The organism is Fretibacterium sp. OH1220_COT-178 (assembly GCF_003860125.1).
GTDB lineage: Bacteria > Synergistota > Synergistia > Synergistales > Aminobacteriaceae > CAJPSE01.
The window spans coordinates 115343-173013 of record NZ_RQYL01000001.1; the positions used below are offsets into that span (position 1 = coordinate 115343).

Annotated in this window: 56 protein-coding genes (2 of these 56 running past the window's edge); 16 read left to right on the forward strand and 40 right to left on the reverse strand. The window is 61.5% G+C overall.

Features of this window, described 5'->3' with window-relative positions; translation table 11 throughout:
* The 6 genes from EII26_RS00565 to EII26_RS00590 all read left to right on the forward strand — a co-directional run.
* On the forward strand, window positions 1-30 hold the 3' portion of the coding sequence (locus EII26_RS00565) for a V-type ATP synthase subunit E (protein ID WP_124887186.1). The gene continues 549 nt to the left of window position 1, outside the view; the window shows 30 of its 579 coding nt (coding positions 550-579); its start codon lies off the left edge, out of view; it ends in the stop codon at window positions 28-30.
* A gap of 11 nt (window positions 31-41) precedes the next feature.
* Window positions 42-1046: a V-type ATPase subunit gene (locus tag EII26_RS00570; RefSeq protein ID WP_124887187.1), complete on the forward strand. Its 1005-nt coding sequence runs from the start codon at window positions 42-44 to the stop codon at window positions 1044-1046.
* Window positions 1036-1374 (forward strand): V-type ATP synthase subunit F, encoded by a 339-nt coding sequence (locus tag EII26_RS00575; RefSeq protein ID WP_124887188.1) that lies wholly within the window; start codon window positions 1036-1038, stop codon window positions 1372-1374. The genes EII26_RS00570 and EII26_RS00575 overlap by 11 nt, the downstream gene beginning before the upstream one ends.
* A gap of 124 nt (window positions 1375-1498) precedes the next feature.
* Window positions 1499-3223, forward strand: coding sequence for a V-type ATP synthase subunit A (locus EII26_RS00580; protein ID WP_446718747.1), 1725 nt, complete (start codon window positions 1499-1501; stop codon window positions 3221-3223).
* Window positions 3213-4622 carry a V-type ATP synthase subunit B gene (locus tag EII26_RS00585; RefSeq protein ID WP_124887190.1) on the forward strand — a complete coding sequence of 470 codons (1410 nt, stop codon included), beginning with the start codon at window positions 3213-3215 and terminating at the stop codon, window positions 4620-4622. The genes EII26_RS00580 and EII26_RS00585 overlap by 11 nt, the downstream gene beginning before the upstream one ends.
* Before the next feature lie 15 nt (window positions 4623-4637).
* On the forward strand, window positions 4638-5261 hold the full coding sequence (locus EII26_RS00590; protein ID WP_124887191.1) for a V-type ATP synthase subunit D: 624 nt from the start codon (window positions 4638-4640) through the stop codon (window positions 5259-5261).
* 89 nt (window positions 5262-5350) lie between these two features.
* Here the strand turns inward: EII26_RS00590 and EII26_RS00595 are convergent, their stop codons facing one another.
* The 5 genes from EII26_RS00595 to EII26_RS00615 all read right to left on the reverse strand — a co-directional run bounded on the left by EII26_RS00595 (window position 5351) and on the right by EII26_RS00615 (window position 9155).
* Window positions 5351-6103, reverse strand: a complete 753-nt coding sequence (locus tag EII26_RS00595) for a tellurite resistance TerB family protein (RefSeq protein WP_342447290.1) — start codon at window positions 6101-6103, stop codon at window positions 5351-5353.
* 29 nt (window positions 6104-6132) lie between these two features.
* Window positions 6133-6717 carry a DsbA family oxidoreductase gene (locus EII26_RS00600; protein ID WP_158612066.1) on the reverse strand — a complete coding sequence of 195 codons (585 nt, stop codon included), beginning with the start codon at window positions 6715-6717 and terminating at the stop codon, window positions 6133-6135.
* Window positions 6718-6737: 20 nt separating this feature from the next.
* On the reverse strand, window positions 6738-7262 hold the full coding sequence (locus tag EII26_RS00605; protein WP_124887251.1) for a nitroreductase family protein: 525 nt from the start codon (window positions 7260-7262) through the stop codon (window positions 6738-6740).
* 82 nt (window positions 7263-7344) lie between these two features.
* Window positions 7345-8358 carry a 3-oxoacyl-ACP synthase III family protein gene (locus EII26_RS00610; protein WP_124887193.1) on the reverse strand — a complete coding sequence of 338 codons (1014 nt, stop codon included), beginning with the start codon at window positions 8356-8358 and terminating at the stop codon, window positions 7345-7347.
* A 176-nt stretch (window positions 8359-8534) separates the two neighbouring features.
* Entirely contained in the window at window positions 8535-9155 is a 621-nt protein-coding gene (locus EII26_RS00615; protein WP_124887194.1) for a tetratricopeptide repeat protein, read from the reverse strand.
* Between the two features lie 358 nt (window positions 9156-9513).
* Here EII26_RS00615 and dhaK point away from each other — a divergent pair, with 358 nt between their 5' ends.
* Genes dhaK through dhaM form a run of 3 tightly spaced genes read left to right on the forward strand, consistent with a single transcriptional unit; the run spans window position 9514 to window position 11577 of the window.
* Entirely contained in the window at window positions 9514-10506 is a 993-nt protein-coding gene (gene dhaK, locus EII26_RS00620) for a dihydroxyacetone kinase subunit DhaK (RefSeq protein WP_124887195.1), read from the forward strand.
* A 51-nt stretch (window positions 10507-10557) separates the two neighbouring features.
* Window positions 10558-11184, forward strand: a complete 627-nt coding sequence (dhaL, locus tag EII26_RS00625; protein ID WP_124887196.1) for a dihydroxyacetone kinase subunit DhaL — start codon at window positions 10558-10560, stop codon at window positions 11182-11184.
* A gap of 12 nt (window positions 11185-11196) precedes the next feature.
* Window positions 11197-11577, forward strand: a complete 381-nt coding sequence (gene dhaM, locus EII26_RS00630; RefSeq protein ID WP_124887197.1) for a dihydroxyacetone kinase phosphoryl donor subunit DhaM — start codon at window positions 11197-11199, stop codon at window positions 11575-11577.
* A gap of 105 nt (window positions 11578-11682) precedes the next feature.
* Here the strand turns inward: dhaM and EII26_RS00635 are convergent, their stop codons facing one another.
* The 19 genes from EII26_RS00635 to mraZ all read right to left on the reverse strand — a co-directional run bounded on the left by EII26_RS00635 (window position 11683) and on the right by mraZ (window position 33350).
* Window positions 11683-12651 carry a Gfo/Idh/MocA family protein gene (locus EII26_RS00635; protein ID WP_124887198.1) on the reverse strand — a complete coding sequence of 323 codons (969 nt, stop codon included), beginning with the start codon at window positions 12649-12651 and terminating at the stop codon, window positions 11683-11685.
* Between the two features lie 196 nt (window positions 12652-12847).
* On the reverse strand, window positions 12848-13639 hold the full coding sequence (locus EII26_RS00640) for a polyphenol oxidase family protein (RefSeq protein WP_124887199.1): 792 nt from the start codon (window positions 13637-13639) through the stop codon (window positions 12848-12850).
* A gap of 3 nt (window positions 13640-13642) precedes the next feature.
* Window positions 13643-14980, reverse strand: coding sequence for a bifunctional folylpolyglutamate synthase/dihydrofolate synthase (locus tag EII26_RS00645; protein WP_124887200.1), 1338 nt, complete (start codon window positions 14978-14980; stop codon window positions 13643-13645).
* A gap of 167 nt (window positions 14981-15147) precedes the next feature.
* On the reverse strand, window positions 15148-15990 hold the full coding sequence (locus tag EII26_RS00650) for an SPOR domain-containing protein (protein WP_124887201.1): 843 nt from the start codon (window positions 15988-15990) through the stop codon (window positions 15148-15150).
* A gap of 100 nt (window positions 15991-16090) precedes the next feature.
* Window positions 16091-17281, reverse strand: a complete 1191-nt coding sequence (gene ftsZ / locus EII26_RS00655) for a cell division protein FtsZ (protein ID WP_124887202.1) — start codon at window positions 17279-17281, stop codon at window positions 16091-16093.
* A gap of 223 nt (window positions 17282-17504) precedes the next feature.
* The gene (ftsA, locus tag EII26_RS00660; protein WP_124887203.1) at window positions 17505-18788 is read right to left on the reverse strand and encodes a cell division protein FtsA; all 1284 of its coding nucleotides are present in this window, start codon (window positions 18786-18788) and stop codon (window positions 17505-17507) included.
* On the reverse strand, window positions 18789-19385 hold the full coding sequence (locus EII26_RS00665) for a hypothetical protein (RefSeq protein ID WP_124887204.1): 597 nt from the start codon (window positions 19383-19385) through the stop codon (window positions 18789-18791).
* Window positions 19386-19647: 262 nt separating this feature from the next.
* A complete protein-coding gene (murB, locus tag EII26_RS00670; protein ID WP_124887205.1) occupies window positions 19648-20748 on the reverse strand; it encodes a UDP-N-acetylmuramate dehydrogenase in 1101 nt (366 codons plus the stop codon).
* Window positions 20726-22114, reverse strand: a complete 1389-nt coding sequence (gene murC / locus EII26_RS00675; RefSeq protein ID WP_233572519.1) for a UDP-N-acetylmuramate--L-alanine ligase — start codon at window positions 22112-22114, stop codon at window positions 20726-20728. The genes murB and murC overlap by 23 nt, the downstream gene beginning before the upstream one ends.
* Before the next feature lie 112 nt (window positions 22115-22226).
* Entirely contained in the window at window positions 22227-23303 is a 1077-nt protein-coding gene (locus tag EII26_RS00680) for a UDP-N-acetylglucosamine--N-acetylmuramyl-(pentapeptide) pyrophosphoryl-undecaprenol N-acetylglucosamine transferase (protein WP_158612068.1), read from the reverse strand.
* 67 nt (window positions 23304-23370) lie between these two features.
* Window positions 23371-24519, reverse strand: coding sequence for an FtsW/RodA/SpoVE family cell cycle protein (locus EII26_RS00685; RefSeq protein WP_124887208.1), 1149 nt, complete (start codon window positions 24517-24519; stop codon window positions 23371-23373).
* Window positions 24516-25892, reverse strand: coding sequence for a UDP-N-acetylmuramoyl-L-alanine--D-glutamate ligase (gene murD, locus EII26_RS00690; protein ID WP_124887209.1), 1377 nt, complete (start codon window positions 25890-25892; stop codon window positions 24516-24518). The genes EII26_RS00685 and murD overlap by 4 nt, the downstream gene beginning before the upstream one ends.
* 28 nt (window positions 25893-25920) lie before the next feature.
* Window positions 25921-26862: a phospho-N-acetylmuramoyl-pentapeptide-transferase gene (locus tag EII26_RS00695; protein WP_124887210.1), complete on the reverse strand. Its 942-nt coding sequence runs from the start codon at window positions 26860-26862 to the stop codon at window positions 25921-25923.
* Complete coding sequence (locus EII26_RS00700) at window positions 26859-28265, reverse strand: UDP-N-acetylmuramoyl-tripeptide--D-alanyl-D-alanine ligase (RefSeq protein ID WP_124887211.1); 1407 nt, start codon at window positions 28263-28265, stop codon at window positions 26859-26861. The genes EII26_RS00695 and EII26_RS00700 overlap by 4 nt, the downstream gene beginning before the upstream one ends.
* A 99-nt stretch (window positions 28266-28364) precedes the next feature.
* The gene (locus tag EII26_RS00705; protein WP_158612069.1) at window positions 28365-29837 is read right to left on the reverse strand and encodes a UDP-N-acetylmuramoyl-L-alanyl-D-glutamate--2,6-diaminopimelate ligase; all 1473 of its coding nucleotides are present in this window, start codon (window positions 29835-29837) and stop codon (window positions 28365-28367) included.
* The gene (locus EII26_RS00710) at window positions 29834-31510 is read right to left on the reverse strand and encodes a peptidoglycan D,D-transpeptidase FtsI family protein (protein WP_124887213.1); all 1677 of its coding nucleotides are present in this window, start codon (window positions 31508-31510) and stop codon (window positions 29834-29836) included. The genes EII26_RS00705 and EII26_RS00710 overlap by 4 nt, the downstream gene beginning before the upstream one ends.
* Window positions 31511-31569: 59 nt before the next feature.
* Window positions 31570-31902, reverse strand: a complete 333-nt coding sequence (locus EII26_RS00715) for a hypothetical protein (RefSeq protein WP_124887214.1) — start codon at window positions 31900-31902, stop codon at window positions 31570-31572.
* Window positions 31903-32025: 123 nt separating this feature from the next.
* The gene (gene rsmH, locus EII26_RS00720; RefSeq protein WP_233572520.1) at window positions 32026-32925 is read right to left on the reverse strand and encodes a 16S rRNA (cytosine(1402)-N(4))-methyltransferase RsmH; all 900 of its coding nucleotides are present in this window, start codon (window positions 32923-32925) and stop codon (window positions 32026-32028) included.
* Entirely contained in the window at window positions 32922-33350 is a 429-nt protein-coding gene (gene mraZ / locus EII26_RS00725; RefSeq protein WP_124887216.1) for a division/cell wall cluster transcriptional repressor MraZ, read from the reverse strand. Before mraZ ends, rsmH begins: the two co-directional genes overlap by 4 nt.
* A 381-nt stretch (window positions 33351-33731) precedes the next feature.
* Between mraZ and EII26_RS00730 the strand changes: the two genes are divergently transcribed.
* Genes EII26_RS00730 through EII26_RS00740 form a run of 3 tightly spaced genes read left to right on the forward strand, consistent with a single transcriptional unit; the run spans window position 33732 to window position 38158 of the window.
* On the forward strand, window positions 33732-35363 hold the full coding sequence (locus tag EII26_RS00730; RefSeq protein ID WP_124887217.1) for a Na/Pi cotransporter family protein: 1632 nt from the start codon (window positions 33732-33734) through the stop codon (window positions 35361-35363).
* 5 nt (window positions 35364-35368) lie between these two features.
* A complete protein-coding gene (gene pbpC / locus EII26_RS00735) occupies window positions 35369-37669 on the forward strand; it encodes a penicillin-binding protein 1C (protein WP_124887218.1) in 2301 nt (766 codons plus the stop codon).
* A 30-nt stretch (window positions 37670-37699) separates the two neighbouring features.
* Window positions 37700-38158, forward strand: coding sequence for a hypothetical protein (locus EII26_RS00740; protein WP_124887219.1), 459 nt, complete (start codon window positions 37700-37702; stop codon window positions 38156-38158).
* 82 nt (window positions 38159-38240) lie between these two features.
* Here EII26_RS00740 and EII26_RS00745 read toward each other — a convergent pair whose 3' ends face one another.
* The 11 genes from EII26_RS00745 to fliE form a co-directional block, all read right to left on the reverse strand.
* Window positions 38241-40307 (reverse strand): flagellar hook-basal body complex protein, encoded by a 2067-nt coding sequence (locus EII26_RS00745; protein ID WP_124887220.1) that lies wholly within the window; start codon window positions 40305-40307, stop codon window positions 38241-38243.
* A 164-nt stretch (window positions 40308-40471) separates the two neighbouring features.
* Window positions 40472-40933, reverse strand: a complete 462-nt coding sequence (locus EII26_RS00750) for a flagellar hook capping FlgD N-terminal domain-containing protein (protein ID WP_124887221.1) — start codon at window positions 40931-40933, stop codon at window positions 40472-40474.
* Window positions 40934-41111: 178 nt separating this feature from the next.
* Window positions 41112-42650, reverse strand: a complete 1539-nt coding sequence (locus EII26_RS00755) for a flagellar hook-length control protein FliK (protein WP_124887222.1) — start codon at window positions 42648-42650, stop codon at window positions 41112-41114.
* An 87-nt stretch (window positions 42651-42737) separates the two neighbouring features.
* Window positions 42738-43406: a MotE family protein gene (locus EII26_RS00760; protein ID WP_124887223.1), complete on the reverse strand. Its 669-nt coding sequence runs from the start codon at window positions 43404-43406 to the stop codon at window positions 42738-42740.
* A 2-nt stretch (window positions 43407-43408) separates the two neighbouring features.
* Window positions 43409-43957, reverse strand: a complete 549-nt coding sequence (locus EII26_RS13585) for a lytic transglycosylase domain-containing protein (RefSeq protein WP_124887224.1) — start codon at window positions 43955-43957, stop codon at window positions 43409-43411.
* Complete coding sequence (locus tag EII26_RS00770; protein WP_158612070.1) at window positions 43954-44412, reverse strand: flagellar export protein FliJ; 459 nt, start codon at window positions 44410-44412, stop codon at window positions 43954-43956. The genes EII26_RS13585 and EII26_RS00770 overlap by 4 nt, the downstream gene beginning before the upstream one ends.
* A gap of 19 nt (window positions 44413-44431) precedes the next feature.
* Window positions 44432-45754: a flagellar protein export ATPase FliI gene (gene fliI / locus EII26_RS00775; protein ID WP_446718746.1), complete on the reverse strand. Its 1323-nt coding sequence runs from the start codon at window positions 45752-45754 to the stop codon at window positions 44432-44434.
* Window positions 45754-46815, reverse strand: coding sequence for a FliH/SctL family protein (locus EII26_RS00780; RefSeq protein WP_233572521.1), 1062 nt, complete (start codon window positions 46813-46815; stop codon window positions 45754-45756). The genes fliI and EII26_RS00780 overlap by 1 nt, the downstream gene beginning before the upstream one ends.
* Window positions 46790-47803, reverse strand: a complete 1014-nt coding sequence (fliG, locus tag EII26_RS00785) for a flagellar motor switch protein FliG (protein ID WP_124887228.1) — start codon at window positions 47801-47803, stop codon at window positions 46790-46792. The genes EII26_RS00780 and fliG overlap by 26 nt, the downstream gene beginning before the upstream one ends.
* A gap of 26 nt (window positions 47804-47829) precedes the next feature.
* Complete coding sequence (gene fliF / locus EII26_RS00790) at window positions 47830-49395, reverse strand: flagellar basal-body MS-ring/collar protein FliF (RefSeq protein WP_124887229.1); 1566 nt, start codon at window positions 49393-49395, stop codon at window positions 47830-47832.
* Window positions 49396-49408: 13 nt separating this feature from the next.
* Complete coding sequence (fliE, locus tag EII26_RS00795) at window positions 49409-49879, reverse strand: flagellar hook-basal body complex protein FliE (protein WP_233572522.1); 471 nt, start codon at window positions 49877-49879, stop codon at window positions 49409-49411.
* Between the two features lie 557 nt (window positions 49880-50436).
* On the opposite strand from fliE, the gene EII26_RS00800 reads away from it, so the two are divergent.
* On the forward strand, window positions 50437-52101 hold the full coding sequence (locus EII26_RS00800; protein WP_158612072.1) for an NFACT family protein: 1665 nt from the start codon (window positions 50437-50439) through the stop codon (window positions 52099-52101).
* Window positions 52098-52601 carry a hypothetical protein gene (locus EII26_RS00805; RefSeq protein ID WP_124887231.1) on the forward strand — a complete coding sequence of 168 codons (504 nt, stop codon included), beginning with the start codon at window positions 52098-52100 and terminating at the stop codon, window positions 52599-52601. Before EII26_RS00800 ends, EII26_RS00805 begins: the two co-directional genes overlap by 4 nt.
* A gap of 415 nt (window positions 52602-53016) precedes the next feature.
* Here EII26_RS00805 and EII26_RS00810 read toward each other — a convergent pair whose 3' ends face one another.
* Together EII26_RS00810 and EII26_RS00815 are read right to left on the reverse strand one after the other, a co-directional pair.
* On the reverse strand, window positions 53017-53268 hold the full coding sequence (locus tag EII26_RS00810; RefSeq protein WP_124887232.1) for a TolC family protein: 252 nt from the start codon (window positions 53266-53268) through the stop codon (window positions 53017-53019).
* Window positions 53265-54410: an iron-containing alcohol dehydrogenase gene (locus EII26_RS00815; protein ID WP_124887233.1), complete on the reverse strand. Its 1146-nt coding sequence runs from the start codon at window positions 54408-54410 to the stop codon at window positions 53265-53267. The genes EII26_RS00810 and EII26_RS00815 overlap by 4 nt, the downstream gene beginning before the upstream one ends.
* 163 nt (window positions 54411-54573) lie before the next feature.
* Here EII26_RS00815 and eutS point away from each other — a divergent pair, with 163 nt between their 5' ends.
* The gene (eutS, locus tag EII26_RS00820; RefSeq protein WP_124887234.1) at window positions 54574-54918 is read left to right on the forward strand and encodes an ethanolamine utilization microcompartment protein EutS; all 345 of its coding nucleotides are present in this window, start codon (window positions 54574-54576) and stop codon (window positions 54916-54918) included.
* Entirely contained in the window at window positions 54915-55379 is a 465-nt protein-coding gene (locus EII26_RS00825; protein WP_124887235.1) for a EutP/PduV family microcompartment system protein, read from the forward strand. The genes eutS and EII26_RS00825 overlap by 4 nt, the downstream gene beginning before the upstream one ends.
* Before the next feature lie 27 nt (window positions 55380-55406).
* On the opposite strand, the gene EII26_RS00830 is transcribed toward EII26_RS00825, so the two are convergent.
* The 3 genes in view from EII26_RS00830 to eutA are tightly spaced (at most 15 nt apart) and all read right to left on the reverse strand, a layout consistent with a single transcriptional unit that may run on beyond the window.
* The gene (locus tag EII26_RS00830; protein WP_124887236.1) at window positions 55407-55955 is read right to left on the reverse strand and encodes a BMC domain-containing protein; all 549 of its coding nucleotides are present in this window, start codon (window positions 55953-55955) and stop codon (window positions 55407-55409) included.
* Window positions 55952-57307 carry a 4Fe-4S dicluster domain-containing protein gene (locus EII26_RS00835; RefSeq protein ID WP_124887237.1) on the reverse strand — a complete coding sequence of 452 codons (1356 nt, stop codon included), beginning with the start codon at window positions 57305-57307 and terminating at the stop codon, window positions 55952-55954. Before EII26_RS00835 ends, EII26_RS00830 begins: the two co-directional genes overlap by 4 nt.
* 15 nt (window positions 57308-57322) lie before the next feature.
* Window positions 57323-57671 carry the 3' end of an ethanolamine ammonia-lyase reactivating factor EutA gene (gene eutA / locus EII26_RS00840; protein WP_124887238.1) on the reverse strand. The gene runs 1079 nt beyond the window's last position, so 349 of the gene's 1428 nt are visible here — the last part of the coding sequence; the start codon falls outside the window, past its right edge; it ends in the stop codon at window positions 57323-57325.

Consider the following 57671-nt stretch of genomic DNA (forward strand, 5'->3'; position numbering starts at 1 on the left):
TCCGAAGTCGTCAGGAAGCTGTTCCCCTAGGGGGTGCGACCGTGAGTTACGTGTATGCCGTGGCCAGATTGCGAGGCATGGAGAATCGCCTTCTGGACGCATCCTTCCTCTCCCGGCTCATCGACAGCCCGACGCTCGACGACGCCCTGAAGGCCCTGGGGGAGACGCCTTACTCCCGTTGGCTCGGAAAGGCCGCCGAGGCCGGCTTCGACAAGCTCATCGACGAGGAGATGCTCGCCACATGCAGGGAGCTGGAACAGTTCGTGCCGGACAAGGCGCTCCTGACCCTTTTTCGGATGCCCTACGACTATCATAACGTCAAGGTGGTCCTGAAGAGCCTTTTCAAGGTTCGAGGCGGGGATTCCGAGGGGCGCCGCCACGAACTGCTTTCGCCTTTGGGCTCCGTCGACCCCGCCGAGCTGGTTTCGGCCCTCGAGACGGAGGAATATGCCCATCTCCCCTACGGTCTGGGCGATCTGATCCCCCGTTGCTGGTTCCTGTGGGAACAGACGAGGGACGCGCAGGCGGTGGAGCTGCTCCTGGACCACCACTTGTTTGCCACGATGCTCTCCCTTGCCGAGAATCTGAAGATGCCGACCATCGTGGATTGGGTGAGGAACAAGATCGATGCGGAGAACCTTCGCAGCGCCGTGAGGCTCCAGCGTATGGGCTTCGACACGGCGAAGGGGCTGCCCTTCTTTCATCCCGGCGGGACGATCCGTCCCGACGACGTCGCGCGCCTCCTCGGGGAGCCTTTGGAAACGTGGAGCAAACTCCTCTCTCACACCGGCATCGGCCCCCTGCTGGATGCCCTTCAGGACCGGTCGGACCTCCGGACGACCCTCTCGGAGGTCTCCAAGGCCCTCGACGCGTACCTGATCCGGGTGCTCGAAAAGGCGCGCTTTTCGATGGACTCCCCGGCGAACGTCCTCCTCTACCTGCTGACCAAGGAGGCCGAGGCGCGCAATCTGCGCATCGTCCTGGTCTGCGTAGCCGGCGGGCTGAATCGTGAATTTGCAAGGAGGCTGTTGAGCCATGTCCGATAGCCTTTCTTTGCCGATGGCCGCCATCGGCAGCTATGAGATGGTGCTCCCCTTTCAGGCCGTGGGCGTCAAACCCTTCATCCTGGAGGCGAACGAGCGGGACACGTTCGAGCGGACGCTCGAGAAACTGGCCCGTGAAAATTACGCCGTGGTCTTCATTCAAGAGGACCTCTTCGTCGACTTCATTGAGAAGGTCGAGGAGATCAACGACACCTATCCCACCAGCGTCCTGCCCCTGCCCGGACTGTCGGGCAATACCGGCGCAGGGCTGGCCTCCATCCGCAGCAGCGTGGAGAAGGCCGTGGGCATGGACATCTTTGCGGAGAGATAGGAAGGGCGGGCAGCTCCCCTTTCCTCGAGGAAAATGTATAGCGGAGGCGATAATAGTGCCCAATGAAAGATTGGTAAAAGGGACCATAGAGCGGATCGCCGGCCCATTGGTCATCGCCAAGGGAATGACGGGTGCCAGCATGTACGACGTTGTGCACATCGGCGAGATCGGTCTGGTCGGAGAGATCGTGGAGCTGGAGGGGGACAAGGCCTCCATCCAGGCCTACGAGGAGACCTCCGGCCTCATGCCCGGCGAGCCCGTCGTCTGCCTGGGCGAGCCCCTGAGCGTCGAGCTCGGTCCCGGAATTATCGAACAGTTCTACGACGGCATCCAGCGCCCCCTCGAGCTGATCGAGCAGGCGGCGGAAAGCCATTTCATCTCGCGCGGAATCAACGTTCCGGCGATCGATCGCAAGAAAAAATGGAACTTCGAGCCCAGGGTGAAGGTCGGGGATCTCGTCGAATCGGGCGATATCCTCGGAGTCGTTCAGGAGACGGTCGTCGTCGAACACCGCATTCTGGTGCCGAACGGCGTCAAGGGCAAGGTCAAGACCATCCAGTCCGGGGAGCGCACGGTCGAGGAGGTCGTCGCCGTACTGGACGACGAGGGGACCCTGCACGAGGTCAAGATGCTTCAGCGTTGGCCCGTGCGTCAGCCGCGCCCCGTCGCCAAGCGCCTTCCCCCCAACGTGCCGATGAGCACCGGGCAGCGCGTCGTCGACGCCTTCTTCCCCATCGCTCTCGGGGGGACGGCCTGCGTTCCAGGCCCCTTCGGTTCCGGCAAGACGGTCATCCAGCACCAGTTCGCCAAGTGGGCCCAGGCCCAGATCGTCGTCTACGTCGGGTGCGGGGAGCGCGGCAACGAGATGACGGACGTGCTTCTGGAGTTCCCCGAGCTGGAGGACCCGCAGTCCGGACACCCGCTGATGAAGCGGACCACGCTCATCGCCAACACCTCCAACATGCCCGTGGCGGCGCGCGAGGCCTCCATCTACACGGCCATCACCCTGGCCGAGTACTACCGGGACATGGGCTACTCCGTGGCCCTGATGGCGGACTCGACCAGCCGATGGGCCGAGGCCCTGCGCGAGATGTCCGGCCGCCTCGAGGAGATGCCCGGCGAGGAGGGCTACCCCGCCTACCTGGGGACACGCCTCGCCTCCTTCTACGAGCGCGCCGGCCGCTGCATCGTCAAGGGCGGAGAAGGGCGCGAGGGATCCATCAGCGTCATCGGGGCAGTCTCGCCCCCCGGCGGCGACCTCTCCGAGCCCGTCACGCAGAACACGCTGCGCGTCACCAAAGTGTTCTGGGGCCTCGACGCGAATCTGGCCTATCAGCGCCACTTCCCCGCCATCAACTGGCTCTCCAGCTACTCGCTCTACACGGAGCGCCTGGATGCCTATTGGGACGAGAAGTTCGACGACGAGTGGAGCGGCTTGCGCATCGAGGCCATGAGCCTTCTGGAGGAGGAGGATCAACTGCGCGAGGTCGTACGCCTGGTCGGGATCGACGCCCTCTCCAAAGAGGAGCGGATGGTGCTGGAGACGGCAAAGTCCCTGCGCGAGGATTTTCTGCATCAGAACGCCTTCCACGAGATCGACACCTATGCCTCGATGGACAAGCAGTTCAAGATGCTCAAGACCATCGTCCGTTTCCATCATCTGGGCATGGACGCCCTTCGGAAGGGCGTCGCCATGAACGCGCTCTTCAACCTCCCGGTGCGCGAACAGATCGCCCGCATGCGCTATCTCGAGGAGGCCCAGATCGCTCAGATCGACAAGCTTGAGGATACGATAAAGGAACAGATCAACGGGATCGTCCCGGTGGGTGGTGAGAGCAATGTTGCCTAAGGAATACAGGACCGTCTCGGGCCTTGCCGGCCCCCTGATGATGGTGGAGAACACGAGCGACGTCCGATACGACGAGCTGGTCGAGATCGAGCTCGGCAACGGGGAGAAGCGCCGCGGCCGTGTGCTCGAGATCGAGTCGACGCGCGCACTGGTTCAGGTCTTCGAGGGCACCTCGGGCATCGACATCGCCGACACGAAGGTGCGCTTCGTCGGCAAGGTTCTGACGCTGCCGGTGTCACGCGACATGCTGGGACGCGTCTTCAACGGACGCGGCGAGCCCATCGACGGCGGTGCCCCCCTGATCGCCGAGAAGAAGCTGGACATCAACGGAATGCCGATGAACCCCTACTCCCGGGACTTCCCCTCGGAGTTCATCCAGACCGGCATCTCCACGATCGACGGGCTGAACCCGATGGTCCGCGGTCAGAAGCTGCCCATCTTCTCGGCTTCCGGACTTCCCCACAACCGCATGGCCGCGCAGATCGCACGTCAGGCGACGGTCATCAGCGGCCACGAGGACTTCGCCGTCGTGTTCGCCGCGATGGGCATCACCTTCGAGGAGGCCTCCTTCTTCATGGAGGACTTCCGCAAAACGGGCGCCCTCCAGCGTACGGTGCTCTACATCAACCTGGCGGACGACCCGGCGATCGAGCGCATCACCACGCCGCGCATCGCCCTCACCGCAGCGGAGTACCTGGCGTTCGAATGCGACATGCACGTCGTGGTCATCCTCACCGACCTGACGAACTACTGCGAGGCGCTGCGCGAGATTTCGGCGGCCCGCAAGGAGGTCCCCGGCCGGCGCGGCTATCCCGGCTACCTGTACACCGACCTCGCGACCATGTACGAGCGAGCCGGACGTCTGAAGGGAAAGAGCGGCTCCATCACCCAGATCCCCATTCTGACCATGCCCGAGGACGACAAGACGCACCCGATCCCCGACCTCACCGGCTACATCACGGAGGGGCAGATCATCCTCAGCCGCGGCCTGCACCGCAAGGGCATCTATCCGCCGGTAGACGTCATGCCCTCCCTCTCCCGCCTCAAGGACAAGGGCATCGGCAAGGAGAAGACCCGAGAGGATCACGCCGACCTGATGAACCAGCTCTTCGCCGGCTACGCGCGCGGCAAGGAGGCCAAGGAGCTCGCGGTCATCCTCGGCGAGGGCGCTTTGACGGACGAGGACAAGGCCTTCGCCAAGTTTGCCGACGTCTTCGAGGACCGCTACATCCGTCAGGGCGAATACGAGAACCGTACCGTCAAGGAGACGCTCGAGCTGGGCTGGGACCTTCTCACCCTGATCCCGACGAAGGAGCTGAAGCGCGTCCGCGACGCCTACATCGACAAGTATCTGAAACCCCTGCTCGACAAGAAGGCGGAACAGGGCATAAAGGCCTAAGGAGGCGGTGGAGCGATGGCACGCATCAACGTCAACCCCAACCGCATGGAGCTCTCGAAGCTCAAGAAGCGCCTGGCGGTGGCCAAGCGGGGGCACAAGCTGCTGAAGGACAAGCAGGACGCCCTCATCAAGGCGTTTTTGGAGCGGGCTCGAGCGGGCAAGGAGCTCCGGGAGAGGGTCGAGGCCGAACTTCAGGAGTGCTACGGGACCTTTGCGCTCTCCCGGGCGCAGACCACCCCCGAGATCCTGGAGCAGGCACTGATCTTTCCGGGGGCGCGCTGCACGCTCTCCGTGGACTGGCACAACGTCATGAGCGTCATGGTCCCGCAATACGACGTCAAGCAGGAAGGCAACCCCGTAAACTACGGCTTCGTCTCCGTCCCCCTGCTGCTGGATGTGGCTCTGGAGCAGTTCAGCAAACTGATCCTCCGCCTGCTGGAACTGGCCGCCGAGGAGAAGGCCATCCGCCTGATGGCCGGCGAGATCGAACGTACCCGGCGGCGCGTCAACGCCCTGGAGTACGTCATGATCCCCAATCTGCAGGAGACCATCCGCTACATCAGCATGAAGCTGGACGAGCAGGAACGCTCGACCCTCAGCCGCCTGATGAAGATCAAGGAGATCGTCCGATCGGCTTGAAGACGAACCTGTTCCATAAAAAAACTCCCCCTCGCAGGAGGGGGAGTTTTTTTATGGAGACACTCTCCAAGATGAGTCCGAAGACGGCACTATGCCGATTGCATCCCCACAAGCTGCTCGATGTTGCCCACAACCTCCGGCGTGAGCCCCATGGATTGGGCAAGCCGCTCCAGGTACGTCCGCTCCGCCAGGGTATCCACCTCGACAGCCATCAGAGAGGCGGAGTACACCTGCGCGGCAAGCTCGGGACGACCTCGGACCGCCGCAACGATCGCCTCCGTGGACATCGGGCTCTGCAGCTGCGAAAGGACATAATTCATTCCGTCCTGATCAATCCCCACCTCCTTCATCCTGCCGGTGATGCGATTCAGCTCGTCCGCATCAATTTTTCCATCCGCCTTGGCCGCATCGAGCATCGCGGTAAGAACCAGATGCGCGTCATTCTCAAGCTGCTGAGCCTGGCCTGGAGTTGGATTTTCGATCAAGCCCACCGGTGGCTGAGGATTCTGCCCGGCATTTTTGAGGGCCTTGAAGGCCATCATTCCAAGGAGCCCCATCAGGCCACCGCCCAGTCCCTTCAAAGGGGCACTCGACCTTCCGGAAAGAGCGCCAAGCAAAGCGCCAACGCCGGCAGCGGCAAGATTTTCCCTTCCACCGACAGCCTGTTCCGCGCGATTCATAAAAGATTGTCCGCGTCCTAGGAGGCCGGAAAACATCTCCTGAAGGCCAGCAGATTCTTTCCCGGAGAACAGATCCAAAACGTTCCGCATCCGTCCCTCCGACGAAGGGGCGAGACCACTTCGGGTCAGAGCCCCCAGCATCTCCATAAAATTTGCCGCCATAAACCGTTCCCCCTTCCGATATAAATGACTCAGCCCCAGACCGCCAGATACTTCGAGCGGAATTCCTCGAAGTTCATCGTCGTGGAGCCGGCCAGCACCAAGTTCCCATCCTGCACGAAGGAAGGGACGACCTCGAGGCCCATCCCCTCCGCCTCACGATCGCGCTCGGCGAGGATCTCCCCATACTTCCCCTCCCGAAGGCTCCGGCCGAGGGCCTCCCCATCCAGCCCAACCTCGCTTCCGAGCTCCACAACAGCCTCCACGGAGGAGACGTTCTTATCCTCCACGAAAATGGCCTGGAAGACTCGCTCGATATAGGCATCCGTCCTGCCGGCAGCCCGGGCGAACTCGAGCCCCATCAGGGCGTTTCGGGTATTCGGCGAAACGTGTGTCGCCTCGAAATGCCGAAGCTCGCCGCCCAGGGCACGGTATCGCTTGAGATCGGCCTCCGCCTTGGCGTCGCTCTTCGCCGGTCCGCCCTCGGGCGGATATTCCGGGTGAATTTCCCAGGGCACCCACTCCGCCTCCACGGGGCGCTCCTCCTGCATCTTGAGCCAGAAGCCCCGACCAAGATAACAGAAAGGACACAAGAAATCGAAATAAACCTTGATCATCATAGCGCTCTCCTTTCGGCTCACCAGCGCTCGAGATGCACGGCCCCCTCATCAATACCACGATGCGGCGGCTTGTTCTCGGCACCATAGCCAATCGCGGCGATGCCCATGACCCGGATCCCCTGGGGCACTCCCAGCAGGGCCTCGATCTTTTCAGGTAGATCATCACGCCCCCAGCGGACTCCAAGCCAGACGGAATTCAGTCCCAGCCCCTCCGCAGCCAGCAAAATGTTCTGCATTGCCGCGGCGCAGTCCTCCTCCCACCAAGGGTTTTCATGCCCCTCGTGCAGGATAGCCCCGCACACGGCCACGGCCAGCGGAGCCTGAAGCAACATCTTGGCGTAAGGATGCGCCTCAGCCAGAGCGTTCAGGGTCCTGCGTTCCCGAATCACCACGAAATGCCAGGGGCGTCTGTTGGCCGCGCTGGGCGCAGCACAGGCACACTCCAGAAGCAAGTCTATCTTATCCTGTTCTACCGGCCTCTCGGAATAGCTTCTCACACTTCGGCGTGCACGTATACCGTCCAAAAGCTCCCAGTTCTCCATCAGTTCAGCCCCTTTCGACACAACAGCGCAATCCCAGGAAGAACTAACCCCTTTTCGTCTTCCACTTCCAGCGAAGCACCGATCAAACCATGCGCAGAATCGTCCCCCCCCAGGAGAGCCCGACGCCGAACCCCAGCACCAACACGGAGTCTCCCTTTACGAGCCTCCCGGACCGCATTGTGTCGTAAAGGGCGATCGGGATGGTCGAGCTGACGGTGTTGCCGTACTTCTCGATGTCGAAGACGAACTTCTCCTCGGGGACGGCAAGAAGGTCGCGCAGCTTCTCCAGCATCATGTGGCTGGCCTGGTGCAGCACGACAAACTGCGTTTCCTCCAGGGAGGTCCCGTTTTTCCTGAAGACGTCGTGCATGCATCCCGGGGCAATCTCCATGGAGAATTTGAGTATCTCGGGCCCGTCCATATAAAGGTTCTCGGGGGTACGGACGTTCCCCCACTTGTTCCGAGTCTCCACGCGGGTCTCCGGGGAAGAGGGAAGGGCCCAGGCACCGGCCGGGATGATGAGCCTTTGGGCCCCGCTGCCGTCCGTACCGAGGACAAACTCCCCGATCCCCCGTTCATCGGACGACTCCACGAGAATCGCCGCCGCCGCATCGCCGAAAAGGGTCCGTGTGCTTTTGTCCTGAGGGTGTATGGTTCGGGTTATGGTCTCGGCCGTGATCAACAGGACCTTTTTTGCCACGCCCCCCAGGATCAGCCCCTTGGCCAAGGCCAGCCCATAGATGAACCCGGAGCACCCCAGATTGTAGTCCAGAGCGCCGATGTCCCTTCTCAACCCCAGCCGGTTCTGTACGATACAGGCTGTGGCCGGAAGAAAGTGGTCCGGACACTCCGTACAGAGCAGCAGGAAATCAATCTCGTTCCGATCGACGCCATGCTCCTCGAAAAGCCGCTCCCCCGCGGCCGTCGCCAGATCGGAGACCTTTTCATCCTCGACGACATGCCGTTCCGATATGCCGGTCTTGCCGAAAATCTTGCTCTCCGTCCAGGTCCCGAATTGGCGGACCAGCTCCGCGTTGTCCAGGACCCGCTCCGGAAGATATACCGATATGGCCCTCACGGCCGCTTCTTGACCCATTCTGTGTTAGCCTCCATCATCATGCGTTTCGATACGATCTATCGAATTTTGAAGTTCCATTGGAAAGCACGAACGCGAACAAAAACAAGGCCCGGTGCGAAGGGACAAGCCCAAATGCAAGAGCCCGCAGGCGTATCGCCCATCGATATACCGGGGCCATCGATGTCCGGCACCGTTTATTTTTTCCCCGAGCCCTTGGCCTTGATCTCGGCAAGGCGCCGGCCGGCACTCTGGGCCTGGGGCGTCTCGGGATAGTCCCGAACCACGGCCGCATAGGCCTCCCTTGCCCTTTCCGTCTCATTCGCCTGATCCCAGGCCTCGGCCTCGGTCAAGGCCAGAAAGGGACGATAGGACGATGGCAGATCCATAGCCCCGGCCCGTAGAAGCTCCCGACAGAGCTCCACGACCCGGCTCCGGTTCTCCGTTCCCTCATACAGCAGGACCAATCGGTTTCGAACCTGAACGCCCCATCTCGAGGTGGGATAGTGCGCCAAAAAGAGCTCCAGCACCTCGCGCGCCATCTGTTCCCGGGGCTCGGGGAAGGAGTCGAGATAGAGATTGGACAGCGTCCAGAGCGCTTCTTCGGCGGCCTCGGTCTCCGGACAGGACTTCACGATTTCGTAATAAAGCGATTCGCGCTCTTCGACCCGCTCCTCGGGAAGACGGGAGATCGCCAGCCGAATCTCCAGGGCCCTTTGATCCTGCTCCGCAAGGGACCGACCGGCCGCCGCCCCCGAAGCGGACGGCGAGGCGAATAACAAAATCCAGGACAGAGCGCAGAAAATCCGCCTCCACAAGTTTCGTTTAACGGCGAACACACATCCCGCCCCCTTCGTGCGTCTTACCAAATCATGCCGCGTTGCATACTTGGTTTTATTACCTGGTGACACTCCTCTTGCCGGAGTTATTTTAACTGTTCCCCCCCCTTTCGACAACGCAACCGTCGAAAAATAGGCGAAGTGACCGACCTGGGGAAAAGGCGAGAGGAAAATGCCATCCGGCATTTCGTTGTTGGGTCTCGGGAAGAATGTTACAATTCGGTTGGGAGAAGAAGCAACCTTGCCGCGGCCTTTTCCGTGAAACCATCCCCACGTTGCCGACCGGAATCCATCCGAGACCTCGGATTCCATCAAAATTGAGAGGGAGGAAGGGACTATGAAGAAATTCATCAACGATGCAGGACTTGTCGAAAGTCAGATGGTCGAGGGCATGGTCAAGGCATATCCGAAACACCTGCGCAAACTGGACTGCGGCAACGTGGTCGTCCGCGCGAGGAAGAAGGAGGGTAAGGTCGCCCTGATCAGCGGCGGCGGCAGCGGGCACGAACCCGCCCATGGAGGCTACGTGGGCACGGGGATGTTGGACTGCGCCGTGGCCGGAGCCGTCTTCACCTCCCCGACCCCGGACCAGATCTTCGAGGGGATCAAGGCCGTCGCGACCGACAAGGGCGTCCTGATGGTGGTGAAAAACTACACGGGCGACGTCATGAACTTCGAGATGGCCGCGGAGATGGCCCGAGACGAGGGAATCCTTGTGGACCATGTGGTCACGAACGACGACGTGGCCGTCCAGGACAGCCTGTACACGACGGGACGTCGCGGCGTCGCCGGGACCGTGTTCGTCCATAAGATCGCCGGCGCCAAGGCAGAACAGGGGGCCTCCCTCGAGGAGGTCAAGGCCATAGGGCAGAGGGTGATCGACAACGTGCGCACCATGGGCGCGGCCTTGGCTCCCTGCACGGTTCCCGCAGCAGGCCGGCCGGGATTCGAGCTGGCGGACGACGAGATGGAAATTGGCATCGGCATCCACGGCGAACCGGGGACCCGACGGGGAAAATTGTGCGCTGCGGATGAGATCGCCGTGATGCTGCTCGACAGGGTCCTCGCGGACCTCGACTACTCCGGCAGGAAGGTCGCCGTGATGGTCAACGGAGCCGGTGGGACTCCGCTGATGGAGCTCTTCATCGTCAACAACGCGGTGCACGACATTCTGACGGAGCGAGGCATCGGGGTTTACAGAACCTACGTCGGCAACTACATGACATCGATCGAGATGGCGGGGCTTTCCGTCTCCTTGCTGCGTCTTGACGACGAGCTCAGGGAACTCCTGGACGCCCGGGCGGATACCCCGGCCTTCATCGAAGCCTGACACGAAGGCACTACGGAGAGGACGGCGAAAGGACGACGGTGGAGAACGAGAATGACGGACTCTAAAAAAATCCTGACGATCTTGTCGAAGATCAACTTCAGGCTGCAGGAGAACAAGGATTTCCTGACCGGCCTGGACAGCGCCATCGGTGACGGCGATCACGGCATCAACATGTCGAGAGGCTTTCTGGCCGTCATGGAGAAGCTGCCTCAGATGGAGGACAAGGACATCGCGACGATCCTGAAAAATGTGGGAATGACCTTGGTCTCCACCGTAGGCGGGGCCTCCGGCCCCCTCTACGGCACGGCGTTCATGAGGGCCGGGGCTGCCGCTGCGGGCAAAACCGTTCTGCAGGGGGCGGATTTTCTTGCCCTGCTCGACGCCGCAGTGGAGGGAATCCGACAGCGCGGCAAGGCAGAAAAAGGAGAGAAGACGATGCTCGACGCCCTGATCCCCGCCCTTGAGGCCTTCGAGGCGGAACACGCCTCGGCCGCCTCCCCCAGGCGCGCTTTGGAGAGGGCTGTGGATGCCGCTCGTGAAGGGGTGGAGCACACAAAGACGATTATCGCTACAAAGGGACGCGCCAGCTATCTCGGCGAGCGCAGCCTCGGCCATCAGGACCCGGGGGCCACCTCCGCGTTGCTGATGCTGGAAGCGCTTCTCGAGTCGCTCGAATAAGGAGGAAACATCATGGTCGGCTTGGTCATCGTCTCCCACATCGAGAAGCTGGCGGAGGGGATCGTGGATCTGGTGCGTCTCATGGCGGTGGAGGCCCCCATCGCCGCGGCGGGAGGACTGGAGGACGGCAGCCCCGGCACGAGTTTCGGAAAGATCTCGTCGGCTGTGGAACGAGTCGACGCCGGCGACGGCGTGGCGATCCTCATGGATATGGGCAGCGCGGTCATGACCGCGGAGATGGTCCTGGAATCGATGGGCGAGCGCAAAGTGCGGCTGATGGACTGCCCCGTTGCGGAGGGGGCCGTGGTCATCGCCATGGAGTGCATCGCCGGAAGCTCTCTTGACGAGATCGAGGCCGTGGCCAGCGACTGGAGCGCCTACAAGAAATTCTGAGGCCGGCCCGCTTATACTTTTACCGAGACACCGCGCCCATAGAGGGGCGCGGTGTCGTGTCGAAACCGCTCAGGATTCGAGAGCAGGAATCGGTCGCGCGCCTCACTAAGCGCAGACCGCTCCCCGGCCCTCAGGACTGTCGTGGATCTGACGCAGGACCTCGATAGCCACCTCGAGAGCACGCTTGCCGTCCCGGATGCCCACCAGCGGCTGACGCCTCTCCCGAACGCAGCTGATAAAATGCGCCAGCTCCAGCTTGAGGGGTTCGCTTTTCGGAAAGATGGGCGTCTCCAGAATCTCCGTCTGGCCACCGCCATCCCGAACGCACCGGCTGATCTGAACGGTCTGAGTCTCGTAGTTCACCGAGATATGCCGCTGAGGCTCCATGATGTCGAGCTGCCTCTGCCTCTTTTCGGAGACCCGGCTGACCAGGATGTGGGCCATCACCCCGTTCTCAAAGGCGATCTGAGCGTCGGCGATATCCTCGTGGTCCGTGTGGACGCATCGCCCCGTCGCTGCGATCCGGGCGATCGGAGAGGGAACCAGGGAGAGGATGATGTCGATATCGTGGATCATCAGGTCCAGGACGACCCCCACATCGTTGATGCGTGGAGAGAATGGGCCGATCCTTTTGGATTCGAGGTAGATCGGCGTATGGACGGTCTGGGAGATATAGCGCACCGCGCTGTTGAAACGCTCGATATGCCCCACCTGAAGGACCAGATCGTTTCGGGCGGCCAGTTTCAGCAGATCCTCGGCCTCATCCGGACGAGTCGTTACCGGCTTTTCGATCAGGACATGGATTCCAGCCTCCATTGCCCTCTTGGCCACGTCGTAATGCAGGCTGGTTGGAACGACGATGGAGACCGCATCCGGAGCCTGACGATCGATCAGTTCCTCCATCGTCGAGTAAGCGGGCACCCCAAGATTGTCGCCGATCATCCGCGAGCGTCCCTCGTCCCTGTCGGCAACGCCGACCAGGCGTGCGTCCAAAAGCTCCGTATAGACACGGGCGTGGTGCTGCCCCAAATGGCCGACGCCGATCACGCCGACCCTCTTGATTGCCGATTCCATCACGGTCATCCTCCAAGCTTCCATCCGGACGTGGGCGCGAGAGAAAACGGAAACGCCCCGGAAGTTCCGTATCTCCATCTCTGTCTATCTTATCCCCGATCGGCATCGTTTCGTGGCATCCAGACACGAGCCCGACACGTCCCCTCCCCGGCCCTCAGGAAAAACGTGCTTCGGCGGAGACCGTCCCAACCGTGCATCACAGCAGCCGGGCATGGAGAAACATTCTGTCCTCCCTGTCCCCACCCCGGTAAGAGTAACATCTGTCCATGTTTTTGAGCGTATCGATGCGGGAGACGAAAATTCGGGACGCGTCGACCCCGGATTCCATCAACTGAAGCCGGAGCTCTCCGGCAATATCGAAGTAAAAAAGTCCCTCCGTCCCGCACACGTTTTCGGCATGAAAGGCCTCGAGCCCCCGAGCGGTCCACGCCTCCATCGTGCGAGGATAGCTCCCCCCTCCAATACACGGGCCAACCCAGGCGGAAGCCGACGCCACCGCCTCGGGGCCAAATCGAGCTTCCACCTTTCGAAGTCCTGCACGGACAATATTCTGCACCGTTCCCTTGTACCCGGAATGCAGCAGCAGCGCCCAAGGTGCATGACTGCGACTCCAGGCCTCCGAAGGTAGGACGACTACGGGAGCACAATCGGCAAATCGCAGCGACCCCTCCAGTTCGGAATCCGTCAGCAGGACACCATCGGCCTCCGGGGTTTCGGGCAGAGCGTTTTCGAGGGCGGAGTCAAGCACTTCGACCCCATGAACCTGTCTGGGGGCAAGCAGGGGCAGGGAATTTCCCAGCAAGGGACTCAAACGCTCTCGAATGATCGCCGCCCGGCCGCCCGTGGAATCCACAAGGCTCCCCCTCATGAACAGACGGACCTGCACAAAAGACGGGGCAGGGACGAAATCCAGGATATGTTGCCCCTCCTTTTCCGCCCACTCGAAGTTCTCCGGCTCGCATCTCCCGTTCGTGAAATTGCAGCTCACATTCTATTCCCCCTCCAAGCGCCTCGTCAGGACGGGGCGGATCCAGCCGATCAGATACAAGCTCCCACAGACAAGGACCAGATCGTTCTCCCCCATTGCAGCATCGAGGGCCTCGACCGGCAATTCGAACCTGCGGGGCGGAGCCCGCCAGGCGAAGCGGGATGCCGCCCGCTCAAGCTCGTCGGGGGGAAGGCTCCGGGAGACCCCGGGAACGGAGGTTGCATAAAGAACCGCAGAGAGTTCCGCCAGCAGTTCAAGGCATGAACCGTAGTCCTTGTCCCTCATCGTCGAGTACACGACCCCGATTCTTCGGTTCGGCCAGAGCTCCCGTACGCTCTTCACCAACTTGTCGACCCCGTCCTGATTGTGCCCTCCATCCAGGAGTACCGGAGGGTGCAGCCCCAGCAGCTCCAAGCGTCCGGGCCAAAAAGCGATCTCCATACCCTTCCGGACGCTCTCGGGCGACAACCGGACAAACCGGTCCCGAACCCGATCGATCGCCAACAGGGCAAGCGCTGCGTTCGACACCTGATAGCGGCCGATCATACGGGTACGGACCCCTTTCAAGGCCAGGCCCGGAGAACGAAAGTCGAAGGAACATCCCGTTTCGTCGATACGGACGTTCTCCAGTTCCGCAACCTCGGAAACCACGAAGGGCAGGGCTCCCCGTCGGTTGCAGAAGGACTTGAAGAGCGGAATCAAGCCGGGATTGTCCCCCAGAAAACATGCGGGAACGTCAGGACGCACAACGGCAAATTTTTCTCCGGCAACCTTTTCGAGAGTATCTCCCAGGTATTCGGTATGGTCCATGGAGATGGAGGTGACGACGGAACAGACGACATTTTCCGACAGATTCGTGGCATCCAGCCTGCCGCCCAACCCCGCCTCGACCACGGCGACATCCACCCGCTCCTCGGATGCGAGCAGGAAGGCCGTCGCCGAAATAAGCTCGAAATAGGAGGGAGGGGCCCCTTCAAGCGGTGCATCTCCCCTCACCGTCTCCAGAACACGAGTGACGGCCTCCCCCCATCGGTCGGCATCGAGGGGACGCCCATCGATCAGCAATCGTTCTCCAAGCGTCTCCAAATGAGGGCTGCTGTACAATGCGGTCCGATAGCCCGCGGCCCTCAAAACGGACGCGAGGAAAGCACAGGTCGACCCCTTGCCGTTCGTCCCCACCACATGGAGAACCGGATAGGCATTCTGGGGATTGCCCAGAAGCCTCAACAGGTGCCCGATCCTCTCCAGACCGGGAGAGCCCCCCGAGGAGGCCGCAAGCATCAACCGTGACTCAACGTCGTCGAAAGTCACGCGCTCCGACGTTCCCAATCCCTGCTTCATCGCGAGTTCCCCCGCCCCCTTCTCCCCTTTTGCCCAACCGCAAGACGACGGCACCAAAAAAGCCCCCGACGTCGTTGGAGCCCCAACAACTTGGGAGGCCGATCTGCACGTGAAAGGGGCACTTCCCCCGACCACTCTCGTTTTGAAACCCCAACGACCTCGGAGCGTCAACGAGAGGTGGGCGGAATGGAAAAAGCCCCGGAAAAGCCCGCCTTGGCCAGACGAGAGATGAGCGAGGAGGCATCCTGCCGGGTCGCCCCCGCATGAACGAGAACCCGATGAAATTTGGGCCCGGAAACCACCGACGCCTTATAACCGGATTGTGAGAGCTTCCGGGAAGTCTCGGCCGCTGCCTCCTTGGTGGAAAAGGCGCCGACCTGAACTCGCCACTCGCCTCCCTCGGTTTTTCTGGGGGCGGGAGGTGCAACAGGCGGCGGTGCCGTCTTTGCGGGGGCTTTGGAAGGCGCAGGGACACTTTTGGCCGGAGGACGGTTGTAGGAGATCTTTTTGGGAGCCGGCGACGAGGCCGAACCGCCCTGCTTGGCCCCGTTGTTTGCGGGCGGGGACGAGACGACGACCTCCACGCGCTTGGACTCGCTCTTCCTGGGAGCAGCCTTCTTGGCTTCGACCTTTGCCTCGGCCTTTTTCTCCCCTCTCCCCTCTTTCTTGTCGATCGCCCCCGGAGAGGTGTTCCCATAAGGGATGGCCAGGACATCCATAGCCAGCGAGGTCCTGCGCGGAGAGGGCAGGACCCCCTCCGACGATCCCGGAGAATCAGGAGGGGCCACCGCGAGTGACGACGACGCTTCCGTTCCCTCCGGGGCCCCTCCTGAGGTCATCGCCGGCAGAGGCTGCAAATCGCCCGGACCGGCCGGGTCCGCAACATGTGCCTCCTCCTTGGCCGCAACCACCGGCGAGGCCCTTCGCTCCGAACGAGCTCCGTTGAGAAAAAACAATTTTCCCCCAACCACCAGGAGCCCGACCGCCACGACTCCGACGAGGGGCAACATGATATCCCCAAAGGAAATCGAGAACCCTCTACTTTTGTAACGCCTAGCTTCCCTTGACGTCAAAACTCCAACTCCTCCCTATACAAGAAGTCGCAAGCCCCTATTCCCGCTGACGCTTCCGGTATATGGCGGGCAGATCGTAGGTCGTCTTGGGGACCCCACGAAAGAGATCCACCTCCTCATCTCCCGGGGACTGCAAACGCGTTTCCTCGAAACCGGTACCCTCATTTTTTTTAGCGGAAAAAAGCGAGGAAATGGTTCTGACGGAGGGAGAGGGCACATCCTTCTTCCCCTTGTCCGGGGCGCCTCCCTGCTTGCCCTTGCCCTCGGGAAATCCCGTCGCGATGAGGGTCAGGCGAATGGTCTCCCCGACCTCCTCGTCGATGACGTGCCCCCAGATGACCTCCGCCTTGGGATCCGCCGTAGCCTTGATGACCTCGGCGGCTCGGACCATCTCGGTGAGAGTGACGTCGGGCCCCGTCGTGACGTTGAACAGAATGCCCTTGGCCCCCTGCATCGGAATGGACATGAGCGGAGACTTGATGGCCGCCTTCGCCGCCAGCTCCGCGCGGCTGTCTCCTTCCCCGACTCCGATCCCCATGATCGCGGACCCTGCGTTGCGCATCACGGTCTTGATGTCCGCGAAATCGAGGTTGATGACCCCCGGCTTCACAATGAGATCCGTCACGCCCTGGACAGCCTGGCGAAGCACCTCGTCGACCATCTGATAGGCATCCACGAGACGCAGACGCTCGTCGGCCAATCCCAGCAGCCTGTCGTTCTCGACCACCAGCAGGGCATCGACGTTGTCCTTCAGACGCGCAATGCCATCCTGCGCCGTCAGGAAGCGTTTTTGCATTTCGAAGCTGAAGGGCAGGGTCACCACCGCCACGACCAGGACCCCCATCTCCCGGGCTACGTCGGCAATTACGGGAGCCGCACCGGTACCCGTTCCGCCGCCCATCCCCGCCGTGATGAAGAGCATGTCCGCCCCGTTGATGTACTCCTTGATGCGGTCCATGGACTCCTTGGCCGCATCCATTCCCACCTGAGGATTGGCACCGGCGCCAAGCCCCCGAGTCAGCTTTTCTCCCAGAATGATCTTGTTCGGGGCCTTATTCATCGCCAGGGCCTTGGCATCCGTATTGGCCGCGACGAACTCCACCCCCTCCAAACCGGAGTTGATGATGTGGTTCAGCGCATTGCCGCCGCCGCCGCCGACCCCGAAGACAATGATATTCTCCCGCCGTTTCATGGAATCGGTGAGCTGAAACATCTGTTCCTGGTCCATCTATAGTCCTCCCCGCCGCTTTCGTTTCAAAGTACTCTGCCGCCGCCGCCCCGTCCCTGCAGGATCAAGGGCAACCGATCCTGTGAAGGTCCGCATGACGATGCGCCGGAACGCCCCGGGCAATAAACCCGAGGCTCTCGAAAACCCGTCCGTCGATGGAACCTCACCCCGAACGTTCCGAAAAAGGAGCGAAAGCTCAACCAGCGTTTCCACGCACATTCACCTAAAAAAGCTCTTTGAGGTTCTCCTTCAGCTTCTCCAGCATGTTCTTCATATTCCACCTCGGGGCTGCGGCCGGAACGCGATAGGGCTCCCCGACCTCCTTCACGATCGTTCTCGGCGACAGGCGCATCTCCGTAGGCGTGGGCTCGATGAAAAGGTGCGTATAGCGCCGTCGATACAGAATGTAGCGCAAAAGCCCCGCCGCGCTGACGTAGGCCGAGTCCTCCCGGCCGGGAGGCATGGAATAGAGGTCTCCGGGGTTCGCAATGCGGACCGGCATCTGAAGGATATCGGAGAGCATATCGCCGATGCCGGGGGTCTTGGCGACCCCTCCGGACAGGACGATCCCGCCGGGGAAAATCTGAGGATCGCAATCCCGCAGCGCTTCGCGCACATGATCGACGAACAGCTCCTCGACCCGGGAACAAAGCACCTCAAGGGCGAGACCGACGTCGATTCCCTCCCTCCGAAGCGTCTCCTCGTCATCGACGAAAAGACGTTTCTTAAGTTCCTCGGCCCTCCGAAGCGGAATGCGGAGCACCCCCGCCAAATCGTTGGTGATGTGGTCCCCGCCGATGGGAACGCTGAGGATTCTGAAGGGACGCCCGGCCTGATACAGAACGAGCCCCGTGGAACCGCCCCCTATCGAGAGAGAAACGACCCCAACGCGCATCTCCTCCTGCGTCAGCGAACCGAGCGCGGAGGCCAGAGGCTTGAGGACCAGGCCCTCCACCTGAATACCGGCACCTTCGACGCAGGTGATGACGTTCTGCACGTAGGTTTTGGGCACCGATACGGTCTGCAGCGCCATCTCGAGGCGCATCCCCGTCATGTTGATAGGTTCGTCGACGGGACGATCGTCCAAGGAGTAGCGAACGGGGATCGTATGGACGGAGAGTGTGTTCTTGGATGGAGAAAGACGGCTCTGGGCTGCCTCGATAACGCGTTCCAGATCGGAAATCTCTACCCGGCTGGGCTCCCGCCCTCCCAGGGCGACCATCCCCTCCGTCATGACGCTGTTCACGTCCAGGGAGTTGAAGGCGACAATCGCCGAGGTCAATCTCTGCCCCACAATATTCTCGGCATCCCGTACTGCGTTGAGGACGGACTCCGTCGCCTCGTTCAAGTTGACGATGACGCCCTTGGAAATGCCTCGAGAAGGGGAGCATCCCACACCGATCACCTGGACGGAATCCTGATAGCGCGGGTCCCTTCCCGCCACGATAAGGGTGACCTTCGTGGTTCCAACGCTAAGTCCGACTAAGGTATCCGACTCCCTCTGCAATTACTTCAGACTCCCTTCTTTTGGCCCGCCGGGTAATTTTCTCAGTAATACCTTCCCCTCGTAAGTGGCATCGATCCTGTGGTTGCCGCCCTCTTTCGAAAGCCTCATCAGAATCTCCTCCAGCATGGCCCCCAGCTCCTGCCCACTGTATTTGCTCCGCTGAATCAGGACCTCGAACCTCTGCTTGCCTCGTACCAGATTCAGACGAAACAGATCGGCCCCCGCCCTGCGGTCCAAAACAATCTCCCGAACGGATCCGAACCAGGAATAATCCTGATACTCCTGCAAAAAAACGACGATGGCGTCAAGCGATACCGGAGACGTGAAGACCCCCGAGGGAAGAGGACGCATGTCGTCGCTCAATTGAGCAAACTGCCAGATCGGCCCCTCGGCGTCCGAAGGCCCCGCGGGCGCGGGCAACTCGTCCAGCTCCGCAGGATTCCACATACGGCCCTCCCTGGATATGCACCAAACACGGCCGCGCCACCTCACCCTCACCCACGGCACAAGCCACTTCACCGTAGTGACAAATCGCCCCCACTCGGGCATCCGCGTGGATACGGAGACCGGCAGAAGGCGTTCCAGAACCCCTCCCACTCCCTCGGCATCCCCGAGAAAAAACGGCCAGAACCGCAGACATCTGGGCGGAAAAACATCCCAAAGACGCCTTTCCAAAGCCGGGCTTTGAGCTTCGACACGGTAGCCGCTCAGCGACATCCATCCGTTATATTCGTAAAGCCGCCACGCAAACCCAAGGAACGCTGCGAGCAACGCCATTTTCGAACATCGCAAACCCCTGGCTCCCCCAATGTCATAAAATCCCGGACTGACGGAAACCCACAAGCGGAGCCTCCCGAATTCAGTTTCCCGATGTCATCTGGAGCATCGAACCATCCCCGTTGTCCCCAAAGCTCAGCCCCCACCCCAGGAACCGGACCTCGGGTTCGAGCAGAATGCCCGTGTGCTCCAAGACCCGATTCCGACAGATCCTCATCAGGGAAAGGACCTCCTCGGCGGTCGCTCTGCCGCGGTTCAGTATAAAATTGGCGTGTCGGTCGGAGACGACGGCATCCCCCGAACTTATTCCCTTGCACCCGCACAAGTCCAGCAGCCGGCCTGCACTCTCCCCCTCGGGATTTTTGAAGCTGCACCCCGCGCTTCTCCCTCCGTGAGGCTGTATGCCCCGAACGGAACGAAAATGCCGCAGACGTGCCTCGATCTCGATTCTGGGCCCGGGACTGAAGGACAGCTTACAGGACAGCAAAAGGCGCCCCGCCTCCAACAGAGAGCACCTGCGGTAGGAACAGGAAAACTCTCCTCGCCTCCATCTGCGAAGCGACCCATCGGGCTCTATGGCGACGACTTCGTCCAGGCACTCCCCTATGCTCCGCCCTCCGGCTCCGACGTTCCCGGCGACGGCCCCTCCAATGGTTCCGGGGATCCCCAGGGCAAACTCCAAGCCCGACAAACCGTCCTTCGCCGTTCCCGACACAAGGGAGGCGAGGACATGCCCCGCTTGGACGTCCACAACGACGCGGTCCCCCATCGGGATCTGCCAGACGGCGGTCCACCTTCGGGTCGAGACCACAATGCCCGAGAACGATCCATCCGCAAAGACGACATTGCTCCCTCCCCCCAAAACGTAAAGGGGCATGTTTTCCTCCCGAGCCAGCCGGTGCAGAAGCAAAAAGTCCTCCAGGTCGGACGGTTCCGCATAATATTCCGCATACCCTCCCACCCCGAGGGTGGAAAGGGGCGCCAAGAGCTTATTTCGCTCCAGAGGGCAATGCAATGTTTTCCTGAAACCATCCGCTGTTTCCCGAGGGGGCCTCCGGGGCAAATCTCCGCCCGGCGGAGATTCAAGGGGGGTGCCCCCGGCAATAATGGTTTTCATTATAAGCCATGCCTCCCTATTCGGAAAAGGCAAAGAAAACGGATCAACGCCCCACCCCCGTCCCATCCAGAAAAAGACCGCCCAGACGGGATATGCTCCCCGCCCCCAAGGTCAGGAGCACATCCCCCTCCCTCGTAAGGGCTTCCAGGGTAGAGAGCGCCTTCTCTTCGTTTTCACAGAGATAGCATGAGCGACCGTTCGACCTCATTCTATCCGCGATCTCCTCGGAGGACACCTCGGAGAGGACGGCTTCTCCCGCTCCATAGACGGGAAGCAGAAGAACGATATCCGCACCTTCGAGCACGGAGGCCAAAGGCCCCAGGAACGCCGCGGTGCGGCTATAGCGGTGTGGTTGGAAAACCGCCACGAGACGACGGCCGGGATGGGCCTTTCTCATGGCGTCGAGGGTAGCCGCAAGCTCGGTGGGATGATGGGCGTAGTCGTCGACCACCAGCACGCCATGGCGCGTACCCAGGGTCTCGAGCCTCCGCTTGGCCCCACGAAAGGTCCTGAGCGCCTCCGCCGCGGAGGCAAAGGGCACTCCCAGGGCATCGGAAACGGCCAATGCGGCCAGTGCATTCAGGACGTTGTGCGCACCGGAGACGGCCATCTCGATGCGTCCCATCATCTCACCGCGGCGGCAGACGACACAGGATACCCCGCCCCCAGGCCTGTGAAGCAAGTCAAGCGCCCCCCAATCCCAGACATGGCCCCAGCCGTAACGAACGACAGGTCCCGTCACCTCCCGCCCCTCAAGAAGCTGCAGCATCTCCCGGGCTCCCTCGTCCTCGGCGCAGACCACAAGCGGCGCATGGGTTTTTCGTCCCTCGGCGAAACGGACGAAGGCCTCCACGACATCCTCACGAGACCGAAAATGGTCGACGTGGTCCCAGTCTATGTTGGTCACGACCGCGAGGGAGGGGTGAAAATACTCGAAGGATCCGTCGCTCTCGTCCAGCTCGGCCACGAATGCAGCTCCCTCTCCGAGCCGTGCGTTCGCGCCTATGTCCTGAACCTCGGCCCCCACATACACGGTGGGGGACAAGCCGGCTCGCTCCAGGATCAGGCTGATCATGGACGAGGTGGTCGTCTTCCCGTGGGTGCCCGCGACACCGACGCCCTCCGCCTGATTGAACATCCAGCTCAGCGCCCTTCCGCGCCCGACCGTCCGGACGCCCCTTTCCCGGGCGAAGGACAGCTCCGTGCAGTTCTCGGCAATGGCACTGCTGTAGATCACCAGCTGAGGATCGAACCTTTCGACGTGCTCGTGCGAATGCCCGACCAGGCACTCCACCCCCCGAGACTCCAAGCTCTCGATGCAGGCCCCGCGCTCCAGATCGCATCCGCTGACCGTGCACCCCATCTGGAAGAGCAACCCGGCCAGCGAACTCATCCCCGAGCCCCCGATCCCCATCAGATGAATCCGTGTCACTCCAGAAAATTCCGACATGGTACGCAAAACGCCCTTCCAAGAAAAACTTCGACGCCCAGGCGCCCTGAAGCCCCAGCCCCGAAAACCGAAAGGCGGAGGGCCCTCGGCGGCATTATATCAAAGGTATCTGCCCCAGACCCGACTCGGCGCCTCTTTGAGGATGAATTAAGGACCAGAGCAACGGGCAGACACAGTCTTTCGGCTTTTTCAAGGAGGACCTGCGGCCCTCAGAAAACAGTCTCTCGATGGCATCCTCCAAGGATCCATCGCCGCTTTCCCTCCAGACAATCCCTCCGCCGGACTCCGCAAAACAGCGGGCATTTCGCTCCTGGTGCCCCTCCGCCGCGCCCTCCCAGGGAACGGCCACGGCAGGAATGCCCCATGCCATGGCCTCCGCCAGAGTCGAGCCTCCCGCCCGGCAGGCCAGAACGTCGCAAAGCGAGTAGAAGGGGTTCATATCCCATCTTCGTCCGACAAAATGAACATTTTGGGGGAGCGGCCCATCCGGCTGCTCTCCCAGGAACAAGAATTTGACGTCGATGCCGCGTTTTTCGAACGAAGCAGCCGCAAGGAGAGCTTTCTCCACAAGACTGCGGCTGCCTAGAGAACCCCCGATCACCCCCACCCATGTCCCCTCGGCCGTGCAATTCAGCCCCAACGAATGGAGGGCATCGAGACGAGGAACACGCCCGGGAGGACGCACGGGAATGCCTACATGGGAAAAGGGCTTCCGTACCCCCAAGCACTCGCTCCAGCCCGATGCCACCGAGGCCCCCATCCGTGAGGCCAGGCGGGTCACCCGCCCGGCGACGGCGTTCTGCTCGTGGATCACGACTGGAATTTTCTTCACCTTGCAGAGCAAGAGCGGGGGAAACGACACATATCCACCAAAGAGGAAGCAGACCTCGGGCCTCGTCCGGGCCAGGCAGCGGACCGTCTCCCCCATGCTCTTGAGAAGCCCGAGAAAACGGCGCAGAATCCGTACCGGAGACCGCACTCCCAGCGGAGACCCCTCAAGGGAGAGCTTGTGAGGCGCAATTCCTTGAGCCTTGTAGATCTCCTCCTCCAATGGGCGGGCACCCGACAGATAGGAAACCGAGGCGCCACGGTGCGCCTCGATCCAGCGCCCAAAAACCGTTGCGGGAAAGATGTGTCCTCCGGTCCCACCGGCCGCGATCAACACCCTCATCGGCCTCTCCCTCGAAGCCTCTTTCTCCATCTCCCATTCCCCCGTCGCCACAGGCCGGAAACGGCTCTCACCGCCGTGGCATCCCTTCGAACGAGGCATGCCGGGCCTCCTCCCGATTCAGGAAGCCGTTGATGCGCATCAAAATGCCCACTTTGGCCCACATGAAAATCATCGCGCTCCCCCCCGCACTGATAAAGGGAAGCGGAATGCCCGTCAGGGGCATCAGTTTCATGACCCCTCCCAGATTGACGAACATCGGCCCGATCACCGACGTCGTCAGCCCCAGGGTCAGGGCGGACAGGAAGGGGCTCGTGCAACGCCGATAGATCCGATAGATGCGTATCGTCCATACCGCATAGAGCGATAGGAGCAGCAACGTCCCCACCAGCCCGAACTCCTCGCCGATGGCCGGGAAGATGTAGTCGGTCTGCGCCGCGGGCAGGTATGCGTCCTCCTGCAATCCCTTGCCGATCCCAACCCCGAAGATCCTTCCGTTGCAGAAGGCGACCAATCCCTGGATGATCTGAAATCCCTTGTTCATCGGGTCCGACCAGGGATCCAAAAACGCCATCAAACGCCTCATCCTGTAGGGTTCCATCCAGATCAGCAGCGCAAAAATCGTCGCCATCAGGAAACCGCCCAGCAGCGGGTAGCTCCATCCCTGCCTCTCGGCGTGCATCATCAGGCAGATGCCCGTGACCAGAATGGTCCCGCCCAGGTTCGGTTGAAACAAAAGAGGCAGGACGGAGAAAAACGCCACCGTCAACGTCGGCCTTAAGAAGGCCTGCCTCCCCGACCGCCTGGACCGGTCCAGACGGTCCGCCATGAAAATCGGCACCGAGAACAACAGAAGCTCCAGAGGCTGAAAACGCACATGTCCAAGGGCCAGCCAGCGCCGGGCCCCCCCCACCTTGATGCCTATTCCCGAAACGAGCGTGAGGGAAACGAGCAACAGGGAAAAAATCCAGAGGATCCAGCCATAGCGACGGAGCAATTTGAGTGGAGTCAGGGCACAAATCACCATCAGGACGAGCCCGAACACGAAAAATCGGGCCTGTTTGAGGATTTGGGCGTAGGGTTCTCCGCCATCCATGCTGTTCCTCAGGGACAGGGAGGCAATCATGACGAGCCCGCACAAGCTGAGGACCAAGGGAATGCCCCAGATCAGCCAGGGGCCGCTCACCCTCGAACGCTCGCCTTCGTCGAAGGCCCTCACGACTCGGCCGCCAAAGTTTGGACGATCCCACAGAAGTGATCGCCCCTCTGCCCGTAATTCGCGTACATGTCCCAACTGGTGCAGGCCGGGGAGAGCAGTACGGTCATTCCGGGGGTCGCAAGCTTCCGCGCGATTCGTACGGCCTCCTCCATGTCGCCGGCCTCATGGACGGCGGAGAACCCGGCTCGGCCGAGCGCCCTCGCGATAGCCTCCCGCTCCTCGCCCAGAAGAACCGCAGCGTCCGCCTCCCTCAGGACGGCCTCTGCCAACGGGGCATAATCCTCCCCCTTGCCCCGTCCTCCCAGGATCACGATCTTGCGCCCCTCCAAGGAGGTCATGGCCGTGACGGACGCAGCGACGTTCGTCCCCTTGGAGTCGTCCACGTAGACGACTCCGTCGATGACCCCGGCGTGCTCGCAACGATGAGGCAGAGGGGCAAACCCCTCGATCAGATCGCGGGCCGGCCGGTCCACTCCCAGCAATCGGATCGCGGCCAGGCTCATCGCGACGTTCTCTCGATTGTGCCCCCCCAACAGGGAGGTCTCCGAATAGAGAAAGAGGGGCAGCTCCTCGCCGTCCAGGATCAACCAAGCCCTGTCGTCATCCATAAAAATGTGCCCGGCCGTTCGGTGCAGCGGCTCCCTGCTCCAACCCAAAGTCAGAATTCTCTCGGCATTCGGGGCGTTCAAGGCCTCGACATCCCTGTCCTGGACGATACCCCATCCCCCCGGCGCCCTGAGTTTGAGGACCTCGGCCTTGGCCTCCACATAAGCCTCGTAGCTGCCGTGCCAGTCGATGTGGTCCGGAGCCAGATTCGTAACAACGGACACGGCTGCGGAAAGCACGGAGGCCCGGGCCAGCTGAAAGCTGCTCAGCTCCAGAACCACGGCATCTAAGTTCCGGTCCGTGAAGGTAGAGGCTGCCGTACCGAGATTTCCCCCCACACCGACCTCCCAGCCGGCCCTGCGAAGCATGTGTCCGACGAGCGACGTTACCGTGCTCTTACCGTTGCTTCCGGTCACCGCGACGATCTTTCCGCAAAGGTGCGGGGCGACGAGATCCAGTTCCCCGACCTGGGGAATCCCGCGCCGTATCGCTTCCTGGACGACCCCGGAACGGGGGGGGATACCCGAGCTGAGCAGCAGGGCCTCAGCCATGAAGGCTTTTTCCGTATGCCCCTCCATCTCCCACTCGATTCCATTCTCTTGAAACAGGGCCATGGTCTCGGCGGGAATAGGCCCCCTCTCAGAGACAAAGACACGGGCCCCCAGCCGTCCGGCCAGAAGCGCCAGCTCCCGGCCGCTGACCCCGGCCCCGACGACCGTGATTCGTTTTCCCTTCAAATTCAAGGAACTCGACACCGACCTCTCCATGCGTCCACTCCCTCCCCGTCGAAAGCACTCATTCATCGAGCAGTGCGGCGAAAAGCGCCGACAGCCAGAGGGACCCGACGGCCTGAACAAGCCAGAACCTCATCGTTACCGAGGTTTCATCCCACCCCAGACGCTGAAAGTGATGATGCAGCGGGGCCATCCTGAACACCTTCCTGTTGAGCTTCCTTATGGTAAAAATCTGGATCGCGGAGGAGAGCAGCTCGACCCCAAACAGGAAGCCCACCGGGATCAAAGCCAGAAGCCTGCCGTTCGTGACGCAGAGCGCCGCCAGGGCCCCCCCGAGGAAATGCGCCCCGGTGTCTCCCATGAAAGTCCGAGCGGGATGGAGGTTATAGAACAGGAAGCTCGCTGCGATCGCACACAAAAGGGCTATCGTCAACAGGTTGAATTCGGAACCTGGGATCAGGCAGGCCAGAGGCCCCAAAGCGATCAGGAAACATCCCCCAGCCAGGCCGTCCAGGCCGTCCGTGATGTTGACGGCATTCATCATCCCAACGACCCCCAGAAGCGCCAGGGGAAGGACGAGCCACACCGGCCCCGATACCCCCGGCCAGAGCGTCAGGTCTCCGCGCAAAAAAACGAGGAACGTCCACACTCCGCAGACGAGAAGCTGAACCTTCAGCTTGGCCAGGCTCCGGAACCCCTCGCTGGAGCGGCTGAAGAATTTCATCCCGTCGTCGGCAAGGCCTATGGCCCCTCCCGCCAACGGCAGGGACCAGAACAGAAGGGAGTCCCCTCCCCAGGTCAGAAAAAGGGCAAAAACGGCCAGAACCAGAAAGACGCAGCCTCCCATCGGCGGGGTTGCGGCCTTGATCTCGACGTCGATTCCGACGCCGTAGCTCTTTTGAGCCTGCACGACGCTCAGCCGCCGCTGAACCTCGATCCAGGCGAACTGAAGCGCCAAGCCCAGGAGAAAAAAAATTCCTCCCCACAGGGTCGCCCGGATCACGGCAGCACCGCCCCCCCGGAGGCAGCGTCGTTTGCCGAAAGGGCCTCGACGACCTTCTGGAGCTGCATGCTGTTGGACCCTTTCACCAGCAGTCCGGTCCAGTCGGCCTCCGACGCGGCTTCCAGAGCCTCCTGCCAGTTTCGGACGAAACGTCGGCTCGTCCTTTCCCCAAGGGCCCTCCGCCAGATCTCCCCGACCAGCACGGCCTCGTCCAGTTCATCGAGCAGAGGCTCGAGCTCCGCGTGGTAGCGGAGGGCATCCTGCCCCATCTCCCGCATCTCCCCCAGGATCGCGACCCTGCGTCCCATCGGCGGAAGGGCGAGAAAGGTCTCCAGGGACGAACGCATGGAGAGCGGGTTGGCGTTGTAGGCATCGTCGACGACAAAACCGCTTCGTCCGACGGCCGGGAGGACCCGCCCTCTTCCTTCGAGCCCCTCGAAAGCGCCGAGAAAAGAAGGGACGGAGCCCAAGGGGATCTCCAACAGCTGGGCCGCCGCAGCGGCAAAGGACAAAGGCAGCGCCAGGTGCCGCCCCCAGACGCCGACGCGAAAATGCGCCCGATGGTCGGCTCCTTCCAAAACGAAGGAGAGGACGGGCGCCCCGTTTTCCATCTCGAAGCGAGGGTCTCGAATGCGAAAATCGGCTCCGACGTCCGACCCGACGGAGACCACCGCAGCGGTTTTCAGCCGGGCGGCAGCCTCGCGAAGCAGAATGTTATCGAAGTTGTAGAGAAAACGGCGCAGCCGCCTGGAGCGGGCAATCTCCATCTTGGCTTGCAGAACGCCCTCGACGGAGACGAACCCCTCCAGATGGACCGGCGCCACCTCGGTGACCAAGGCCGTCGTCGGCGGGAAGAGCGACGACAACTCGGCAATCTCCCCCGCTTTGTTGGCCCCGAACTCCAGAAGCAGCAGCTCGGTATCGACCGGCATAGCCAGCACCGTCGCGGTACAGCCGATGCGGGTGTTCAGGCTCCGGTCCGCCGAGTGGACCCGAAAACGCCTTTCCAAAACACGGCGCAGGGCCTCCCGGGTCGTCGTCTTCCCGACACTGCCTGTGACGGCGACCACCTCTCCGGGCGCGACCCTATCGAGATAGAGCGACGCCATCCGGGCCAGATCGAATTCCGGATTCTCCAATTCGACGCAGGGGACGAGGATCTCCGGAGGACGCTTGCCCCGTCGCACGACAATCAGGGCGGCTCCCTTCTCGACGGCCTGCGAAATGTATCGATGCCCGTCCGTCCGCTCCCCCTCCAGGGCGACGAAAACGCCTCCGCGTTCCACGTGCCGGCTGTCCGTCGCGACGTGCCCCGGAAACGGAAGGGCCCCGAACGAACTCTCCACGTCCACGTCGATCAGGGAGAACATCTCCCCGACCGAAAGACCAGCAGGTTTATCCACGCCTATCGTCCTCCTCCTGCTTCGCTCAGGAGCGCTTCAGAAACGGCTCGTCTGGAAGCACCGCCGTTTGCCCTTCCCGAATACGCGTACGGTGTTTTCTCAAGATCGGCTCCACGCCTCCACCGTCTCCGCGTCGCTGTAGGGGATCTTCTCCCTTCCGATCTGCAGGTACCTCTCCGGTCCCTTTCCGGAGACCACCACCACATCTCCCGCAACCGCGACGCTGAGTGCCGTGCATACGGCCTCTTTGCGGTCCAGGATGACCCGATGCCGCGCGCCGCCGGACGCCTCCACCCCCTGGACGATTCCGGCCGCGATGTCGGCGGGATCCTCGTCCCTGGGGTTGTCCATCGTCACGATCACGAGGTCCGCGAGGTCCGCCGCAACCCTGCCCAGCGCGGGACGATTGAGGGGATACCGTCCTCCCCCGTGTCCGAAGACCGATATCAGTCTCCCGGAGCAGAGCTTACGTGCGGCGGAGAGCACGTTCCTCAGGGCCTCCGGGGTGTGGGCGAAATCGATGAAGCAGCAGGCCCCATTCGGCAGAAGATGCTTCTCCAGACGTCCGGGGACCTGAGGAATGGCCGCGACCCCTCGTATGATCGCGTCGTCGTCCACGCGGCCCCGCAGCGCCGTAACCCCCGCCAGGACATTCCAGACGTTGAAGTGCCCCACCAGAGGGCTTTTCAGTTCAAGATCCGGAAGGCCGCGCATCGCCACGGACAGGACGGTGCCCTCCAGACCGGTCCGGGACGCCATGACCCGAGCAAAGGCGTCGGAGTCGAGGGCAAACCCCCTCACCCCGTCGGGAAACTCCTCCAGGAGCCGCCGACCATAAGGATCGTCGGCGTTGACCGCCCCCAGGGAGCCCGTTCGGGCATAACGCGAGAACAGGAGGCGTTTGGCCTGAAAGTAGTGCTCCATCTCCTTGTGGAAATCCAGGTGTTCGGGGTTCAGATTCGTGAAGATCGGGACGTCGAAACGACAGCCCCCGAGACGCCCCAGAAAAAGTCCGTGAGAGGAGGTCTCCATGACACAGGCCCCACAGCCGTTCCGCACCATTGCCGCGAGGCGGCGTTGCACGACGCAGCTCTCCGGCGTGGTCCGATCCGCCTCCCATTCCCTCGCACCGTCGCTCTCCACGATCGTCCCCAACAGGCCCGACCGAATCCCGGCAGCCTCGAGGATACTGCGCAGGACATAGGTCGTGGTGCTTTTTCCGTTCGTCCCGGTGACTCCAACCATCAGCAGCCTGTCGGCCGGATTCCCGTACACGGCGGCCGCGACCTCCCCCATGACTTCACGAACCGAGGGGACCACGAGACAGGGGAGTCCGGACTCCACGGGACGCTCGCAGAGCAGCGCCACGGCCCCCTGCTCCCGGGCCGCGGAGACGTAGTCGTGTCCGTCGCTTTTCTCTCCACGAATACAACAGAACAGGGCGCCCGGACGGACGCCGCGGCTGTCCGAGAAGACCTCCGTTATGACGGGATCCGAGCCACTCCCTTCGACGGTACAGCCTCCCTCCAATCGGCGAACGACCGCCAGCAGATCGGAAAACTTCACGTTCACGACGGCTCCCTCTTTTCTGGGGAATAGTATTCGACCTCGGCCATCTCCTCCACGATCGCCTTGAAGGGAGGGGCGGCCAACTCGCCCCCGTAATAACGTCCGCTCGAAGGTTCTCCAATGGCTAAAAGCATGAGGTATCGGGGTTTTTCGTAAGGCCAGAAGCCGATGAAGGACGCGACGTAGCGGCTTTTGCTGTACTTTCCCGACTCGGCGACCTGGGCGGTCCCCGTCTTTCCGGCCAGCTCCGTGATGGTGGTGTTGGCGCCCTTTCCGGTCCCCTCGAGCACCACGGCACGCATCGTCCGCCTCAGCCACTGGGCCGTCTCGGGGGTCAGGACCTCCCGCATCACGCGAGGCACGCCCCTGTAGACGACCTCTCCCGAGGAGTTCACGGCCTCCTTCACGATATAGGGACTCATCAGCTTGCCGCCGTTCACCACTGCGGCCATGGCGTTGATCAGCTGGAGCGGGGTCACGGCCAGCCCCTGCCCTATCGCGATGTTGGCCGGCACGACACCGCGCCATTGCTCGGGAAAGGGGAGGATGCCCCTGGCGACCCCCGGCAGCTCGATGTCGCTCTCCATGCCGAATCCCCAGCTTCCAAGGGTCTCGTACATCTTGACCTTTTCCGCCCGAATGCCGATCTGGGCCATTCCCACATTGGAGGATCTGATGAGCAGCTGCGCCGTGCTGATGTTGCCCATGGCCCTGGAATAGGCCTCGGCCACATAGCCATCGGCGACCTTCAGGCGAGCGGGACAGGAAAAGGTCTCGTTTGTCCGGGCCCACCCCTGTTCGAGCGCAATGCCCATATAGATGGGCTTGAAGGTCGATCCCGGCTCGTAGCTGCGGCTGACAGCGTTGTTCGAGAGAGCTTCCTTTTTGAAATCCTCGCGGTTGCGGGGGTCGAAGGTGGGCCAGCTGGCCATGGAGAGGACCGCCCCCGTCCAGGGATCCATACAGATCGCGGCCGCCCACTTCGCACCGTTATCCGAAGCGGTCTTGAACAGATGCTTCTCGACCACATACTGCATTCTGCTGTCTATGGTCAGGGTCACAACGGGCATGACGTGCCTCCGCTCGGCCTCGTTCCCCAACAGACTGACCGAGTGGGCGCCGGGCCTGCGGATAATGATGCGATAGCCGGGAGGGTCGTAGAGGACCGAGTTCCACGACTGCTCGATCCCGGACAGGCCCCGGTTGTCGATGTCGCAGAACCCCAAAACATGGGAAAGGAGGCGTTCGTTGGGATATCGCCTCTCCTGCTCGTCGATGTCCCGGACGGCCCTGATGCGCAGGTCTCGAATTTTTCGGGCCTCCTCCTTGGAGACCTTCCGCCTGAGCCAGACAAACCGGCTCTCCGGCGAGGAGAACAGCTTTTGGACGATCCCCTCGGGGAATACCCGGCTCAAAAGAGGCCTGTCCTCGGACGTCATGAGTTGAGGGTCGGCGGCAAAGCTGGAGAGGACCTCGGGGATCACCAGGGCATTGCCCTTGGAATCCTGGATGATTCCTCGGTTCGCCTTGACGGGAACCCTCCTCCAGTACTGCTGCTGGGATTGCTGCAGCACCCTGGGGTCCGGTCGGCAATGCCTCTCCACCAGCGTCCAGCCCCATATCAAAAACAGGAAGACGAACAGGAGCCATGGACTGAAAGAGCGATGCCGCCTCAAACCTTCTCCTCCTTATCGCCCGGGGCCGGGAAGGCCGCGTCCAGGAGCCTCATCCTCCCTCAGTCGTGCGCACCGAAAATCCAGGCCAGCCTCGAGCGCCAACCCCTTATCGGCTCCGGGATCCGCTCTGCGGCAAGCCGCTCCTCCCGAGCCCGTATGTGAAGGGTCTCCGCAAGGAGAATCTTCTCCATCCCCAGTCGCTCCTTGCAGTAGCTGTAGATCCTGATGGGCGCGACAAGACCGGAAAATTCCTGCCTCAGCACCGTCTCCTCCCGGGAACAGCTTTCTATGGATTTGTTCAGGGAGTCCAGGCGGTAGGCCAAGCGCATGGCTTGAAAGCGAAGCGACCCCAGAATCGAGATGACGATCAGGGTCAGAAAAACCCCGGCCATAAAATTTCTTTTCACAGCACAGCTTCTGCCGACTCTTCTCATGATAGACTTCAGCTCCCCATCCCCTGCATGTCCAGCTCACCATCGAGAGACTTCACCCGCGCAGCGAACCCGGGAAAATGCTCAAGAAAAAACGAAAACCCTCAATTTGGCGCTTCTTGCCTTGAAATTGCGCGCCGTCTCCTCTTCCTGGGGAAGAATCGGGTGGCGCGTCAGCACCTTGCCCCGTTTCTCCTCCTTTTCCCATGCACGAAATCGATGTTTGACGATACGGTCCTCCAGGGAGTGATAGGAGACGATGACCACGACGCAACCCTCCGCCGCCAGCCCCGGAAGGCTCTCGAGCATCGATTCGAGCTCCGCCAGCTCGTCGTTGACGAATATCCGAAGCGCCTGAAAGACCCTCCGTGCGGGATGGATCCCCATCTTTCTCTGCACCGGAGCCGGCAGAAGCCCCCGAATCAGGGCGACGAGATCCCCCGTCGTCGCGAGCCTCCGCCCCCTGCGCCTCTCCGACTCGATGCGCGAGGCTATTCGACGGGAATACCGTTCCCCTCCGTACTCCCAGAAAATCCTGGCAAGTTCCTCGGCGCTTTTTTCCTCCAACACCTCCGCAGCCGTAGGCGCATCTCCGTGGGGATCCATCCTCATGTCGAGCGGACCGTCGTGCTGAAAGGAGAATCCGCGCTCGGCTTCGCTCAGCTGCATGTTGGACACCCCAAGGTCGAAGACCAGCGCATCGAACGGCGCGTCCTCCCGAACAAGGGCGCCGATACCGCCAAAGCCGCCGTGCACGGCGCGGAAACGCGAGGCAAAACGCTCGAGCCTTCGTTCCGAGAGGGCGATCGCCATGGGATCCCGATCCACCCCCAGCACTCTGGCGCCGGGGAGCCCTTCGAGAATGGACTCCGAGTAGCCGCCCAAACCCAGCGTACCGTCGACAATCCGCGGTTCCGCAATCCCGTGGAGGGAGGTCCTCAGGAACTCCAGCACCTCGGCCAACAGCACCGGTTCGTGCGTCACGACTCCGCCCCTCCCCCCGTCAGTTCGGGAAGCATCTCGAGCCCCGTGCTCCAGTACTTCGCCCATTTCGCCCGATCCCAAATTTCCGCATGGTCGTTGACACCGTTGACCACGACATCCTGCTCCAAGGCGGCATACTCACGGAGAACTCCGGGCAACAAAATTCGCCCTGCCCCATCGATCGAGAGGTCGTGCGCGCTCGAAAGGATCAGCCTGTGGAGCTTTCGGGTCCTTTCGCTGTCCAGAAAAGAAGTCGTTTTGAGCCAGGAGGTGAAGTTGCCCCACTCCTCCTGAGAATAGAGGGACACGCAGTTTTCCATTCCGATCGCAGCGACGATGACATCGCCCAGCCTCTCCCGGAACTTCGCCGGAAGGACCAGACGAGCCTTCGTGTCCAGACGATGTTCGAAGGTTCCCATCAACATGAAGGCGTCTCACCGTCGCTCCCTTTTGCCCCACTTTATCCTACATAGCTCCATTTTATGACATTTTCTCCCACAATAGCATTTACGCAAAATAACTGAAGGGTCTTTAGGCTCAAACACAAAGAGCCTAAAGACCCATTTTTAAGGATTCCTCAAGGTGATTTCAAACAAGCTCCCTCAGCGACCCATCGAAGCGCAAAAAACGGATGGGCGAAAGTGCTATACTTCCATACAGAGATGACATAGAGATTGGAAACGAGCCCGAAGGGCTTGGCGGAAACGCGAAGTGCGGAACGGTGAAGAGATAGGGATTCGGGGTTTTGCCTCGAACCCCATGTTTGTTTTGTGTCTGAATAACATATTCTTGGAGGTCAATCGCCCGTGGACGTATCGACATTGCTTCAGGTCGCCGGTGGAGTCGGACTTTTTCTCTATGGGATCAAGCTGATGAGTGAGGCGCTGCAATTCATCGCAGGTGATCGCATGAGGCACCTGATAGGGACGTTGACGAAGACTCCGCTCAGAGGGGTATTCATCGGCATTCTCGTCACCGTGCTCATCCAGAGCAGCAGCGGAACGACCGTCATGACCGTCAGCTTCGTCAACGCGGGGCTGATGACCCTCAAGCAGGCCATCGGCATCATCATGGGCGCCAACATCGGCACCACCGTAACCGCCCAGATCATCGCCTTCAAAATCAAGGACTTCGCCCTTCCCTTCATCGCCCTCGGGGTAGCCCTGGCCCTATTCGGAAAATCCAAGAAGCAGCGCTACACCGGGAATGGGATCGTCGGATTCGGCCTTCTCTTCATGGGAATGCAGACGATGGAAAGCGCCACGAAGTTCATGGCCTCCCAAGGCGACTTCTTGCTCTTTCTCGGCGCCAACCCTCTCTACGGCGTTCTGGCCGGAACGATCCTCACCATGATCGTCCAGTCCAGCGCCGCCACCATCGGCCTGACGATCGCCATGGCCTCCCAGGGGCTTCTGGGACTCGACGTCGCCATTCCCATCATTCTGGGGGACAACATCGGCACCACCATCACGGCCGTGCTGGCCGCACTCGGCACCAACCGCTACGCAAAACAGGCCGCCGCGGCTCACGTGCTCTTCAACCTTTTCGGAGTTTTGATCTTCCTCATTTTCCTCCCCTTCTACAAGCTCGTCGTGATCCACACGGCCACGGACGTCGGCCGTCAGCTCGCCAACGCTCATACCATCTTCAATATCGCCAACACCATCATCTTTATCCCCTTCGCCTCCCTCTTCGCCCGAATGATCCAGGCGCTCATTCCCATCTCCGCCCCCACGAGGGTCGAGGACACGCTCTATCTGGACAAGAAGCTTCTCGACGCCTCCCCGGCCGCGGCCGTCGAGGCCGTCAAGGACGAGCTGCTGCACATGGGACAGATCGCCCAGAACATGCTCCGGATCACCCGCCGTGCCTATTCGGAACCCGAGACCGCCTCTCTGGCCGACGACTTCATGGAGCAGGAAAAACTTCTCAATGAGCTCAACAAGGGGATATCCTCCTACGCCTCGGAAATCTGGCAGCGCGGCCTCTCCGGGGAGGTCTCCACCGTCCTGGGCTGCTACGTCAATGCCTCGGGAGACCTCGAGCGCGTGGGGGATCACCTGGAAAATCTCATGGAGCTGAGCGAGGTGCGTCTCGACGATGGCTCGCACTTCTCCCCACAGGCCAACGAGGAGTTCTGGGCGATGTTCGATACGGCCGAGGAAGCCGTATCCTGCGCAATTCTGTCCCTCAAGACCGAGGACACGGACCAGGCGAATTACGTGATTCACGATCTCGAAAACCGCATCGATACGCAGGAAAAACAGTTCCGCAAGAACCACATCGACCGTCTGAACCGGGGCGAGTGCGACCCGGAGAAGGGCGTTCATTTCATCGACATCCTGAGCAACCTCGAGCGTATCGGCGACCACAGCCACAACATCGCCTACTTCACCCACGATATCTCCTCGCTCACGCGGCCTTCGTCTCAGGGCTGATTTTGATGTGTGCCGCGAATCCTGCCCGTCTCGGGAAGCTTCTCCGCGTCGCCTTCGTTTGCCTGTCGGCCTTCCTTCTCGTCGGCTGCGTGACCTTCGCCGGGCTTTGGATCACCATCCCGTTGGACTCCGAACGGGTGAAACGAATTGAGGCATCCCCGGCACTCTACGACGTCAAGGGGCGTCTGTTCCACCTTCGTCTCTCCCCCGATTCGGAGTGGCAGGTTCCCATCCCCCTCTCCGATATGGGAAAATGGCTTCCCCTCGTCGCCGTTGGGGTGGAGGACGGCCGCTTCTACAGGCATCCCGGCGTCGACCCTCTGGCCCTTTTGAGGGCCACGGCCCAAAATCTCGCCGCCCGGCGCGTCGTCTCGGGCGCCTCCACCATCACCAGCCAGCTGATACGCCTTTCCATATCCGAAAGGGAGACGACGGACGCGCAGCTGCCGGCGCGTCGCGCCCGAAGCATGGGAACGAAGGTCCGGGAGTTCATCCAGGCGATGAAGCTGGAGCGCCTCATGAGCAAGGAGAAAATCCTGGAGCACTACCTCAATCGGGCGCCCTTCGGCGGTAACATCCGCGGCGTGCAGGCGGCCGCTCTCATCTACTTCGGCAAGCCCGCAGCCAAGCTCTCCCCAGGGGAGGCATGCCTCCTGATCGGGATGCTGAAGGGTCCCACGCTCTACCGCCCCGACACCCGTCCCGAGGCCGCAAAACGGCGTCGGGATACCGTCATCCGCTTTCTGAGGGACCGTGGGGTCCTCGATGCCGGCGAGGCGAATCGGGCACTTCTGGAGGAGCTGCCCCGGCACCGCCATGCCCCTCCGCTGCGGGCCTTTCACTTCGCAGAACTCGTCCTGGGGGGACACGCTCCGCAAGACGAAAACGGCAGGACGGACACCACGCTGGATATCGAGGTCCAGACGAAGCTCGAGTCCCTGCTTCGGCAATCCCTCTCCGACCTCCCAGCGGAGGTCACCCTTGCCGCGGGAGTCGTGGACAATCGAACGGCCCGTCTCGTCGGCTGGGTGGGCAACGCCCGGTTCGGGGACGGGAATAAAAACGCATGGGTGGACTGCGGACGCGCTCCGCGCTCTCCCGGCTCCGCCCTCAAGCCCTTCGCGTACCTCTCCGCCATCGACCAGGGACTCCTGACCGCCTCGACGCTGCTGGCGGACTCCGCCATGGCCTTCTCGGGCCGCGCCCCCCGCAATTTCGACCTGAGCTACAGAGGGGCGGTCAGCGTCCGGGTCGCCCTTGCGGAGTCCCTCAACGCTCCCGCAGTGCGCGTCCTGCGCCTCGCCGGCCCCGAGCGGGTCCTGCATTTGATGCGGCAATCCGGCCTTCGCCATCTGACGGAGTCGGTCTCCCATTACGGGGATTCCCTCATCCTGGGCGGATGCGAGATTACCGTTCTGGAGGCGCTCGAGGCCTACACGACCCTGGCCTCCCTGGGACGGCATCGTCCTCTGGCCCTGCTCGCCTCCCAAGCTCCCCCACACGAAACCCGCCTGGCCTCCGAGGCCGCCTGTTGGCTGCTCGGAGACATTCTGGACAACAGGGGACAACTGACCACCCTGACCCGGGAGGCCCTGGGACGAAGCTGGCACGCCGCCCTGAAGACCGGGACCTCCTACGGTTTGAGAGACGCCTGGAGCGGGGCCTGGACCCCCGACTACACGACCGTGGTCTGGGTCGGCAATCCCGAGGGAGACCCCTGGACCGGGCTTGTGGGGGCGAAGGCCGCCGCCCCCGTCGCCGTGAGGATTCTCAGGGCAATCTCCCCCAAATCGGGCTGGTACGACAAGCCGGACGGACTTCTCCTTCGCCCGGTCTGCTCGCTGTCCGGTCGCCCCCCTACCGCGGCCTGCCCGGCGACGCGTCTGGATTGGTCCATCGAGGGGGTCTCCCGGACGATTCCCTGCGACCTTCACATCATTCGCAAGGGCAAGCCCTCCCTGATGTGGCCCTCGGAGCTCTCCTCCGGAGAGACCCCACCGGAGCAGATACAGAAAAAGGCCGCCCTGACGATCACCTCCCCGATCCCCGAGGCCGTCTACGTCACGGCTCCCCTGGACAGGCGGCAAAGGATCCCGATGAGGGCGGAGGGCGCGGCGGGGCGAATCTGGTGGTACCTGGACGGGACGTACATCGGCACCTCCCTGCCCAACGAGACTTTCTTTCATTCAGTCCCCGACGGACGCCACATCATCGGCGCCACCGACGAGGAGGGCCGCAGTGCCGTCACGAACGTATCGGTCGTCACCCCCGGAAGACGACAGCCGGAATCGCCCCTGTTGCGATAACCACAAAATATCGAAGGAGAGGAAAAAATCATGCCCGCCTTGCCCCACAACGAGGTCCTTCTGGACTCCAAAAGTTCGCGGTTTCCCACCCTCGGGATGCGCGTCGTCTTCGCAATCCTGGGCGCCCTGCTCGCCGGACACGCTCTTCGCTCGTACCTCGCTCTTCCGGCAGAGCCCCTTGTACCGCTCTCCCAGTTTTTTGTCGGCGTCGTCGCCATCCTGGCGACAGGGTGGCGGCGTTCTCTCGTTCTTACCCCTCAAGGCCTGCTTCGACAAACAAACCGCTGGGGGGCACGAAGCGACACGCTGCTGCCCTGGAGCGAAATCCGGCACGTGACCTTGGTCCCGCGCAGGACCGAGGTCACGGCTTTGTTTGAGCGCGAGGGGATCACCGGTATCAAGGTCCTTTTCGACCGCCAGGACGAGGGGACTTTGAGAAACATCCTGAAGGAGCGACTGCCTGAGGATGCGGAGATCCAAACGCTGTGACGGAGCTTTTTCCTCGATGCGATGCAACGGCCCCACTGCCAAGGCAGTAGGGCCGCCCATATTTCCAATCAAATCAAAGCGATTACCGCTTGAGGTTCACGACCTCCTCGAGGATTTGGTCGCTGGTGGTCACCACACGCGTGTTGGCCTGGAAGCCGCGCTGGGAGATGATGAGGCGCGTGAACTCCTCCGTCAGGTCCACGTTGGACATCTCCAAAGTGGACGCGGTGATGGACCCCTTCTCCCCCGTATCCGCGGCATCGATGTTCGGGTCCCCGGAGTTGATGGTCGGGATGAAGGCGGTGTCCCCCACCTTCTCCAGCCCCTGCTGGTTGGTGAAGGTCGCCAGGGCCACCCGGTAAAGGGGTTGGATCTGACCGTTGGAGTAAGCGCCCGAGATGGTCCCGTCCTTGCCTACATTGAAGTCCTGCAGCACTCCCATGGCGTAGCCGTCCTGGAACACCGCCTTGGTGGTGGTCTCCGAGGCGAACTGCGTAATGCCGTTCATCTTGTCGCCGTGTCCGCCGAAGTTCAGTTTGATCTTCGAATTCGTCATTCCCTTCAGGCTGAAGGGGATCTCGAGCTCGACATCATTGGGCTCGCAGATGGGCCCGCAGCCGCAGAAGGCAAGCTCTCCCGACGACGGAGTGGGAACGATCGAGCCGGCATTTCCCGAGGAGGTGCCCGTACCGTCCTCGCATCCCTCCGCCATCACCTGCTTCCCCTCGGAGTCCAGGAGAAAGGCCTCCCACCGCCAGCGGTTCTCCGTCAGCTTCTTGAAATTGACCTCGAGCGTGTACGGATTGCCCTGACAATCGAAGATCTCCTTCTTCGTCTGATGGAATCCGCCTTGATTGATCTGGGACAAGGTATCGAAGGGCTCGGCGGGGTTGGCCAGATCCTTCGCCTGCGTCACCGCCAGAGCCATCCCCTCGCTGACGACCTTGATCTTCAGATTGTTCGCATTGAAATCCGGGGGAAACGTCCCCGTGATCGGCTCGGCGAAATCGAACTTTCCATCCGGCTTGAAGTGGATCTTTGCCTCCAAGGGGACCATGGTCTGAGGGACTGTCGCGGGAACGGCAGGATACCACAATCTCAGCTTGGCCGGCGTTCCCTTGAGTTGCCCTGGGGCCTCGTCGAACTCGGCGATGACGGGAATTTCCGCCGCACCATTTTTCAGTTTGAAGGAGGCATAGCGCATATCGGCCTTCAGGCCATACTGGAAGACCGTCGCACCGCTGGGGTTCTTGATCTTCAAGCCGCCCGTGGCGTCGTCGTATTCGACGGTCATGTTGACGGGAGGGTTGGAGCCCGGAAAGACCGGGGCCGCCGGAGCGTGGACCCCCGCCGCCAGCCGAGGCTTGCCGCCATCGATCCCGACCATGTCGAACAACAGTTCCTGCTTTGCCCCGCCGTTTTCGATCACGACGGTCAAATACCCCTTGCCGTTCGCGGAAGCGAGGTTCGTCTTGAAGCTCATGTCGTACTCGACGCCGTCCATCTTGATCTTCGCGACGCCGCTGGGATTGCCCGGCCAGCCGCACTGCTCGTTATAGGGCAGATCCGGGAAACCGTAGGGCAGATAGGCCGAGCTGCGGCTGTCCAGGTTGCACTGAAAATCCACCAACGAGGTCGCTCTGGGCTCCATCTTTTTGCCCATGGGAATGTTGATGTCGGAGAGCTCGCTGCCGCGGATAAACTTCGTCGGGTTCAGGGGATCGCGCTCCATCGCGTAGCCCTGCACGCGATAGCCCGTGCCCGACTGCACCAAATTGTTCTCCTTGTCGCGGACAAAGGCCCCGGCTCGGCTGAACAGTCTGCTGTCCCCGGACCTCAGGACGAAGAAGCCCTGGCCGTTGATCATCATATCCGACTTGTTGCCCGTGTACTGCGCAGGTCCCTGAGTGTGAATGGTCTCGATGGCGGCGACCGAGACGCCAAGGCCAACCTGAACGGGGTTGATGCCTCCGCGGTTCGCCCCAGGCCCCGTAGCGCCCTGGGTGGTCTGGTACAGCAAATCCTGAAACAACGTAAAATCCTTCTTGAACCCGGTGGTGTTGACGTTCGCGATGTTGTTGCCCGTGACGTCCAGCATCGTCTGGTGAGCCCTGACACCCGTAACCGCCGTCATCAAAGATCTGAGCATCCTCTTGAAAACCTCCTGCGATAAGCGTCATTTATCGCTCCGCGAAAACCACGGTCCCCATCCTGGGGACCTGAAAAATATCCATACTCCGATTCCGATCAGGTACAAGGATCCCGAGACACAATCCCTCTATCCTTCGGGCTTTTTTGGAAAACCCCGGGGCCTCAACTCTTTTTCGGTTTGAGCTCCGGCCCGACGCCCTCCACGTTCTTCAACGGAACGTCCCCCTTGTCGGTCTCCAAAATCGTGCCCTTCTGGGGGTCGAACCAAACGGCCAAAACCACGGCGGCCACCTGCTGTGGTTTGCCGTCCGCATCCGTTCCCTTGGTAAAGGCAACCGTCTTCCCGACGTAACTCACTGCGGAGAACTTTTCGGAATCCGCCATCCGCTCGAGGGTCCTGGACATGTTCGTCATCTGCTCCAGCGAGCTGAACTGCGCCATCTGGGCGATGAACTCGCGATCCTCCATCGGGTTCAGCGGGTCCTGGTTCGAGAGCTGAGCGATCAGGAGCTTCAAAAATGCCTCCTTGTCCAACTCCTTCATAACCGCACGGGAGGCGTTTTTCAGCTCTTCTCCACCGAGTGCGGGTGCGACGGGATTGGCATTCACGTTATCGACGGGCATGACAAAAACCTCCTTGATGCTCTCCGGTTCTCTTTACGGCCTCTTTCCTGCTTCTCAGGCGTCGGCAGCAAACCAATGGGCTGGCCGCTCGGGGGCTTCATCCATCACAAGCAAACCGACAACGAATGCAGTGAGGCGTGCGGATCGCCGAGAGGCTTCGACAGAGCCGGTCGTCTGCTTACCCCACCCAGTAGAGCAGGCCTTGGGTCAGATCCACCCGAAACAAATCCGTCGGTGCGGTATCGGCGACATCGTCCGATGCGGCAACCCGGCGACTTCGGCGTCGGCCGCTCCGGTCGAAGCCCTGCTGGCGTCGGCCGTCGTCCTGCTGGACGTCGACCGTAAACTGAGCCAGCTGCACGCCCTGTTGGGCAAGAGACATCCGAAGCTGCGTGATCTGATCCTGTACTAATTGTCGGACCTGTTCGCTGCTGACTTTAATGTTCGCCTCAAGACCGGCCGTTCCGGAGGCCAGTTCCACGGTGAGACGGCCAAGCGCCGGCGGATCTACGATCAGGCTCGCACGCTGCTCTCCGCTCACGCGGGCAAAGCGGACGACGTTGTCCAGTCCCTCCCGGAGAAAATCGCCGGCGCTCGGCAGAGAGCCTCTATCCAGTTGAAGGGGCGCCGCAGAGGGCTGCGAAGGCCGGCGAGCCGCCAGGACATCCTCGAAAAAGGACTGAAAATCGGGATGCCGGTGCGTCCTGTTCGCCGCATTGGGCAGTTCCTCCGTGTCCCGAGCCCCGCCCCCCCTTTCGATACGAGCTCTTCGTCTCAGGGCATCCTCTCGGCCGTCACGTTCGGAATCCTGATCCCGCCCCATGTGGCGCTCCTGCGAGAAGCTCCGCAAAACGGCCTTGTTCGAGTCGTCGCCATCCGGGACCCCGGCCTCCCTCCCCTCACGAGCATCCGCAGCCCTCAACCGGGCGAGTTCCGCGGGGTCGTTGCGGACCGGTACGGAATCCCCCTCCCCGGACACCGATCCATCCGTATCCAGGAGAGGAGAAGGATTCCCGGACGCCACGACATCATCGTCCACCCCGAATCCGGCATCAGGGAAGACCGCCGCAGGCGCCAGGGAGATCGGGCCCCCCTCCGTCAGGACGGGGCTTCGAGCCTCCGTCCCGACATTCCCGCTCTCCTCCCTCTTCTCATCCGGAGCCGATGCCTCGGATTCCGGGAGGGCAGAAATCATTGGGAACCGCTCGCGCGAAAAACTTCGCAGCAGGTCCTTTCCCAGGTCCCCCGAATCGGCGTTCCCGGCCAGGCGCAAGAGCCCCTTGGCGGTACTTTCCGTCTCCTCGCCAAGCAGCACGCCGGGGTTCCCGCAACGATCCATCAGCCTCGAAAGAAGTGCCCTCAAGCGAAGCGCAGCGTCATCCGAGGACAGGGCATCCAGAGCGTCGCCCGCCAAATCCTCGGCAAACGCCAGGACGTGAGGGGCATCCCGCTGGAGTTCATCCTTGAGGGAAACCATGAGATCCAGGACGGATGGGGAACACAGGGGCATCCCGCCCCGCAGGGCCGCATGCACTTTCTCCAAGGCGGGGTATGCGGCCTCCTCCTTGGGACTGTCCGGATTGCCGTACTGCTGCATGAGGCTGGAAAAAAGATGCGGGTCCGGAACCGCTTCGGAATCCTTCGCGACGCCCGCCCGTCCCTCCTTGAAGTTGCGTTTGGGAATGCCTGCCTGTATCACGGGAAACGCTTCCGGCATCGCCCCCACATCCTTTCCAATAAAAGTTCGGATTTCCGGATTCAACTCATCGAGACAAGACCGGACCTCGATGACCGCCGACCGGGGCTACCGCCCATGCCCGGACATCAGCTCCGTCAAACGGGCGGCCTTCATCGGTTTGATCTTTCCCAGAATCGAGGCCCGGACGTCGACCGGCAGCCTGCGAAGCAAATCCACCGCGAGGTCCTCCCTCAGCTGCTCCACGATCTGAGCCGCATTGCGTGCGGACATATCCTGATAGGTCTTGGCGACCTGCTCCACCAGTTTCCTCTCGTCGGCATCCGCCCCGCCCGCCTCCCTGTCGGAGCTCGCCACCGTCAGAAGAAGCTCCTGACGATCCAGGGCCGCAGAACGCCTTTCCAGGTCCGCGGAAAGGATCGCCAGGTCGCTTCCTGCGGCACGGACCTCCCGCTCCCTCTCGTCCAAACGCCTCTGCCAATCCTCAAGCTCGAGCCTTCGACGCTCAGCGACCGTCAAGGTGTAGCGCTCAGGCACCTTGAAAAAACGCGCCAGGGTGTCTCCCACGTAAGGGATCCTCGGAACGGCTCTCCAGAAGAGAGGGCGGCCGTCCCACAATCCGCTGAAATGCAGGCCGACGGCGACGCCCAGCGACAAAACGGCCAATAAAAATAAAAGTCCGAGCTTGCTGCGTTTTTTCTTCTTTTTCGGGGGGACGGCAGGCGTTCGTTCGGCCTGAACCTCGGCCGGCCGCTCCGTTCCACGTTCCTCGGCCATCTCTAATCTTCCTCCCTGTAACGACGATACAGGGCCATAACGTTTCTGACGTAGCGCTCGGCCGAGGCGGGCGTCCGGCCGGAATCGATCCGGCCCGGCCCGGCGTTGTACGCCGCCAGGGCCTTCTCGACGTCCCCGTTGTACTTATCGGTCAGATCGGAAAGATATTTTACCCCGCCCTCGACGTTCTGCTCGGGATCGAAAGGATCGTCGACCCCCAGCATGTTTGCCGTACCCGGCATGAGCTGCATCAGGCCCCTCGCCCCCTTGGAGGACACCGCCCTGGGATTCCAGCCCGATTCCACCTGAATCACGGCACGGATGAGCTCCTCGTCGATGTTGTAGGCTTCGGCACGATGGGCGGCCAGCTTTCGGAGGTCGTCGAGCGAACGTTCCGAGGGCGTCCTCTCTCCCCGGGGCGAGGCTTTGTCCAGAAGGTCGACGAAACGCTCGGCCCCGGAAAAGCCTTCCGCGGTCCGGGGCCCATACCTGCGTACGATCTCGTCGATACGCCCCAGGGCCCGCGTCATGTTCGTTAAATCGGGTCTCATGAATCGGCTCCTTTTTTCGTCCGCGAATAGTGCACCATCGCCAGGTCGTCCAATTCCTGCTGCTCCAGATGAAGTCGGTTCCTGAGGTCGGCGGTCCTGAGCCGATCCACGTAGGTCTCCATGATCCGGACGTCACGATGCCGGTCCACCAGCCGCTCCTCCGTCTCCGCAATCCGTTCCCGAACGTCCCGCAGGGAGTCGTTGCCCTCGTGGATGCGATCCTGGATGACGTCGATGAACCGTCGCCGGAACCAAAGCTCCGCACAGGACACCATCCCTCCCTCGCATCCGGAAAAATCGTCAAGTGCCCTGGAGCGTTCTCCCTCCAGGGAAAAAAGCCGATCCAGAACGTCCTTTTCCTCTTGGCGTTCGGCCGCCAGGAGGCTCTGTTCGGACCTCCTGTCGTCCTCCCTCAGCTTCAGGATGCGGCTGAATTTTCGAATACGCTGATGCACGACGGCAAAACCTCCCGACCTACGGCTGTGGAGCCAAGGCAAGCATTCTCTTGTCCGTATCCTCGAACAGGGAACTCTCGTCCACACGCTGTTTCAGAAAGTCGTTCACGCTGTCCAGGTGGGAGAGGGCCCAGTCCACCCGTGCGTTGGAACCCGACTTATAAGCCCCGATGTTGATGAGATCCTCGGCCTCCGCGTAGGTGGCCAGCAGCTCTCGGATACGGCCGGCCGCCGCCAGATGCTCCGGAGAGACGACCGCCGGCATGACGCGGCTCACGCTCTCCAGCACGCTGACGGCAGGATAAAAATTGCGCGACGCAACCTTGCGGGAGAGCACGACGTGTCCGTCCAGGACGCCCCGCACCGTATCCGCGACCGGCTCATTCATGTCGTCCCCCTCGACGAGGACGGTATAGATCCCCGTGATGCTGCCCTTTTCACCGGCGCCCGCCCGTTCCAGCAGGCGGGGCAGCATCTCGAAGACCGAGGGCGTGTAGCCCCGCGTCGCCGGAGGCTCCCCGATCGCAAGCCCGATTTCGCGCTGGGCTCGGGCAACACGGGTGACGGAATCCATCATCAGAAGGACGTTCTTGCCCTCGTCCCGGAAGAACTCCGCCACGGCCGTAGCCGTCAGAGCGGCCTTCAGCCGAATCAAAGGGGGCTGATCCGAGGTCGCGACGATCAGGACCGAACGTGCCAGCCCCTCCGGTCCCAGGTCCCGCTCGATAAATTCCCGAACCTCGCGTCCGCGCTCTCCCACCAGGGAGATGACGTTGACGTCCGCCGTCGTGTAGCGGGCCATCATGCCCAGGAGCGTGCTCTTCCCAACGCCGGATCCGGCGAAAATTCCGATACGCTGCCCCGTCCCCAGGGTCAGCATCCCGTCGATGACGCGCACCCCCACGGAGAGGGGGCGCTCCACCATCTGACGCCTGAGGGGATGGGGCGGCGCGGCGTACAGAGGATAGAAATCCGTGCCCGCCACGGGCCCCTTGTCGTCCATGGGCTCCCCGAGCCCGTCGAGGATACGGCCCAACAGGGCGTCTCCCACGGCGACCTCCAGGGGATGGCTCGTCGAGATGACGTCGCAGCCGGGGCCGACCTCTCGAAGATCCCCCAGGGGCATCAACAAAACCCGATCGTCGCGGAAACCGACGACTTCGGCATCCAGACCGTGCGACCCGTCCCTGAAGCAAATATGGCACAGGTCCCCCACCCGGACGTCCGGCCCCTGGGACTCCGCGACCAACCCCACCACCTGAACCACCCGTCCGTTGATCTTGATCAGGGGCAGCTGCTCGAGCTCCGCCTCCAGAATCGGGAACAGGCCGGGACGGCTCATCATGCGTCCTCGGACACGGAGGGAGCGGGGGCCTCGGAGACGGCGCCCACCCGCTCCCGGGAATCCTTGGCCCCCTTAGCCGCGGCCTTCCTGCGGCGTCCCGTCTCCGAGGCGGGCTCAGCCGCAACGCCCTTCTTGCGGGCGGACGGCCTTTTCGTGACCTTCCCCAGCTTCTGGAACAATTTATCGAGGGTCGAATCGATCTGGCCTATCTGGGTGCGCCAGCGCGCGTCGTAGACCCCAAGACCGGTTTCCACGATGCAGCTTCCCCGATCCACGTTCGTGTCCGCCTTCAGCTCCAGGTGACGCACGCCGCGGAGGACATCCTCGAACTCCTTATCGAGATTGTCCTGAAGAAGCCCGACATCCTCCGGAGAGGCGTAGATCACCACGCTGTTCTTGTCGCTGAGCCGAGACAAAACATCCGAGAGCACCTGCAGGACGGCATCCGGCTTCAGCTCGACCTCCCGTTTCAGCATGCGCCGCAGCATGTCGAACCAGAGCCGCAACATGCGGGGCTGATTTAGGGCGACCAGCTCCGCGAAATCCTCCTCCAGGCGAGCCGCGATGGATTCCAGGAAGGACACCAGCCCCCCCAGCTTCTTGAGATAAAGGGCCTCCACCTCGACCTTGGCGACGCGCAGCCCCTCGGCGTGACCGGCCTCTCGGCCCTCGGCCTCCCCCCGAAGACGCCCCTCCGCGCAGGCCTGTGCCTCCGCATCCCGAGTCCTCGCCTCCGCGGCCCGCTCTCTTTCCGCACAATCGGCTCGGACGCGCTCTACCTCGGCCTCCAGAAAATTCCGCTCCCGGACCAGCTCCTCGGCTCGAGCCTCCGCATCGCGCAACCGATTGCGCAGATCTGCGAGCTGTTCCTGAAGTTCGTCCTCGCGCGACTTGACGGGCTCCTGAGGCGGGGACGGCTCATTCAAAGGCTGCTCCTCCTCACGAACGGGAGGAGGAGCAGCCTCGGGCTCCATTCCGATCTTGACGGCCTGGGGCAGCAAACGGACCGTTCGCAGGACCTTCTGGCGGACGCTAGACAACGAGCTCGTCCTCTCCACCGGTGGCGATGACGATCTCGCCCTGCTCCTCCAGCCCCCTGACGATGTTGACGACCTTCTGCTGGGACTCCTCGACATCCTTGACCCGGACCGGCCCCATGTAGTCCATGTCCTCCTGGAGCATCTCCGCCGCACGCTTCGACATGTTCCGGAAAAATTTCGTCCGCAGCTCCTCGGTCGCTCCCTTGAGGGCGAGCCCCAGCTCCTTCATGTCGACCTCGCGCAGGACGCGCTGCAGGGAGCGATCGTCCAGACGGATGATATCCTCGAAGACGAAGAGCCGCTTCTTGATCTCCTCCGCCAACTCGGGGTCGTTCTCCTCCAGGTATTCCATAATGTTGCGTTCGGTGGTCCGATCGGCGCTGTTCACGATGGCGACCACCGCGTCGATACCGCCCGCCATCGTGAAATCCTGTCCCATGACCGTACTCAGCTTGCGCTCGAGCACCCGTTCCACCTCCCGCAGCACCTCGGGCGTAATACGATCCATCCGGGCGACACGCTTGGCGACCTCCGCCTGCATGACGGCGGGCAATCCGCTGAGGATCATGGCGGCCTGGGGAGCCTCGAGATACGACAGGATCAGGGCGATCGTCTGAGGATGCTCGCCCTGAATAAAGCTCAGCACCTGCTGAGGATCGGTGTGGCGCATAAAATCGAACGGACGGACCTGAAGGCTTGCCGTGATGCGGGCCAGAAGATTCTGGGCCCTCTCCGGCCCCAGCGCCCGTTCCAAGACGTCGCGCGCGTAGTCCACACCGCCCCGGGCCATGAACTCGCGGGCCATCAGCACTTCCTGGGCCTCCTTCAGAACGTCGAGCTTGAGCTCGGGCGTCACCTTGCGCAGGTTGGCCACCTCGAGCGTGATCAGCTCGATGGCGGTATCGTCCAATTTCTTATAGACCTCCGCGGCGATGTCGTTTCCCAAGGCCACCATGAGGACTGCAATCTTTTCCCGGTTCGATATCGAACTGTTCGGTTTAGCCATGAGCGGGCTCCTTTATCGAAACTGCGCTAATCGTCGGAGGAAAGCCACTCGTTGACGAGATTGGCCACTTCCCCGGGATTGTTTCTGGCATAGACCTTCAACTGTTCCTCCAGAACGGCCAGTTCGCCCTGAAACGCCAGAAGGTCGGGAGAGGTCAGCATCTCCTGAATCGTGGGAACGTGCTTGCCCTCCTCCAGCTCCGATACGACGGCCCTCTGCGCCCGGCGGCGCAGCCACCAGAAGACCGCAGCAGCGGCCAGAAGCAGCATCAAAAGCGCAATCACCGACCCGGTGATCACGCGCATCATCCGCTCCTGGCGCAGCTCCGCGACCAACGCATCGGCGAACGCCGTGGAGAATTTCATGGACTTCACGACCAGGCTGTCGCCCCGCGCCTCACTGTAGCCAATGGCGGAGGAGATGACCTCCCTCAGCTCGTTCAGCCCTGCCTCGTCGAGCTCCCCGTCCACCAGAACCGACGCCGTCAGGCGCCGAACTCCTCCGGGCGTAACGACCTCGTCGCTCTTGCGCGTCGTAATTTCGTAGTTGGTCGTCGAGCTGGCCTTGTTGTACTCGCTGTTCACGTTCTGGGTGTTGATTGCGTAACCCGGAATGTTGGTCGTGGTGCCGGGGTTGGAGCCGATCGGCTGTCCCTGCCCGGTGTAGTTCTCCTCCTCGCGCTGGTTGCTTCGGGGAACCCCCTGCCCCGTCTCGGGATTGGGGGTGTATTCGACGAAGGAATGGGAGCGCTTGTCGAAATCGAGATCCACCTTGACCCGCACGACCACCTTGCCTGGCCCGAACACCTGTTCCAGCATCAGGCGGGCCTTGGACTCGAGCTCCCGCTCCCGCTGACGCTCCAGCTCCCTCTGTACCGAAGTCACGGCGCTCCGCCCGTCCGGGGGATAAATGATCATCGAGTCCGCAATCATATCCGAAAGAATGTTCCCGCCCGTATCGACGACCGTGACATCCTCCGGCTGAAGCCCGTCCACGCTGTGGGACACCAGATGAATGACGGACTTCACCTGGTTCGGCCCCAGGACGGAACCAGGACGCAGCCGCAGAAGGACCGAGGCCGTCGAGGGCTTCCGTTGTTCCAGAAACAGTCGCTGCTCCGGGATGACGACGCTGACCCTGGCGGAGTCGACGACATCCATCTGCGCGATGGTCCGCTCGAGTTCGCCCTCGATGGCCCTGATATAGGTGATGCGCTGCTGAAATTCGCTGAGCCCCATCTTGGAGTCGTCGAAGAGCTCGAACCCCTTGCTGCCGCCCTTGGGCAGGCCCTCCTGAGCCAAGGTCAACCGCGTCTCGTAGACCAGTTCTCGTGGCATCAAAATGGCGCTGGCCGCAGGATCCAAGCGATACGGGATCTTGTTTTCCCTCAGATAGGACACGATCGCCGCCTGATCCTCGACCTCCAGCCCCGCAAAAAGGGGCTCATAAGAAGTTCGGCCAGCCAGAAATACAAGCATGAACATTGCGGCTATCACCAGAAAAGCCGCAATGAATAAGGAGATGCGCTGCCACAGCTTCAAGGAGGCCCAAAACAACAAAAAGGCCGCGAACCAGCGTTTGAGGCTATCCATCGTTCCTTAAAGCTCAGCCGGCAATTCTCGACAGGGCCTGGTAGGCATCCACAAACTTATTGCGCAGCTCCATCATGAGCTTGAGAGCGATCTCAGCCCGAGAGGAGGCCATGACGACCTCCGAAATATCCTCGACATCCCCCGTAGCGAGCCTGCGCATCTTGTCGTCAGCCTCCAACTGAAGGGCATTGACCTCCTTCATGGATGCGGAAAGCAGATCTTCAAAAGAGACCCGGGGGGAAGCCGCCGTTTCAAGGCCTCTCTCCTCACCGGTACGAAAGTCCTTCGCCGACCTCGATGCCTCTTTCGCTTCCCGAGCAGCCAATCGCGTCATATCCAGCATCAAGCGCTCCAAAATAACGCCCTCCCAGTCAGAGATTTCAGCTCTGTCCTTACAACACAGCGGCGTCCACATCACGCCGTCCCACGTACGCCACGGCAAAAGAATCAAGCGAACCGCACAACGGGCAAGGACATCTGCCATTCGGCGGCATCATCCGGTCCGCTCGTCAGCACCCGTTTGTTGCAGTCGTGGGTCCGATTGATGTTTTATCAAACAAAAAACGTACTCTTCGCTGACCCATTCTCTGCAATGCACAAAGGCCGCCTCTCCCATTGAGGGCTTCCAACGGACGCAAGGCGTGAACCATCCAGAAACGTTCGTCCTCTGATTATACCGAGCTTTTTATAAGCATATCATGAAATGACCGTTGCGGGGATACGAAAAATCTCAAATTGACCCTACAGGCTCGAAATTTTCCCCGACAATCGAATTTTTCGGCCACCGATGCCATAAGCCGCAATCTTGTCGCCGACTCTTAGGCCCGGAGAGACCCGGTCGTCGGAGTCCATGCACTCCACGTCATAAAATGCTATGATTTCGAGGGTGGATGCCCCAGGCACAGACGGGATTCTCCGAGCACCACGGGGGCGCACCGCGAGTGAATCCCCGCTTTCGGCGGAAACTATATGGAGGCAAAACAGTGAACACACCACAATCTCGAAATGAAAATAAAAGAACGATCGGGAAGCATTTCGATCATGGCCTTCGGGCCTGAATTCGTTCGCGGCCTTCGGGCCACGCTGAACGAGCGGCTTCCCTGGCGCGTGGCCAAGGTGGAGGGCGGGGACGATTGGGTGGCCCTGAAGGTATCGCATGACGACAGCTGGCTGCTGATCTCCTGGGGAACCGGGACTGGGGGATGCTGCATGGCTGACGGCAGGTCCATCCTTGCCCTGAGAAAGGGGGCTCCGGCCCGGACACCCCTTGCCGAGGCCCTCAGAAGCCGATTCGTCAAGGCCGACATTGTCGCCGTCCGCCAACTCAACCGCGACCGCGTGCTGGAGTTCGAGGTCCGCCGCCGGGTGGCGGCGGGCACGGAGGTGCGATACCGCCTGGTCCTCGAGGCGACGGAACCCCAGGGGAACCTCGTCCTGCTCGACTCAGCGCGCAGGATCGAGGAGCTTGCCCGTCACGCCGCCCCCGAACGGAACCCCTACCGAACGCTTCTCCCCGGGCATTCCTATGCGCCTCCGCCGGAATTTTCGGGGACCGTACCGGAGGCCCTCGATTCGCTGGAGCCCGACGAGGTCATGAACATCGCCGGCCTCGGACGCCCCCTGTTGCGCCTGATTCGAGACCATTGGGAGGAGCGGTCCCCCGAGGCCTGGCTGTCCGCCGTCCGAGAGGCCGATTCCGATCTCCCTCTGCCCTGCCAGAGAACCGACAAGGGCTACCTGACGCGTTTTTCCGTCCCCTTCCCCGAGGCGGAACCCCTGGGATCCGATACCTTGGCCGCTGCCGAGCGGGGCGTCCTCTTCCCGCTGCTGGAGAGGGGGCGGGATCGACGGCTTCGTCAGCTGGACGCCCGCCTGAAACGGGCGGTCAAGGCAAGAGAACGCCACAAGGACGGACTGCTGAAGCAGCTGAAGGATTGCGCCGAGGCCGAGGTGCTGCGCCGAAAGGGCGAATTGCTCCTGGCGCACCTGGGGGCCGTGCCGGAGCGCGCGGAATCCGTCGTCCTGACGGACTGGGAGGGCTCGCGCCTCGAGATCGCACTGGACCCTCATCTCTCCCCCTCGCGAAACGCCGATCGCTATTTCAAAAAATATCGCAAGGCCAAAGGAGACCCCGAGGCGATCCGACAGGGCATCGCCGAGCTGGAGAGCGCCATGGAGGAGCTTGCCCAGCAGCGGGACCTCCTGGAGGCCATCGACGACCCGGAGGGCTTTGAAGAGGCCATCCGGGACATTGAAGAATGGCTGAGCCCCGAAAAGGTGCACAAAATTCAAAAACGAAGCGGCAAAGGGAAAAACGCTCTCCCTCCTCACCTGAGCTTCGAGCGGGGAGGTCTGACCGTCCTTGTGGGCCTGTCGGCGCGCGGGAACCGCTTCGTCACGTTCAAGCAAGCCAAGAGTGACGACCTCTGGCTCCACGCCCACGAGCTGCCGGGGGCTCACGTCGTCATTCGAGGGGCCAGGGGCCGGGAGGAACTGGAGACGGAGCACCGGGACGTCCTGGAGTTCGCAGCCGCCCTGGCTGCAGCGCACTCCAAGGGGAAACACGCCGGTTCCGTGCCGGTGGATTACACGGAACGCCGCTACGTCCGATCCGTCCCGGGAACGGTCGCATTGGTCACCTATACGAACCCTGGCACACTGAGGATCGAACCGGCAAATGAACAGAAGGCCTGGATATCGCAATGATCGTTGAGCTTGAACACTACAGGCTCGATATCGATGTCGAAAGGACGAGGCAGTTTTATAAAACGGCTCCCTTGTTGAGCGCAACTTGCTCCTGCAGCGGCTGCCGCAACTACGAGAAGGCAATAGACCTTCTGCCTCAGGCTGTCTTGTCGTTTTTCGAGAAATTGGGCATTGAAATGAAGAAAGTCCGAGAAGTATGTGTCCATTGCGCAAACGCCGATGACACCATATTTTACGGTGGATTTTATCATCTCTGCGGAAAGCTGCTGGAGGGCGAAAGCGCGTGGATACCCATCAATGAAAATCTTTTTCGCTTTGACGAAGACAAATTGTTCCGCATCACAAACGATTTTGGCGTTTCATTTCAAAACGACTGCGACTTGCTGGAGAGCGACTTCCCCCTTCCTGCGATACAGCTTGAAATTTCAGCGGATATGCCGTGGGTATTGTCAGAGAGAAACGATTATCCCCAAGACTCCTCACGAAGGAAACGGCAATAAACTCTTGGGACAACGAAAATCCACGCCGTATAGCCCCCAGAGTCCACCAATCATGATGGGACCATGGAGAAGAGTTTTTATCGCATGACTCCCAAGGTCGTTTCAAGTCCTCGCGCCCATTCATATACGTTTTTTTGTACGATGGCCGATTTGATTCGGAGCTATTCCGGTCGATAGGGTCAGAGAAGAGAAAAGCTAAAACCCCGCTCGTGAGCGGGGTTTTGGATTGGGTCAGATTTCTACGGAAATAAAAATGGCGGAGACGTAGAGATTCGAAACTAAAATTAAACATACTTTTAGACTACCTTTTTCAAAACACATGCAAAGTCGTTATACGGAATATTATACGGTTCTTTTCCCCTAAAAATACAGTCTCGGCATTCTCGAACTGTATCCGCATTCAGGCTGATCTCTGCTACCGTTTCAGAAAAAACAAATCCGGCGGCAAGTCTCCGCCCATCACGTAGACCAGGTGAGACCGAGCCGCGGCGGCATCGTAAACCGCATCGACGTACTCGGTTCGGCTTCGGATCAGTGCCCGTTTCGCATCCAGGACATCGATGTTCGATCCCAATCGGGCCTCGTAACGGCGAAAGGCCATCCGATAATCCTCCCGTGCCGTCGTCACCTGTTTTTTCGCCAGCTCGAAAGATTTATCCGTTTTCAATAAGCTTCTTCATAAAGGCGAAGCACATCGTCCTTATCATATTTTCTGGGGTTGGGGCGTCCGATCGCCTCCTCCATCGCCCGCTCCGCCAAAAGCGAAAGGTCCTCCCGGCGTACTCCGAGCTCTTTCAGCCCCTTCGGGAGCCCCAACGTTCGATTGAGCTCGAAAAGCATCTTGAGTCCCGTCTCTGCATTATCGCGTTCGGTCCTCCAGGATCGTCCCACCCCCAAGGCAATGGCGATATCGGAGAATCTGCCGAGCGTCTCGAAGGCCAGGTTGAAGCGGCAGACCACCGGCAGCAGCAGCGCGTTGCAGAGCCCGTGGGGAAGGTTGTAATGGCCCCCCAAGGGATGGGACATGGCATGTACCAGCCCCAGCCCCGCGTTGTTGAAGGCTGTGCCCGCCAAAAAACTGGCACAGCACATTTTTTCTCGAGCAACCATGTCCGTACCGTCCTTGACCGCCGCAGGTAAGTTCTGCGCCACAAGCTGTATGGCCTTCCAGGCCTGGGCATCCGTAACAGGCGTAGCCTCCCGGGAGACATAAGCCTCCACGGCATGGGTCATGGCATCCATGCCTGTTGCGGCGGTGAGAGCCGGAGGCATTGACATCATCATCTCCGGGTCGTTGATGGAGACATCGGGAGTCAGACGTCGATCGACAAGGGTTAACTTACTGTGGTCGGCATCGGAAATTACGGCAAACCGAGTCACCTCGCTTCCAGACCCCGACGTCGTCGAGACCGCTATAAAGGGCGGAAGATCTTCATTTACCTTGTCCTCGCCTTCATACTGGGCAATTCTCCCTCCGTTGCTCACCAGCAGTCCGATACCCTTGGCGGCATCCAGAGCACTGCCGCCACCCACCGCAACCAACAAGTCGCAGCCGGACGCCCGGTAGAGCTCAACTCCTTTCTCGACGGCTTCTATCGTAGGGTTGGGCATGACCTGACAAAAAAGGACGGTCTCGACTTGTGCATCTTTCAGAATGGAGGCGGCAAGCCCCGCCTGAGCTTCCCCTACCCCCCCGGACGAGGCGACCACAAAGGCCCGGCGGGCACGATACATGGCGGCCTCTCGACCCATTGTCTTGATGCAGCCACGCCCAATCAAGTTGACGGGAGGCACCATGTGGATCCTCATAAGTTTTTCCTCCTTGCCTTGCTCGCTTGTATCTGCAGAGCAGATAAGTTCTCGAAATTTTTTCTATCCCGAGGTTCGTCCTGTTCTAAAAAAACGGGCTGTAGTATTATATGGGTGTTACAATAAAGGTTTCAGGCGAAAACTCTCCCGGGAGGTGCCGTTTGTGAGCTCTGACAACAAAGAACGCATCATTCAGGAATACGTCCCCGGAAAACAGGTCACCCTGGCCCACATGATCTGCCACCCCAAACCGGAATTGTGCACCCTGATCGGAGTGGAGAGCTCCGGTGCCATAGGCATCATGACCATTACCCCAGGGGAGGGAGCCATCATCGCGGCGGACATCGCATCAAAAGCCGGGGCTGTGACCATGGACTTCATCGACCGATTCACCGGCTGCATCCTCTTCACCGGAGACGTGGGGGCGGTCGAGAGTTCATTGATAACGACGGTCCGCACCCTGAACGAGGTTCTGGGCTTCTTCAAAGCCCCCATCACCCGCACATGAAGCGCGTGATGGTGGTGGGACAGACCGGCGCCGGAAAAACCACCCTTCTGAAGGCTTTGGGCGTTTGGGAGGGGCGTGTCCGCAAGACCGAAGCTGTGGCCTACGGACCGCAGTGTATCGATACCCCCGGGGAATTTTTCGATATCCCCATGTTTTTTCACGTGCTGATCCAGGCCTCCGTCAAGGCCGCCATCATCCTTTTCCTGATGGACCCCCTTCGGCCCAAGCACGTCGTGCCCAATTTTTCCCGCGCCCTGCGCGCCCCCGTTATCGGCGTCGTCAGCAAAGCGGACGCCGCCGCTCCCGAGGCGATCGAAACGGCTGTCCAGGGACTGCGCGAATCCGGGGTCTCGGAGGTCTACGTCGTCTCCTCCGAGACGGGAGAGGGCTTGGCTGCCCTGAGCGAACGCATCCACGAACTCCGGCAGGAGAAGAACGGCCCGACGGCCAGGGGGAAATAGCCCCACGCCTTTTTCGTCTTACGAACCTCAAAGGAGGGCGGAGACCAGGGCTTTGTGCGGCGCCGCAATCACCACGGCGCTGGCAATCCCGCCCTCCGTCCCGAGCTGACGGCGGCACGCCTCCACCGAGCTCTCCACGCTCCCCAAGTCCCCGGTCAGGAGAAGAATTCCCTTTCCGCCCAACCCCCGGGCCAGACGAATCTCCAGCAAGCGGACGTTCGCGGCCTTGGCCGCGATATCGCCGGCCCGGACGGCAGCCACGGCACAGATCGTCTCCACGACTCCTAGGGATCGCACATCCTCCCATTCCGACGTGGCCGTAAGGGCCGGGACGACGGACGGATGGACGTTGGGCAACACATGAGCGTCCAGAGCGAAGATCCCGCCCGTTCCCTCTCCCTTGGCGATCGCCGTCCTGACGGCATCCACCTCGCCCGTGACGAGGGTGATGTACTTTCCCGGACAGATGGGGGAGGAGAAGACCAGCCGCACCTCGGAGGCCTTCAGCATGGCGTCCGTCGCCTCCATCCCCACAGGCGTCGTATTGAACTCAATCAGGCCTATCGCCTTGCTCATGCGGCATCCCCCCATTTTCCATCCGAGGCCCGCGCCTCGATCACGATCCTGTCCCGCTCCACCGCCGTCACCATCCCGGCCAGGGGCGTATGCAGGTCGGCCGAGACAGGGCCTTCACCCCCAGCGACACGCTGCCCCCGTTCCACCCGATCTCCCACCCCGACGAGGGGAACCGATGGAGCACCAATATGCTGTTTCAGCATCAGGGTCACGCTCCTGGGCCAAAGGCAAGGAGCCTCAACGAGAGGCGCCGGCCTGACGTAGGAGGCCAGCCCCAGCCGATGCACGAGCTTGGCGGCGGAAAACGCCCGCAGCCCGCGGAACGGATGGGGCTCCTTAGGCCGGGCCGCGTGGGGGTTCTTGATCCCGGCGGCGGCCATCCGCCCCTTCAACTCCCGGTTCAGCCTCCAGGGCTGGAGTCCCATGACGCAGGCGACCTCGCACATGCCGCACTCGCAGCAGAGAAAGGCCTCCGTGGCCGAGGCATCGCGCTCGCAGGTGCTGTTGAAGGAGGCCAGACGCATCAGCTTGTCGGGATGCAGGGAGTGTCCCAACAGGTAGCGGGGACACAGCTCCGTGCAGAGCATGCAGTGGCAGCAGGCTGTCCGGGCCAGGCGCATCATCTCCTTCATGGAGCGCCCCTTCGAGACGATCAAGGGATGATCGTGGGGCAGCACCAACAGCCCCTTCGTGGTCTTGGTGACGGGCATCTCCCAGGAGGAGACCGGCTTGCCCATCATGGGGCCGCCCTCAATGAGACACGCATCCGGAACCGACGCCCCGCCACAGGCCTCGATCACCGAGGAAAAGGGCACTCCGATGGGGACCCTGAGCGTCCTCGGATCCCGTACCGCGCCGCAGACCGTCAGGTATTTTTCCGTCACCGGAACGCCATCCAACGCCCTTTCGACGTTCAGCAGGGTCTCCACGTTCAGGACGATCGTATCCACGGCCATCGGAATTCCCCCCTCCGGGACGATGCGCTTCAAAGCCTCGCATACCAGGACCTGTTCGTCCCCCGCAGGATAGATGTTCGGCAGGACGTGAAGCACCATACGGGGATGGGCCGAGAGCAAGGACTCGATACGGGCAAGGGCGTCATGGTATTTCCCCTTGAAGGCGAGCACGGCTTTTTTTGCTCCCGTCAGGTCCAGCAGCGCCTCCATGCCGCGCAGCAGGGCCTCCGTATGGACCGCGGCCAACTGCTGATCGACCTGAAGCAGGGGTTCGCACTCCGCCCCATTCAGGACGATGAACTCGCAGGGACGGGCAAACTTGACGTGGGTGGGAAATCCCGCCCCGCCCGCGCCGATGATTCCTGCCGCCCTGATTTTCTCGAGAACGTCGCTCATAGAGCCCTCCCCCCTCTATCCTCCGAAGACGAGCGTCTTGATCACTACGGGTATCACCCTCCCCTTTGCAAGAGGAGAGCCCATATCGATGTAGTCCCCGTTGTCCACGGAGACCCCGTCGATACAGACCAGCTTCTTCAAGGCGCCGAGACGGTTACCCAGCGCAAACCCCAGTGCCTTTGCCATGTCGTTCTCCACGATCACGATGACCAGATCCTGATGCTCCAGATATTCCGAGAGTCCGGCAATGAGCTGCGATGCATATCCCTGAACCTGATCGAAGGAGGGGCTGTGTATTCCTCGAAAGGAGATGCCCACGGGCTGAGTGGGGTTGCCGTCGGTGTACCAGCGAAGTTTTCGCGCC

Bases quoted from the DNA above. Each gene is read 5' to 3' on its own strand.
- EII26_RS00575 (WP_124887188.1), top strand. From the start codon at position 1,036: ATGTCCGATAGCCTTTCTTTGCCGATGGCCGCCATCGGCAGCTATGAG.
- EII26_RS00580 (WP_446718747.1), top strand. From the start codon at position 1,499: ATGACGGGTGCCAGCATGTACGACGTTGTGCACATCGGCGAGATCGGT.
- EII26_RS00585 (WP_124887190.1), top strand. From the start codon at position 3,213: ATGTTGCCTAAGGAATACAGGACCGTCTCGGGCCTTGCCGGCCCCCTG.
- EII26_RS00590 (WP_124887191.1), top strand. From the start codon at position 4,638: ATGGCACGCATCAACGTCAACCCCAACCGCATGGAGCTCTCGAAGCTC.
- EII26_RS00595 (WP_342447290.1), bottom strand. From the start codon at position 6,103: ATGGCGGCAAATTTTATGGAGATGCTGGGGGCTCTGACCCGAAGTGGT.
- EII26_RS00600 (WP_158612066.1), bottom strand. From the start codon at position 6,717: ATGATCAAGGTTTATTTCGATTTCTTGTGTCCTTTCTGTTATCTTGGT.
- EII26_RS00605 (WP_124887251.1), bottom strand. From the start codon at position 7,262: ATGGAGAACTGGGAGCTTTTGGACGGTATACGTGCACGCCGAAGTGTG.
- EII26_RS00610 (WP_124887193.1), bottom strand. From the start codon at position 8,358: ATGGGTCAAGAAGCGGCCGTGAGGGCCATATCGGTATATCTTCCGGAG.
- dhaK (WP_124887195.1), top strand. From the start codon at position 9,514: ATGAAGAAATTCATCAACGATGCAGGACTTGTCGAAAGTCAGATGGTC.
- dhaL (WP_124887196.1), top strand. From the start codon at position 10,558: ATGACGGACTCTAAAAAAATCCTGACGATCTTGTCGAAGATCAACTTC.
- dhaM (WP_124887197.1), top strand. From the start codon at position 11,197: ATGGTCGGCTTGGTCATCGTCTCCCACATCGAGAAGCTGGCGGAGGGG.
- EII26_RS00635 (WP_124887198.1), bottom strand. From the start codon at position 12,651: ATGGAATCGGCAATCAAGAGGGTCGGCGTGATCGGCGTCGGCCATTTG.
- EII26_RS00645 (WP_124887200.1), bottom strand. From the start codon at position 14,980: ATGAAGCAGGGATTGGGAACGTCGGAGCGCGTGACTTTCGACGACGTT.
- EII26_RS00650 (WP_124887201.1), bottom strand. From the start codon at position 15,990: ATGTTGCCCCTCGTCGGAGTCGTGGCGGTCGGGCTCCTGGTGGTTGGG.
- ftsZ (WP_124887202.1), bottom strand. From the start codon at position 17,281: ATGGACCAGGAACAGATGTTTCAGCTCACCGATTCCATGAAACGGCGG.
- murB (WP_124887205.1), bottom strand. From the start codon at position 20,748: ATGGGACGGGGGTGGGGCGTTGATCCGTTTTCTTTGCCTTTTCCGAAT.
- EII26_RS00680 (WP_158612068.1), bottom strand. From the start codon at position 23,303: ATGAGGGTGTTGATCGCGGCCGGTGGGACCGGAGGACACATCTTTCCC.
- murD (WP_124887209.1), bottom strand. From the start codon at position 25,892: ATGGAGAGGTCGGTGTCGAGTTCCTTGAATTTGAAGGGAAAACGAATC.
- EII26_RS00715 (WP_124887214.1), bottom strand. From the start codon at position 31,902: ATGGCCGGGGTTTTTCTGACCCTGATCGTCATCTCGATTCTGGGGTCG.
- mraZ (WP_124887216.1), bottom strand. From the start codon at position 33,350: ATGTTGATGGGAACCTTCGAACATCGTCTGGACACGAAGGCTCGTCTG.
- pbpC (WP_124887218.1), top strand. From the start codon at position 35,369: ATGTGTGCCGCGAATCCTGCCCGTCTCGGGAAGCTTCTCCGCGTCGCC.
- EII26_RS00740 (WP_124887219.1), top strand. From the start codon at position 37,700: ATGCCCGCCTTGCCCCACAACGAGGTCCTTCTGGACTCCAAAAGTTCG.
- EII26_RS00745 (WP_124887220.1), bottom strand. From the start codon at position 40,307: ATGCTCAGATCTTTGATGACGGCGGTTACGGGTGTCAGGGCTCACCAG.
- EII26_RS00750 (WP_124887221.1), bottom strand. From the start codon at position 40,933: ATGCCCGTCGATAACGTGAATGCCAATCCCGTCGCACCCGCACTCGGT.
- EII26_RS00755 (WP_124887222.1), bottom strand. From the start codon at position 42,650: ATGCCGGAAGCGTTTCCCGTGATACAGGCAGGCATTCCCAAACGCAAC.
- EII26_RS00760 (WP_124887223.1), bottom strand. From the start codon at position 43,406: ATGGCCGAGGAACGTGGAACGGAGCGGCCGGCCGAGGTTCAGGCCGAA.
- EII26_RS13585 (WP_124887224.1), bottom strand. From the start codon at position 43,957: ATGAGACCCGATTTAACGAACATGACGCGGGCCCTGGGGCGTATCGAC.
- fliI (WP_446718746.1), bottom strand. From the start codon at position 45,754: ATGAGCCGTCCCGGCCTGTTCCCGATTCTGGAGGCGGAGCTCGAGCAG.
- fliG (WP_124887228.1), bottom strand. From the start codon at position 47,803: ATGGCTAAACCGAACAGTTCGATATCGAACCGGGAAAAGATTGCAGTC.
- fliF (WP_124887229.1), bottom strand. From the start codon at position 49,395: ATGGATAGCCTCAAACGCTGGTTCGCGGCCTTTTTGTTGTTTTGGGCC.
- fliE (WP_233572522.1), bottom strand. From the start codon at position 49,879: ATGGCAGATGTCCTTGCCCGTTGTGCGGTTCGCTTGATTCTTTTGCCG.
- EII26_RS00800 (WP_158612072.1), top strand. From the start codon at position 50,437: ATGGCCTTCGGGCCTGAATTCGTTCGCGGCCTTCGGGCCACGCTGAAC.
- EII26_RS00805 (WP_124887231.1), top strand. From the start codon at position 52,098: ATGATCGTTGAGCTTGAACACTACAGGCTCGATATCGATGTCGAAAGG.
- EII26_RS00815 (WP_124887233.1), bottom strand. From the start codon at position 54,410: ATGAGGATCCACATGGTGCCTCCCGTCAACTTGATTGGGCGTGGCTGC.
- EII26_RS00825 (WP_124887235.1), top strand. From the start codon at position 54,915: ATGAAGCGCGTGATGGTGGTGGGACAGACCGGCGCCGGAAAAACCACC.
- EII26_RS00830 (WP_124887236.1), bottom strand. From the start codon at position 55,955: ATGAGCAAGGCGATAGGCCTGATTGAGTTCAATACGACGCCTGTGGGG.
- EII26_RS00835 (WP_124887237.1), bottom strand. From the start codon at position 57,307: ATGAGCGACGTTCTCGAGAAAATCAGGGCGGCAGGAATCATCGGCGCG.